This window comes from Kitasatospora sp. NPDC059827 (assembly GCF_042731675.1).
Lineage (GTDB): Bacteria > Actinomycetota > Actinomycetes > Streptomycetales > Streptomycetaceae > Kitasatospora.
Genome location: NZ_JBHWIV010000026.1, coordinates 1 through 57671, shown reverse-complemented (window position 1 = coordinate 57671; position 57671 = coordinate 1). Strand labels below are relative to the sequence as shown.

Annotated in this window: 49 protein-coding genes and 4 tRNA genes (1 of these 53 running past the window's edge); 25 read left to right on the top strand and 28 right to left on the bottom strand. The window is 72.6% G+C overall.

What is annotated here, in order from left to right; translation table 11 throughout:
- The 4 genes from ACFV8H_RS18515 to ACFV8H_RS18500 all read left to right on the top strand — a co-directional run.
- Positions 1-871, top strand: the 3' portion of a protein-coding gene (locus tag ACFV8H_RS18515) for an XRE family transcriptional regulator (RefSeq protein ID WP_380400960.1). The gene continues 161 nt to the left of window position 1, outside the view; only the last 871 of its 1032 coding nucleotides appear in the window; its start codon lies off the left edge, out of view; it ends in the stop codon at positions 869-871.
- A gap of 202 nt (positions 872-1073) precedes the next feature.
- Positions 1074-1544 carry a VOC family protein gene (locus tag ACFV8H_RS18510; RefSeq protein ID WP_380400958.1) on the top strand — a complete coding sequence of 157 codons (471 nt, stop codon included), beginning with the start codon at positions 1074-1076 and terminating at the stop codon, positions 1542-1544.
- 8 nt (positions 1545-1552) lie between these two features.
- On the top strand, positions 1553-2464 hold the full coding sequence (locus ACFV8H_RS18505; RefSeq protein ID WP_380400956.1) for a pyridoxamine 5'-phosphate oxidase family protein: 912 nt from the start codon (positions 1553-1555) through the stop codon (positions 2462-2464).
- A gap of 185 nt (positions 2465-2649) precedes the next feature.
- Positions 2650-3735, top strand: coding sequence for a peptidoglycan-binding protein (locus ACFV8H_RS18500; RefSeq protein WP_380400954.1), 1086 nt, complete (start codon positions 2650-2652; stop codon positions 3733-3735).
- 37 nt (positions 3736-3772) lie between these two features.
- On the opposite strand, the gene ACFV8H_RS18495 is transcribed toward ACFV8H_RS18500, so the two are convergent.
- Positions 3773-4516 (bottom strand): TrmH family RNA methyltransferase, encoded by a 744-nt coding sequence (locus tag ACFV8H_RS18495; protein ID WP_380400952.1) that lies wholly within the window; start codon positions 4514-4516, stop codon positions 3773-3775.
- A 5-nt stretch (positions 4517-4521) separates the two neighbouring features.
- Positions 4522-5157 carry a TetR/AcrR family transcriptional regulator gene (locus tag ACFV8H_RS18490; protein WP_380400950.1) on the bottom strand — a complete coding sequence of 212 codons (636 nt, stop codon included), beginning with the start codon at positions 5155-5157 and terminating at the stop codon, positions 4522-4524.
- 113 nt (positions 5158-5270) lie between these two features.
- Here ACFV8H_RS18490 and ACFV8H_RS18485 point away from each other — a divergent pair, with 113 nt between their 5' ends.
- On the top strand, positions 5271-5930 hold the full coding sequence (locus tag ACFV8H_RS18485) for a hypothetical protein (RefSeq protein ID WP_380400948.1): 660 nt from the start codon (positions 5271-5273) through the stop codon (positions 5928-5930).
- Between the two features lie 76 nt (positions 5931-6006).
- Here ACFV8H_RS18485 and ACFV8H_RS18480 read toward each other — a convergent pair whose 3' ends face one another.
- The 4 genes from ACFV8H_RS18480 to ACFV8H_RS18465 all read right to left on the bottom strand — a co-directional run bounded on the left by ACFV8H_RS18480 (position 6007) and on the right by ACFV8H_RS18465 (position 11661).
- Positions 6007-8148, bottom strand: coding sequence for an FUSC family protein (locus ACFV8H_RS18480; protein ID WP_380400946.1), 2142 nt, complete (start codon positions 8146-8148; stop codon positions 6007-6009).
- Positions 8149-8157: 9 nt separating this feature from the next.
- Positions 8158-9450 carry an HTTM domain-containing protein gene (locus tag ACFV8H_RS18475; RefSeq protein ID WP_380400944.1) on the bottom strand — a complete coding sequence of 431 codons (1293 nt, stop codon included), beginning with the start codon at positions 9448-9450 and terminating at the stop codon, positions 8158-8160.
- Positions 9451-9470: 20 nt separating this feature from the next.
- A complete protein-coding gene (locus tag ACFV8H_RS18470; protein ID WP_380400942.1) occupies positions 9471-10130 on the bottom strand; it encodes a DUF5819 family protein in 660 nt (219 codons plus the stop codon).
- A 310-nt stretch (positions 10131-10440) separates the two neighbouring features.
- Positions 10441-11661, bottom strand: a complete 1221-nt coding sequence (locus ACFV8H_RS18465; RefSeq protein WP_380400940.1) for a rhodanese-like domain-containing protein — start codon at positions 11659-11661, stop codon at positions 10441-10443.
- A gap of 216 nt (positions 11662-11877) precedes the next feature.
- On the opposite strand from ACFV8H_RS18465, the gene ACFV8H_RS18460 reads away from it, so the two are divergent.
- Entirely contained in the window at positions 11878-14733 is a 2856-nt protein-coding gene (locus ACFV8H_RS18460) for a SpoIIE family protein phosphatase (protein ID WP_380400938.1), read from the top strand.
- A 55-nt stretch (positions 14734-14788) separates the two neighbouring features.
- On the opposite strand, the gene ACFV8H_RS18455 is transcribed toward ACFV8H_RS18460, so the two are convergent.
- Both ACFV8H_RS18455 and ACFV8H_RS18450 read right to left on the bottom strand, forming a co-directional pair.
- Positions 14789-15505, bottom strand: coding sequence for a hypothetical protein (locus tag ACFV8H_RS18455; protein ID WP_380400936.1), 717 nt, complete (start codon positions 15503-15505; stop codon positions 14789-14791).
- A 277-nt stretch (positions 15506-15782) separates the two neighbouring features.
- Positions 15783-17612: a phosphatidylglycerol lysyltransferase domain-containing protein gene (locus ACFV8H_RS18450; protein WP_380400934.1), complete on the bottom strand. Its 1830-nt coding sequence runs from the start codon at positions 17610-17612 to the stop codon at positions 15783-15785.
- A 342-nt stretch (positions 17613-17954) separates the two neighbouring features.
- Between ACFV8H_RS18450 and ACFV8H_RS18445 the strand changes: the two genes are divergently transcribed.
- Complete coding sequence (locus tag ACFV8H_RS18445) at positions 17955-18605, top strand: response regulator transcription factor (RefSeq protein ID WP_229928260.1); 651 nt, start codon at positions 17955-17957, stop codon at positions 18603-18605.
- Entirely contained in the window at positions 18602-19750 is a 1149-nt protein-coding gene (locus tag ACFV8H_RS18440) for a sensor histidine kinase (protein ID WP_380400932.1), read from the top strand. Before ACFV8H_RS18445 ends, ACFV8H_RS18440 begins: the two co-directional genes overlap by 4 nt.
- Positions 19751-19851: 101 nt before the next feature.
- Here the strand turns inward: ACFV8H_RS18440 and ACFV8H_RS18435 are convergent.
- Positions 19852-19935: transfer RNA gene (locus ACFV8H_RS18435), tRNA-Leu, on the bottom strand.
- 433 nt (positions 19936-20368) lie between these two features.
- On the opposite strand from ACFV8H_RS18435, the gene ACFV8H_RS18430 reads away from it, so the two are divergent.
- From ACFV8H_RS18430 to pknB, 6 genes are all read left to right on the top strand, one after another.
- Positions 20369-21220: an FhaA domain-containing protein gene (locus ACFV8H_RS18430; RefSeq protein WP_380400930.1), complete on the top strand. Its 852-nt coding sequence runs from the start codon at positions 20369-20371 to the stop codon at positions 21218-21220.
- 46 nt (positions 21221-21266) lie between these two features.
- A complete protein-coding gene (locus ACFV8H_RS18425; protein WP_380400928.1) occupies positions 21267-21824 on the top strand; it encodes an FHA domain-containing protein in 558 nt (185 codons plus the stop codon).
- Between the two features lie 53 nt (positions 21825-21877).
- Positions 21878-23509, top strand: a complete 1632-nt coding sequence (locus ACFV8H_RS18420) for a PP2C family protein-serine/threonine phosphatase (protein ID WP_380400927.1) — start codon at positions 21878-21880, stop codon at positions 23507-23509.
- 136 nt (positions 23510-23645) lie between these two features.
- Positions 23646-25049 carry an FtsW/RodA/SpoVE family cell cycle protein gene (locus ACFV8H_RS18415; RefSeq protein WP_375891974.1) on the top strand — a complete coding sequence of 468 codons (1404 nt, stop codon included), beginning with the start codon at positions 23646-23648 and terminating at the stop codon, positions 25047-25049.
- On the top strand, positions 25046-26503 hold the full coding sequence (locus ACFV8H_RS18410; RefSeq protein ID WP_380400925.1) for a peptidoglycan D,D-transpeptidase FtsI family protein: 1458 nt from the start codon (positions 25046-25048) through the stop codon (positions 26501-26503). Before ACFV8H_RS18415 ends, ACFV8H_RS18410 begins: the two co-directional genes overlap by 4 nt.
- A gap of 252 nt (positions 26504-26755) precedes the next feature.
- Positions 26756-28852: a Stk1 family PASTA domain-containing Ser/Thr kinase gene (pknB, locus tag ACFV8H_RS18405; protein WP_380400923.1), complete on the top strand. Its 2097-nt coding sequence runs from the start codon at positions 26756-26758 to the stop codon at positions 28850-28852.
- A 154-nt stretch (positions 28853-29006) separates the two neighbouring features.
- Here the strand turns inward: pknB and ACFV8H_RS18400 are convergent, their stop codons facing one another.
- The 5 genes from ACFV8H_RS18400 to ACFV8H_RS18380 form a co-directional block, all read right to left on the bottom strand.
- The gene (locus ACFV8H_RS18400) at positions 29007-29798 is read right to left on the bottom strand and encodes a class E sortase (RefSeq protein ID WP_380400921.1); all 792 of its coding nucleotides are present in this window, start codon (positions 29796-29798) and stop codon (positions 29007-29009) included.
- A 36-nt stretch (positions 29799-29834) separates the two neighbouring features.
- Positions 29835-30962, bottom strand: coding sequence for a class E sortase (locus ACFV8H_RS18395; RefSeq protein ID WP_380400919.1), 1128 nt, complete (start codon positions 30960-30962; stop codon positions 29835-29837).
- A gap of 5 nt (positions 30963-30967) precedes the next feature.
- Positions 30968-31630, bottom strand: a complete 663-nt coding sequence (locus ACFV8H_RS18390; RefSeq protein WP_380400917.1) for an aminodeoxychorismate/anthranilate synthase component II — start codon at positions 31628-31630, stop codon at positions 30968-30970.
- 55 nt (positions 31631-31685) lie between these two features.
- Positions 31686-31865: a hypothetical protein gene (locus tag ACFV8H_RS18385; protein ID WP_375891861.1), complete on the bottom strand. Its 180-nt coding sequence runs from the start codon at positions 31863-31865 to the stop codon at positions 31686-31688.
- Between the two features lie 86 nt (positions 31866-31951).
- Positions 31952-32641: a DUF881 domain-containing protein gene (locus ACFV8H_RS18380; RefSeq protein WP_380400915.1), complete on the bottom strand. Its 690-nt coding sequence runs from the start codon at positions 32639-32641 to the stop codon at positions 31952-31954.
- A 242-nt stretch (positions 32642-32883) separates the two neighbouring features.
- Here ACFV8H_RS18380 and crgA point away from each other — a divergent pair, with 242 nt between their 5' ends.
- Complete coding sequence (crgA, locus tag ACFV8H_RS18375; RefSeq protein WP_380400914.1) at positions 32884-33132, top strand: cell division protein CrgA; 249 nt, start codon at positions 32884-32886, stop codon at positions 33130-33132.
- Positions 33133-33481: 349 nt separating this feature from the next.
- Here crgA and ACFV8H_RS18370 read toward each other — a convergent pair whose 3' ends face one another.
- Entirely contained in the window at positions 33482-34375 is an 894-nt protein-coding gene (locus ACFV8H_RS18370) for a rhomboid family intramembrane serine protease (protein WP_380400912.1), read from the bottom strand.
- A 192-nt stretch (positions 34376-34567) separates the two neighbouring features.
- Between ACFV8H_RS18370 and ACFV8H_RS18365 the strand changes: the two genes are divergently transcribed.
- Positions 34568-35275 (top strand): DUF5324 family protein, encoded by a 708-nt coding sequence (locus ACFV8H_RS18365; protein ID WP_380400910.1) that lies wholly within the window; start codon positions 34568-34570, stop codon positions 35273-35275.
- 59 nt (positions 35276-35334) lie between these two features.
- Here the strand turns inward: ACFV8H_RS18365 and ACFV8H_RS18360 are convergent.
- From ACFV8H_RS18360 to dnaA, 13 genes are all read right to left on the bottom strand, one after another.
- Positions 35335-35407 (bottom strand) — tRNA-Ala (locus tag ACFV8H_RS18360).
- Positions 35408-35576: 169 nt separating this feature from the next.
- Positions 35577-35705: a DLW-39 family protein gene (locus tag ACFV8H_RS18355; RefSeq protein ID WP_014137031.1), complete on the bottom strand. Its 129-nt coding sequence runs from the start codon at positions 35703-35705 to the stop codon at positions 35577-35579.
- Positions 35706-36030: 325 nt separating this feature from the next.
- A tRNA-Ile gene (locus ACFV8H_RS18350) sits at positions 36031-36104 on the bottom strand.
- Between the two features lie 85 nt (positions 36105-36189).
- A tRNA-Ile gene (locus ACFV8H_RS18345) sits at positions 36190-36266 on the bottom strand.
- 16 nt (positions 36267-36282) lie between these two features.
- Positions 36283-37656, bottom strand: coding sequence for a class I SAM-dependent methyltransferase (locus ACFV8H_RS18340; RefSeq protein ID WP_375891854.1), 1374 nt, complete (start codon positions 37654-37656; stop codon positions 36283-36285).
- Positions 37657-37913: 257 nt separating this feature from the next.
- Positions 37914-38609, bottom strand: coding sequence for a DUF3566 domain-containing protein (locus ACFV8H_RS18335; protein ID WP_375891852.1), 696 nt, complete (start codon positions 38607-38609; stop codon positions 37914-37916).
- Positions 38610-38754: 145 nt separating this feature from the next.
- Positions 38755-41292, bottom strand: a complete 2538-nt coding sequence (gyrA, locus tag ACFV8H_RS18330) for a DNA gyrase subunit A (RefSeq protein WP_380401041.1) — start codon at positions 41290-41292, stop codon at positions 38755-38757.
- A 137-nt stretch (positions 41293-41429) separates the two neighbouring features.
- A complete protein-coding gene (gene gyrB / locus ACFV8H_RS18325; RefSeq protein ID WP_380400908.1) occupies positions 41430-43454 on the bottom strand; it encodes a DNA topoisomerase (ATP-hydrolyzing) subunit B in 2025 nt (674 codons plus the stop codon).
- A 259-nt stretch (positions 43455-43713) separates the two neighbouring features.
- Positions 43714-44253 (bottom strand): DUF721 domain-containing protein, encoded by a 540-nt coding sequence (locus tag ACFV8H_RS18320; protein WP_375891849.1) that lies wholly within the window; start codon positions 44251-44253, stop codon positions 43714-43716.
- Between the two features lie 166 nt (positions 44254-44419).
- Positions 44420-45553: a DNA replication/repair protein RecF gene (gene recF / locus ACFV8H_RS18315; protein WP_375891847.1), complete on the bottom strand. Its 1134-nt coding sequence runs from the start codon at positions 45551-45553 to the stop codon at positions 44420-44422.
- 75 nt (positions 45554-45628) lie between these two features.
- Positions 45629-46504 carry a phosphogluconate dehydrogenase (NAD(+)-dependent, decarboxylating) gene (gene gnd / locus ACFV8H_RS18310; protein WP_375891846.1) on the bottom strand — a complete coding sequence of 292 codons (876 nt, stop codon included), beginning with the start codon at positions 46502-46504 and terminating at the stop codon, positions 45629-45631.
- A 212-nt stretch (positions 46505-46716) separates the two neighbouring features.
- On the bottom strand, positions 46717-47847 hold the full coding sequence (dnaN, locus tag ACFV8H_RS18305; protein WP_360242831.1) for a DNA polymerase III subunit beta: 1131 nt from the start codon (positions 47845-47847) through the stop codon (positions 46717-46719).
- A gap of 953 nt (positions 47848-48800) precedes the next feature.
- Positions 48801-50600, bottom strand: a complete 1800-nt coding sequence (gene dnaA, locus ACFV8H_RS18300) for a chromosomal replication initiator protein DnaA (protein ID WP_380400904.1) — start codon at positions 50598-50600, stop codon at positions 48801-48803.
- 354 nt (positions 50601-50954) lie between these two features.
- On the opposite strand from dnaA, the gene rpmH reads away from it, so the two are divergent.
- The 9 genes from rpmH (at position 50955) to ACFV8H_RS18255 (ending at position 57630) form a co-directional block, all read left to right on the top strand.
- A complete protein-coding gene (gene rpmH / locus ACFV8H_RS18295) occupies positions 50955-51092 on the top strand; it encodes a 50S ribosomal protein L34 (protein WP_030059672.1) in 138 nt (45 codons plus the stop codon).
- A gap of 19 nt (positions 51093-51111) precedes the next feature.
- Positions 51112-51540 carry a ribonuclease P protein component gene (gene rnpA / locus ACFV8H_RS18290; RefSeq protein ID WP_380400902.1) on the top strand — a complete coding sequence of 143 codons (429 nt, stop codon included), beginning with the start codon at positions 51112-51114 and terminating at the stop codon, positions 51538-51540.
- The gene (gene yidD, locus ACFV8H_RS18285; RefSeq protein WP_375891840.1) at positions 51537-51851 is read left to right on the top strand and encodes a membrane protein insertion efficiency factor YidD; all 315 of its coding nucleotides are present in this window, start codon (positions 51537-51539) and stop codon (positions 51849-51851) included. Before rnpA ends, yidD begins: the two co-directional genes overlap by 4 nt.
- A 3-nt stretch (positions 51852-51854) precedes the next feature.
- Positions 51855-53006 (top strand): membrane protein insertase YidC, encoded by a 1152-nt coding sequence (gene yidC / locus ACFV8H_RS18280; RefSeq protein ID WP_375891839.1) that lies wholly within the window; start codon positions 51855-51857, stop codon positions 53004-53006.
- Positions 53007-53071: 65 nt separating this feature from the next.
- Positions 53072-53602, top strand: coding sequence for a protein jag (locus ACFV8H_RS18275; RefSeq protein WP_375891838.1), 531 nt, complete (start codon positions 53072-53074; stop codon positions 53600-53602).
- A 160-nt stretch (positions 53603-53762) separates the two neighbouring features.
- Entirely contained in the window at positions 53763-54590 is an 828-nt protein-coding gene (rsmG, locus tag ACFV8H_RS18270) for a 16S rRNA (guanine(527)-N(7))-methyltransferase RsmG (RefSeq protein ID WP_375891836.1), read from the top strand.
- Between the two features lie 238 nt (positions 54591-54828).
- Positions 54829-55806, top strand: coding sequence for a ParA family protein (locus ACFV8H_RS18265; RefSeq protein WP_360242813.1), 978 nt, complete (start codon positions 54829-54831; stop codon positions 55804-55806).
- Entirely contained in the window at positions 55803-56879 is a 1077-nt protein-coding gene (locus ACFV8H_RS18260) for a ParB/RepB/Spo0J family partition protein (RefSeq protein ID WP_380400899.1), read from the top strand. Before ACFV8H_RS18265 ends, ACFV8H_RS18260 begins: the two co-directional genes overlap by 4 nt.
- A 133-nt stretch (positions 56880-57012) precedes the next feature.
- Positions 57013-57630 (top strand): GNAT family N-acetyltransferase, encoded by a 618-nt coding sequence (locus ACFV8H_RS18255; protein ID WP_380400898.1) that lies wholly within the window; start codon positions 57013-57015, stop codon positions 57628-57630.
- Positions 57631-57671 lie beyond the last annotated feature (41 nt).

Sequence of the window (57671 nt, the reverse complement as noted above, 5' to 3'; positions counted from 1 at the left end):
CCTGCACCTGGCGATCGAGGCCAGCGGCCTCAGCCTGGACCGGATCCGCGCCGCACTCGCCCAACGCGGCGTCAGGGTCAGTGTCACGACGCTCAGTTACTGGCGCCGCGGCCGCAGCCAGCCCGAACGGGCCAGCTCGCTGCGCGCCGTCCACCTGCTGGAGGAACTGCTCGGCCTGCCGCACAGCGCGCTCTCCTCACTGCTCGGCCCGCCCCGCCCGCGCGGCCGCTGGGCCGCCGCCGCCAACACCCTCCACCTCGGGCTGGAGGACGTCTGGCCGGGCGAACAGGAGATCGCCGAGATCTTCGCCGAACTGGACGCCCCGCCGGCCGGCGAGTTGGAGCGGCTCAGCATCCACGACTCGTACTACGTGGACGCCGAACGGCGCGCCAACCTGCTGCGGATGCGCCAGGTGGTGCGCGCCACGGTCGGCGGCGTCGGCCGCTGCCTGGTCGTGCACAAGGCCGACGAGGAGGCCACCGGCTGCCCGGAGATCACCTCGGTGCGGCACGGCCGGCTCGGCCGGGTCCGCCGCCGCCCGGAGGTCGGCCTGACCGTCGCCGAGCTGATGCTGGACCGCCCGCTCGGGCTCGGCGACAGCACGGTCTTCGAGTACGAGGTGGAGATCCCGCCCGGCGGCCCGACCATGGAGTACAGCCGCCGCTTCGCCACCACGGTGCGCGAGTACGTGCTCCAGGTGCACTTCGACCCGGCGGCCGTCCCGGTGCACTGCGAGCGCTACGACCGCGAGCCGGGCGCGGACGTCGACCACCGCCGCGAGCAACTGTGGATCGGCGCCTCGGCGAGCGCCCACGTCCTGGCCCCGGACCAGCAGCCCGGCCACATCGGCATCCGCTGGGAATGGCCCTAGGCACCACCGCCCCACCACCGCCCCAACGAAGCCCCACCGGAGCCCCGTCGGACCACCAGGTCCGGCGGGGCTTCCGCGCACCCTCCCGGAAACCTAACCCCTTCAAGCTTCTCCATCGGTTGACGCTCCATCATCTAACCCATAGCCTCATCAGTACCGGTTAGGCAGCCGCCCCGCCGGAACCCACCGGGAGGGACCAGGCATGTCCGGCACCACCGCACCCCGCACCCTGCAGACCGGCCACGTGGGCCTCAACGTCACCGACCTCGACCGCTCGGTCGACTTCTACCGGACCGTCCTCGGCCTCGAACTCACCCACCGGGGCACCGACCCCGAGCGCCGCTACGCCCTGCTCGGCCGCGACGGCCGCCTGGTGGTCACCCTCTGGCAGCAGAGCACCGGCACCTTCCCCACCACCACCCCCGGCCTGCACCACCTCTCCTTCGAGGTGGCGGACCTCGACGAGGTCCGCGCCACCGAGGAACTGCTGCGCACCCTGGGCGCCGAGTTCGCCTACGACGGCGTCGTCCCGCACAACGAGGGCTCCGCCTCCGGCGGCGTCTTCTTCACCGACCCGGACGGCATCCGGCTGGAGGTCTACACCCGCACCGGGCTGGCCGACACCGCCGCCGAGGCCCCCCACACCGACGCCCCGACCTGCGGCTTCTTCTAGGCAACGGGATGACCGCCACCAGCACCCCGTACCACCCCGGCGAGCGCAGGGCCCAGGCCCGCGCCGGAGTGACCGAGCGGGCCGACCACGCGGGCCGGTCGATCCGCAGCACCGTCCCGGCCGTGGCCGCCCGCTTCCTCACCGAGCGCCGGACGCTGGTGGTCGGCGCCGCCGACCAGGACGGCCGGGTCTGGGCCACCCAGCTCTCCGGCCCGGCCGGCTTCCTGCGGGCCCCGGACGAGCACACCGTGACGATCGCCGCCCACCCGTCCGGGGCCGACCCGCTGGCCGCGGCCCTGGCCCGCCCCGCCCAGCTCGGCACCATCGCCCTGGACCCGGCCGGCCGCCGCCGGATGCGGCTCAACGGCCGTTCGGTGCCGGACGGCCGGGGCGGGCTGGTGATCCGTGCCGAGGAGGTGGTGTCCAACTGCCCGAAGTACATCCAGCGCCGCAGCCCGCTGGACCGCCCGGGCGCGGGCACGCCCCGCACGGTCGCCGAGGGGCCGGTCCTGACCACGGCCCAGCGGCTGACCGCGGCCACCGCCGACACCTTCTTCATCGCCACCTGTGGACCCGACGGCCGGGTGGACGCCTCCCACCGCGGCGGCTTCCCCGGCTTCCTGGAGGCGGTGGCGCCGGACACCGTCCGCTGGCCCGAGTACCGCGGCAACAGCATGTTCCTGACCCTCGGGAACCTGGAGCTGGACCCGCGGGCCGGACTGCTGCTGCCCGACTGGGAGACCGGCGGGGCCCTGCTGATCACCGGCGAGGCCCGCACCGACTGGTCCGAGGAGGCCCGGCGGGCCGCCCCCGGCGCCGAGCGGATGGTCGAACTGACCGTCACCGGGGTCCGGGAGATCGCCGACGCCACCCCGCTGACCTGGACCGATCCCGAGTACTCGCCCGCCAACCCGCACTGACCACGGGTCATGTCCGTACGGGCCCTCCGCCCGAAGGCCGGGGGAGGGTCCTCACCCGTCCGGCGCAATCCGCCGCGCCGCACCCCGCCCGCTTTGGGACCTTTGGTTCCCGATGACACGCGGTCGGACCGGGAAGAGCACTCCTGTCCCGCCGTCAGGCGCGCCGACCAGGAAAGAGGCGGGGCATGACCCTCACCGACGGCCCCTCACCGCTGATGGAGTTCACCGAGGTCGACCCCGAGGAGGACTGCATATGCGGGGGCTGCAACGCCCGCCGCCGCGCCCGGCTGCACGCCGCCCCGGTCCACGAGGGCGGGCACGCCGCGGCCCGCAGCACCCGCCGCCGGGCCGCCGTCCTGGTGGCCGCCGTCGGCACCGCGATAGGCGGCGGCACCGCCGCCGCGGCCCCCGCCCCCGGCCCCACCCCGGGCGGCAGCAGCACCGCCCAGCCCCCGCGGACCCCGCAGGGCGAGGTCAGCGGCCTCTACGGCCAGGACCCCGGCGCCCGCTCCGCCACCCCGCAGCCCGCCGCCCAGCCCGTCACCCGGGCCCGGATCATCCAGCGCGCCCAGGCCTGGGTCGACCAGGCCGTGCCGTACGGCATGGGCCGCTACTGGTCGGACGGCTACCGCCAGGACTGCTCCGGCTTCGTCTCGATGGCCTGGGGCCTCGGCAGCAGCCAGACCACCTGGACCCTGCCGAACTTCGCCGAACGGATCGACCGGAACGACCTCCAGCCCGGCGACGTGCTGATCTACAACAACCCGGCCAACCCCCAGGCCGGCTCGCACGTGACGATCTTCGGCGGCTGGACGGACTCCTCCCGCACCCGCTACGTCGCCTACGAGCAGACCTCCCCGGGCACCAGGAAGCGCTCCACCCCGTACGCCTACTGGAACAACTCCGGCTCCTACCTCCCTTACCGCTACACCGGCCTGTCCGGCGGCAGCAACGACGGCACCGGCAGCACCGGCAGCACCGGCAGCACCGACGCCTTCCCCGGCGCGGCGGAGTTCGGCCCCGGCGCGAACAACGGCTACGTCACCAGGCTCGGGCAGCTGCTGGCGCAGCGCGGCGGCGCCCGCTTCTACACCGAGGGCCCCGGCCCCCGCTGGGGCGAGGCCGACCGCAGGGCCACCCAGGCCTTCCAACTCGCCCAGGGCTGGCGCGGCGGCGAGGCCGACGGCATCCCGGGCAAGGACACCTGGGACTTCCTGGTCCACCACAAGGGCCACGACATCGACGCCGGCACCCCGCCGCCGTCCCCCTGAGGCCCCCGCGGTCGCGGCACCGCCCGGGCGCCGCGCCTCAGCGCCGGCCCGACATCCAGTGGAACAGCCCCATCGCCACGCTCGTCGCCAGGTTGAAGCTGGACACCCCCGCCTGCATCGGCACCGCGACCAGCCGGTCGGCCCGCTCCTTGAGCTCCGCCGACACCCCGTGCCGCTCGGTGCCGAAGGCCAGCAGCGCGTCGTCCGGGAACGGCAGGTCCCGGATGTCCGTGCCCTCCGGGTCCAGCACGTACAACGGCCCGGCCGGCAGCTCCGGCAGGTCCACCCGCTCCACCGCGGTGGCGAAGTGCAGCCCCGCGCTCCCGCGCAGCACCGTCGGGTGCCAGGGGTCCAACTCGCCCGTGGTCACCACCCCGGTCGCCCCGAACCCGGCCGCCAGCCGGATCACCGCCCCGACGTTCCCCAGGTTCCGCGGATTCTCCAGCACCACCACCGGCGCCCGCCGTGGCAGCCGCCCCAACGCCTCCCGGTTCGCGGCCACCGACGGCCGCGCCGCCAACCCGACCACCCCGGTCGGATGCAGCCGCGGCGCCAGTGCCCGCAGCCGCTCCTCGGCCACCTCCACGGCCAGCGCGTCCAGCGCCGGGACGACGTCCGGCGCCAACTCCCCGGCCAGCGCCAGCAGGGCCCCCCGGTCCGCCGTCAGCACCCGCCGGACCTCGCCCCCGAACCGCAGCGCGTGCTTCAACGGGTGGAACCCGTCCAGCAGCACCGCGCCCCGCTCGACCGCCCGCCAGTCCCGCACCAGCTCGTCGTCCATGCCGCTCACTCTCCCACCCCCGGCTCCCCGGGCCGCCCGGCGGCCGCGATCACCTCGTCGAACCCGAGCGGCACCCCCACCGGGCCGCCCTCGGCGGCCAACCCGGCCAACGCGAGGTCCAGATGCCGGTGCACCAACGCCCCGTCCGCGTCCAGCGCGGCCAGCGCCCCCGGCAGCGGCCGGGAGACCCGGACGCAGAGCAGCACCAGATCCCCCATCCCCACGTCCGCCCGCACCTTCCCGGCGTCCCGGGCAGCCCGCAGCAGCCCCTCCACCGCCGTCACCGCACCCCGCCGGGCGGCCACCAACTCCCCGTCCACCACCAGCCGTTCGAGCAGCACCACGATCGCCGCCCCCATCCGCAGATCGGCGGCCGCGTGCACGAACCGGCGCAGCGCCCGGTATGGATCGTCCTCCGCCCGCCGCGCCTCCTCCGCCGCGTCGGTGAGCCGGCCCAGCAGATCGGTGACCAGCGCCCGCACCAAGGCCTCCCGGTCGGGGAAACGCCGGTAGAGCGTGCCCGGCCCGACGCCCGCCCGCCGGACCACCGCGTCCAACGGGGCGTCCGGCCCCCGCTCCAGGAACACCTCGCAGGCGGCGTCCAGGATCCTGCGCCGGCTGCGTTCCGCGTCGGCCCTCATCCACCACTCCCTAACCGGAGAACTTCTCTCCCCCTATGCTAGCGTCCAGCCAACCGGAGAAAAACTCTCCGCCTATCCCCCTCCCTCTACCGCCCTCCCCGAGGAGCGCCACCATGCCCACCACCACCCCCCTCACCATCCACACCGCACTCGACGGCGTCCCCCAGCCCCGCGAAGCCGTCCTCGCCTGGGAGCTCGACCGCGCCCGCGCCGCCCTGCACCTGCTCAAGCAGCGCCTCGGCGACGACCGGATGCGCGAACTCCTCACCCCCGACACCACCGCCGCCGACGCCGCCCTCACCACCTGGGCCCACGCCTCCCGGGGCCGCTGGCGCACCGCCGTCACCGAACTCACCGCCACCGGCATCGACGCCACCCGGTTCCTCACCTGGTGGCAGGGCCGCCTCCGGGCCGGCGACCGCACCGCCCTGCTCGCCGCCAACCCCGAGCACTACCTCGCCGACTCCACCGCCGACCGCGTCGAGATCATCGAAACCCTCGGCGCCACCCCGACCCGCTTCTTCCTCCGCTTCCACGACGACGTCCCCGTCCCCGCCACCTTCCCCACCCACATCGCCGGCACCGGCACCCTCGCCGACGGCACCGAGATCCTCCGCGTCCTCCACGAGTTCGCCGACACCCCCGCCGGCCTCCGCATCCGCCTCACCGTCCAGTTCCCCGAGGCCGCCCCCGACCACCTCCCCACCGGCCACCAGTGGCACTTCGCCTGCGAGTTCACCAACTGGCTGCGAGCCGCCCACACCGCCGCCTGACCCCGGACCCCGTGCGGGCGCGCAGGGCCGGAGCCCGCGCGCCCGCACGAGGAAACCCACCCCGCCCCCCGGCCCCCTACCGCTTCTCCTTCTCCGAACTCCCCCGCGGATTCTCCGAACTCCCCCGCAGCGCCCGCTCCAGATCCCGCAGGGCCACCCCCACCAACCGGGTCCCCGCCCGCACCACGTCCCCCTGCACCCCCGCCCCCGCCCCTTCCCCCAGGCCCTCCTCCAACCGCGCCTGCGCCTGCCTCACCGCCCCGAACTCCACCGCCCGCCCCGTCAGCAACGCCCCCGCCGCCAAGGCCGTCGCCAACCGCAGCTCCTCCGCGTACTCCGCCGCCCCCGGCACGGGCTCCGCGTCGACCGCCGGCAGATGGGCCTCCAGCAGCACCGCCGCCCGCCCCAGGTGCCCCACCGCGGCCCGCGCCCGGTCGATCTGGCGCCGGGTCACCCCGCTGAGCCCCGACTCGTGCCGCCCCGGCTCCGCATCGGCCCGCTGCATCGCCTGCAACAGCTCCGACCGCGCCTCCCGCGAGTCCAGCAGCGCCGCCCGCACCGCCCGCCCCCGCGGCGCCGCCGGATCCTCGTAGCAGTCGACCACCGCCGCCGCGTACCGCCCGGCCGCCGCCAGCCATTCGGCGAGCCGCTCCCCGAGCCGCGCGGTCTGCCAGGTCGGGAACAGCGCGTACGTCAGCAGCGCCAGCGACCCCCCGAGCAGCGTCAGCCCGACCCGCTCGACGGCCGTGACCAGCGGATCCCCGGCCTGCAGCCCGAGCAGGAACACCACGTACGAGGAGATCCCGACCGTCGTCAGCGCGTACCCCGTCCGGAACGCCAGGTACGCCCCGCCGATGCACAGCACCGCCAGCGAGGCCAGCACCCACTCCCCGGGGTGGGCCAACTGCACCACCAGCGTCGAAACGGCGACCCCGACCACCGTCCCCGCCAGCCGGGCGACCCCCCGGCTGTAGGTCTGGGCGAAGTCGGGCCGCATCACCATGGCCGCGGTCATCGGCGCCCAGTACCCGTGGTGGAACCCGGCCAGCCGGGCCAGCAGGTAGGCGGCGGTGACCACCCCGGCGAGCCGGACGGCGTGCTGGAAGATCGCCGACCTCGGCCGCAGCTGCCGCCGTACGGCCCGCAGCGCGACCGGCAGCATCCGCGAGATCGACGGCTTGTGCAGCGCCCCGCCGGCGCCGACCACGGGCGTGGTGATGGTGTCCTCGTCGTTGCGGTCCAGGGTGTCCGCGGCCTTGCGCAGCAGCCCGCCGAGCCGCCGGGCGGAGCGCCGGGCCGCCCCCTGCAACTGCGCCCCCTGGTCCGGCCGGACCAGGGTCAGCGCGGGCGCCGACCGGGGGAGCCGGACGGGGTCGCCGGTGCGGACGGCCCGGGCGAGGGCGTCCATCACCTCGGCTGCGGCCGCCAGCACCTCCCGGGCCCGGTCGCGTTCCGGCCCCTCCTCGGGGGCGCCGACCTTGGGGTCGGCGAGCGCGGCGAGGGTGGGGCGGATGCGCTCGGCGATGCCGCGCAGGCCGCGCAGTTCGGGCGGCCGGTGGCGGTCCTGCCAGGGGGTGACGGCGGAGGCGTGCCGGGCGGTCATGAACGGTTCCGGGTCCACGTGCGCGGTCGGGTCCTGGCGCAACCGGCGCGCGTAGTCGGCGAGTTCGGCGAAGGTGTCGGCGAGCGCGGCCCGTTGGGCGCTCCAACTGCCGATCGGCCACAGGGTGATGACGACGGCCTGGGCGACGCCGCCGAGGGCGGCGACCAGTCCGTGGCCGAGCGCGGCGGCCGCGCTGACCGGGAGTTGGACCACGATCAGCATCACCGAGAGGGTGTTCGCGGTGACCACTCCGGCGGTGGGGCCGATCGCCCAGGCGAGTCCCGCGCCGAAGGCCCAGACGGCGAGCAGCACCGGGAACAGTCCGTACACCCCGGCGGCGAGGTAGCCGAGGAAGGTGCTGATCCCGAGCCCGACGCCGGCCGCGACGGCCAGACTGGCGCGGGGCCGGAAGCTGCGCTGGAAAGTGGCCGAACCGGCGATGAACGCGCCCATCGCGGCCGAGGTGGCGAGCCCCACCCCGCCGAGGGCGAGCGTGGGGAAGAGCACCAGTGCCACGGCGACCGCCCCGCGCAGCGCGCGCTTGGGATCGGTGAGCGCCCGGTCGAGGGTGAGTCCGGTCCGCGCGGTGTCACGAAGGGCGGCGAACCAGGACATACCGACATCCTAGGCTGCCGTCGGCCTCGACCTCCGCCACCGCTGACCGAGCCGCCCCAGCCGCGCCGCCGCCCACAGCAGGGCCCCCGTCGGCAGGAACACCGCGTCCGCCGCGACCATCGCGAGCGAGAACACCGGCAGCCCGAGCACCACCGCGATCCCCAGGTGTTCCAGCATCAGCACCGCCAACAGCGCGTTCTTGACCCGCCGGTTGAGCAGCGTGAACGGGAACGCGACCTGGAGGATCACCGTGCCGTACGAGATCAGGAAGACCGGCAGCAGCGCCGAGCCGACCAGCGCCGACAGCCCCGGCCAGGGCGCGAAGTAGTCCAGGTGCAGCGGGTAGTACAGCGCCGTGCCGTCCTGCCAGCGCGAGCCCTGCACCTTGTACCAGCCGGCCGTGGCGTAGACCAGCACCACCTCGGTGGCGATGACCAGCATCGCGCAGTTGTGCACCATGTTCGCCAGCGCGTCGAGCACGGCCCGCGGCTCGCCCGCCGGCCGCAGTCGGCCGAGCGTCCACCAGATCCCGGCGACCGCCCAGAGCCCCCAGAACAGCGGCGCCCAGCCGAGGTACGGGAAGGCCGGCCCGGTCCAGGTGAGGCTGTCCCCGGAGAAGTCGCCGGCCTGACAGAGGGCCAGCACCGCGCCGAGCAGGGCCCAGAGCACCACCCCGCCCCGCCCGGGCCGGGCCCGGCGCGCGTCCAGCGACCAGACCTCGGCGCAGCGGGTGAAGACCAGGTAGACGGCCATCAGGTGGACGACGTTGTCGCCGCCGTCGCCGAGCAGGACGTCGCGGTTCTGCAGCGACAGCACGGTGACCAGGAACAGCACGGTGCTCACCCTGGTCCGCCAGCCCAGCAGCACCGCCAGGGCGGCCAGCAGGGCCAGGTGGTAGACCAGCTCGAACCAGAGCCGCCCGCCGAACCAGGGCAGCACGGTGAACGCCCCGTCGTCGGCCAGCAGCCGCTGGGCGAGCTCCATCGACCAGGGCGAGCGGTCGCCGTACAGCACCCGCCGGTTGGGCCACTCGCGCAGCAGGTAGGCGAGCCAGACCAGCCCGAAGCCGATCCGCACCGCCGCGGCCTGGTGCCGTCCGAGCGCCCGCCCGGTGAAGGCCTCCATCGCCCGCCCGAGGGCGGCGACCGGCCGGCGCGGCGCCGCGACCAGACCGGGGCCCGCCGGGCCGACGGACGGTCCGCCCTGCCGCGGCACGCCGTCCAGCGGCCGCGGCTCCACCGGCTGCGGCTCCACCGGCCCGGCCGCCACGGTCGGCGCCGCAGGGTCCACGCCCGACGCCACGGGCTCCACCGCCCCCTCGTTCACCCCAGCCCCCGGTAGTCCTCGTCCCCGACCGGCCACCACGGCAGCTCCCGCACCCTGGGCGCGGGCGGCGAGGCCTCACCGCTCCAGGACGGCGGCGGCACGGTCGCCGTGGTCGCCCGGAACTGGATCTCCAGCACCCGCTCGCCGTCCACCTCCCGGCCGATCCGCTGCAACGCGATCCGCTTGAGGTACTGCTCGGCGAGCCTGCCGCGCGAGTTGGTCGGCTTCCCGTCCTGGGCGTCGTGCGAACCGTCGTAGAAGTCCCAGGCCCGGCGCAGCAGGTTCTGGTCGACGTGGCTGGGCGCCGGGTTGCCCCGGATCGCCGCGATGTCCTGCGCGGTCAGCCCGGTCCAGTCCCGGGTGCGGGTGGCGCCGCCGTCCGCGACGGTGCGCACCCGGGCATCCACGCCGACGTTCTGCTGCAAGGGGTTGGGGGCGAACAGCTTCCAGTTCTGCTCGAACTCCGGGTAGACGATCCCGTCGACCTCGTCCCGGTACTGCCGGGACAGCGTGTTGGCGGGGGCGACGTGCAGGAACACCGCGGCGAGGAACAGCCCGGTGCCGCTGACCAGCACCGCGGCGGCCAGGCCGAGGACGAGCTGCGCGGGCGCCGACCAGACCCTCCCCGGGGCGGCCCGGTCCGTGCTGCCCGTCATGGCCTCCCCGCCCGGTCGGCGCGCCGCCGGCCGGTACCGGCGCGTCGCGCGCCCATCCTGCCCTACCCGTCCCCGGGCGGGCACCGCGAGGTTCCGGAGGTCCTAGGGTCCGTCTTCGAACTCGCGTCGTTCGCCCGGAGGGCGGGCGGGGCGGCGTTGGGGTGCGTGCATCGCAAGGCGGAGGAGGGAGCCCAATGCAGCGCATTGGCGACCGACGACAACGCGGCGAGGTGCGCTTGTGCCCTGGGGGTACCTCCCGGCCGAAGGCTGGGGGAGCGTCGCCCCGCAGACGGGAGTTCGAAGACGGGCCCTACAGGACGAAGGCGGCCTGGCCGGTGCTGCTGACCATCGGACGGCCGGCCCCCTCCCAGGCGTACATCCCGCCGTCCACGTTCACCGCTTCCCGGCCCTGCTGCACCAGGTACTGGACGACCTGCGCGGAGCGGCCGCCGACCCGGCAGAGCACGTACAGCTTCTCCTCCGGCAGCTCGCCGATCCGGGCGATCACCTCGCCGATCGGGATGTGCAGCGCGCCGTCCACGTGGCCGGCGTCCCACTCGTCCTGCTCGCGCACGTCCAGCAGGGCGGCATCGGCCGGCACGGAGGCGGCGTCGGTGGAGGGGATCTGCGCGAACATCGTGGGGCTCTCCTGGGCTCGGTGCGGGTCGGTGGAGTCGGTGGGGCCGGTGCCATTGTCGCCCACCGCCGTCGGCCGGTGGGCCGGATCCGGGGTGCCGAGCAGCCGCTCCAGCTCGGCCTGCTGTGCGCCGGCCTTGGCGAGCAGCTCCTCGGCGAGCTGTTCCAGCAGCCGGTCCGGGTCCTGCGGGGCGAGGGCGAGCAGCTGGCCCATCGGGGTCTGCTCCAGCCGGACCTGCTCGGTGGCGGTCTCGGTGATCTTGGCGGTCAGCCAGTCCAGCCGACGGCGCAGCCAGCCCAGCCGGTCGGGGGAGTCGACGGCGGGCGCGGCCTCCGGCGCGGTGGACCACTCGGCGGCGAGGCCCTCCAGCACGGCGGCGTCCCCGTAGGCGTAGGCCTCGTTCACCCGGACCAGGAAGTCCGCCCGGCGCTGCTGCTCGCCGGGGTCGGTGGTGAGGTCCGGGTGGGCGCGGCGGACCAGCTCGCGGTAGATCCGCTGGGCCTCCTTCCCGGGCCGCACCCGGGCGGGCGCGGCGGGCGGCGGCGGGACGGCCTCCTCCGCGCCTTCCGCGGACTTCTCCCGTACGGAGTCGAACAGCGCGTCCAGGTCCGGCAGCTCCTCGACCCGCTGCCGGGCCTCGGTGGCCCGCCGCCGGTCCTCCGGGTCCCCGGTGCGGGCCGCGACGGCCTCGGCGACCAGCGCGTCGAGCTCGTCCAGCCGGGCGTAGAGCGGGCCGAGCAGCTGGTGGTGGATCAGGGCGAAGTTGTCGATCTCGACCCGCAGCGTCTGGACGTCCACGTCCATGCTGAGCCAGGCCAGCTCGGCGGCGGCGACCCGCTCCTCCAGCTCCTGCTGCTCCGGGTCCGTCCAGCGGGCGGGGCTCTGCGCGGTCACGATCTCGCCTCTGTCTCGTCCGTCCGGCCGGCTTCCTGCGGAGCCGCCGCGCGGGCGGCCCGGCCTGCCACCCTACCGCCGCGTTCCGGGCCGCCGTCCGGGTGAAGCGGGCGTGCGGACCGGCGCGCGGCACGTGACACGCAACCGATCCTGATGAATCTCCCCGTTTCGGTGTCGGGCCCGGCCCGGTCCGTGCTTCGCTGGTATCCGCACAGCGTGCCTTCCTCCGGAGAAACGGCCGCCCCGGGCGCGGCGGCCAGGCGGGAGCAGACCGAATCCATGGTGGCCGAGTCCAACTCCACACCGCTTCCGGCGGGCGCCGAGACCGCGCCGGGCGACCACCCGACCGGAGTGGCCGCCCTGGCCCGGCTCGCCCTCGTCGTGGTCGACCGGGCCGGCCGGATCGCCCAGTGGAGCCGGGCCGCCGAGGAGCTGTTCGGGCACCGCGCCGAGGCCGCCACCGACCGCCCGGCCTCGGGCCTGCTGCCCGCCCTGGAGTCACGGGTGCTCGGCCGCTGCGCGGTGCGCCGCCGCTGCGACGCCCTCGACACCCTGGCCGGGCTGACCGCCGCCGGCCGCCCCTGGGCCGGGCGGCTCACCGTCACCGACCGGGAGGAGCACCAGCGCGACGTGCTCTGGTGGGCCTACCCGCTGCCCGGCCCGGCCGGCGGACTGCTCGCGCTCGCCGCCGACGCCCGCCCGCTGCGCACCTCCGGGCCGCGGCTCGCCCTCGGCGAGCGCCTGCTGCCCTTCGCCGCGACGCCCGGCGCCCGGGGCGGCTTCCACGGGCTGACCGCCGCCCTCACCCCGCCGGCCGCCGAGCTGCCCGAGCCGCTGGCCCGACTGCTGCCCGCCGCCCTCCGGGCCCCGCTGCGCGCGGCCGCCGCCCTGGGCGGGCTGCCCGCGCTGCGGCTGGACGCGACCACCGTGCTGCCGGTGCTGCCCTCCGATCCGCAGGCCGGCACCGCCCACGTGGCCGCCGGCCTGGGCCGCCGCTACCCGACGCCCCAGCAGCGCGCGGCCCGGCTCGGTCCGCCGCCGCAGGCCGACCAGTCCGCGCCGGGCCGCCGTCCCCAGGGCCCGCTGCCCGCCCAACGCGACCCGGCCCCGCACGAACCGGCGCCGCACGGCCCGGCCCGGCGCGACCCCGCCCCGCACGGCCCCGGCGAGCGGCCCACCGCGGTCGTCGGTGCCCCGCCCGCCCAGCCCGCCCCGCTCCCGGCCCCCGGCCGCGAGACACCCCCAAGCACCGGAGGAGGAGCCACCATCGAGCCGCAGGCCGCCGTCGAGTCGTCCGCCCACGGCCTCCCGCCGCGCCGCCCCGACCAGGCCCCGCCCGGCGCCGTCCCCGCCCCCACCGGCGCCGGGGGACCACCGAGCGGCCGACTGGGCCCGTTCCTCACCAACGGCCAGGCCGGCGAACAGCTGGCCCTGCTGAACGAGGTCGGCGGCAAGGTCGGCACCACCCTGGACCTCGGCTTCACCGCCCACGAGCTGTGCCAGGTGCTGGTCCCCCGGGTCGCCGACTTCGCCTGCGTGGACCTCGTGGACGGCCTGATCTCGGACTCCGAGCTACCGGTCTCCCGCCCCGACGACGACACCATGCTGCGCCGGGTCGCCCTGGTCTTCAACCAGACCGGCGGCGCCTGGGACCACGTGCTCTCCGAGGGCTCGCTGGTCAGCATGCCGCGCCGGACCCCGCCCGGGCTGGCCCTGCAACTGAACCAGCCGGTGCTGGTCCCGGTGGTCAGCGCGGACGTCGCGGTGGACTACGCGATCGCGCTCGGCGGCGCCCGGCTGGCCCCGGTGGTCTCCGGCCGCTCGATGCTGGTGGTCCCGCTGTCCGCCCGGGGCACCGTGCTGGGCATCCTCAAGCTGCTCCGGCTGCCGGACCGCGCCCCCTTCGACGAGAGCGACGCCGCCACCCTCAAGGAACTGGCGGTGCGGGCCGCGCTGTCGCTGGACAACGCCCGGCTGCACCGCGCCGAGGCCAGGGTCGCCACCACCCTCCAGCGCTCGATGATCCCGACCCGCCCGCCGCAGATCCCCGGGGTGCAGATCGCCCACCGCTACCTGCCCGGCGATCCGAAGGCCGAGGTCGGCGGCGACTGGTTCGACGCGATCCAGCTGCCCGGCAGCCGGGTCGCCCTGGTGGTCGGCGACGTGATGGGCCACGGCATCCACTCGGCCGCCGCGATGGGCCGCTTCCGCACCGCGATGCAGACCCTCGCCGCCCTGGACCTGCCGCCCGGCCAGCTGCTGCGGCATCTGGACAACCTGGCCCAGAAGCTCGGCGACGACCACCTCGCCACCTGCCTGTACGCGGTCTACGACCCGATCAACCGGACCTGCGAGCTGGCCAGCGCCGGCCACGTCCCACCCGTCCTGGTGCACCCGGACGGCAGCGGGGAACTGCTGGAGATCCCGGCCGGCGCGCCGATCGGCGTCGGCGGGGTGCCGTTCGTCGCCAAGACCATCGACGTCTCGGACGGCTCGATGCTGGTGCTGTGCACCGACGGACTGGTCGAGGTCCGGGGCGGGGACATAGGGGCGGGCCTGGCCGCGCTGTGCGGCAACCTGATCGACCCGCAGCAGAGCCCCGAGCAGGCCTGCGACGAGGTGCTGCGCCGGCTGCACTCGGACGACCGCAAGGACGACGTCGCCCTGCTGGTGGCCCGTTTCGACGGGGTCGCCCCGTCCGAGGTGGCCACCTGGAATCTCACCGTGGACCAGCGCGAGGTCCGCCGGGCCCGTTCCCTGGTCCGCGAGCAGCTGGCCGCCTGGCACCTGGAGGCGCTCAGCGACACCACCGAGCTGCTGGTCAGCGAACTGGTCACGAACGCCGTACGGGTCGCCCGGGACCGGGTGCAGCTCCAGCTGATCCGGGTGGACAAGCTGCTGGTCGAGGTCAGCGACGACAACCACAACCTGCCCTCGCTGGAACCGGCCGAGCAGCTCGGCGAGACCGGCCGCGGCCTCACCCTGGTCACCAAGCTCGCCGAACACTGGGGCACCGCCCGCAAGGCGGTGGGCAAGGTCGTCTGGTTCGAGCTGCCCCTCCCGCACGCATGACGGCCGCGTACGGGCAACGCCCCGTACGCGGCCGACAAGGAAGGTGAAGGGTCACTCAGGGGATGACGGCCCCCGCCGAACGGCGCCGGGCCTCCGCCGCGACCTCCCGGGAGGCCGAGGTGGCCACCGAGGTGGCGGCGCCGACCCCGGCCAGCACCCGCGGCCAGAAGTCCCCGAAGACCTCGACCGAGACGGCGATCAGCAGCGCGGTGACCACCGCGACCACGTGCTCCAGGCCTGCCAGGTTCGGCAGCACGACCGCCTCGCCGACCATCAGCACCACCACCGTGGCGGCGGTGAACCAGGCCCGGGTGCGGAACGCGATGCAGATCGCCAGCGCCACCACCGCCGCCGAGGGCCCGGTGTCCCGCACGAAGGCGACCCACTTCGGGAAGCCGAACAGGTGGTGCGGCCCCATCGCCACGCCGACCCGGGCGAACAGCGTGCCCGCCAGGGTGCACGCGTAGGCGACCACCAGCGTCATCCGCCGGCCGAGCACGACCTCGGCGATCGCGAAGACCACGAAGACCTGGGCCAGCGCTCCCCACACCGGCAGGTCCAGGGCCGGCACGTACAACGACAGCGGGGTCCGCAGCAGCGAGACCTCCAGCGGCAGCGAGGCCCGCACCACCCCGATGTGGTTGACGAACCGCTCACCGCCCGGCAGGTGCTGGACGATGCTGAACAGCAGGATCAGAAACGTCGCCGCCGTGGCCAGCGGGAAGGCGGCGAACTTCTTGCGCACCACCGCGCCGCGGACCGTCAGGTACAACGTCCCCCACTCTGCGACAGCGGCCTGTCTGGCTCGCGCCAGCAGCCCCTTTCGCACGCCCCCCGCGTGGGTCCTGTGAATCACAACCGTTTCTCCCGAATCCCCGAACTTGTCAGCTACTCCCACATTAGAAGCCTGTTAACAAATCCACATCGGCATGGATGGGGATCGAGGTCATCCTCAGGAGGGAGACGAATCCCCCCTCCGGACCCCCCGTACGACCGATGGCCTTCTCCGCCCCCGGCCGCCCGGCCCCCCTCCGCCCCCCGACGGAGGGCTACCCCTTCCCGTCCCGGGCCGCCACCGGCACCCGGGGCGCCACCACGGCGGGCCCGGCGTGCCGGCGCCGGAACAGGGCGGGCAGGCTCGGCGCGACGATGAAGCCCTCGGCACGCGCGCTCGCGATGCCGATCCGCGGGATCTCGCTGCTCTTCTCGAACAGCAGGTAGCGCGGTTCCCAGATCGGCCGGTACTTGGCGTTCGCGCGGTACAGCGACTCGATCTGCCACCAGCGCGAGAAGAAGCCGAGGACGGAGCGCCACAGCCGCAGCACCGGACCGGCGCCGAGCTTGGAACCGCGCTCGAAGACCGAGCGGAACATCGCGAAGTTCAGCGACACCCGCTTGAGCCCGACCTCCTCGGCGCGCTGCAGCAGCTCGATGACCATGAACTCCATCAGGCCGTTCTCGGTGTCCCGGGCCCGGCGCATCAGGTCCAGCGAGAGCCCGTCCGGGCCCCACGGGACGAAGCTCAGCAGCGCCTTGAGCTCACCGTCCCCGTCACTGCACTCCAGCATCACGCAGCGGCCGTCGCCCGGGTCGCCGAGCCGGCCCAGCGCCATCGAGAAGCCGCGCTCGGTCGCCCCGTCGCGCCACTCGTCGGCCTTGGACACCAGCTGCGCCATCTCCTCCTCGGAGATGTCCTCGTGGCGGCGGATCCGCACGGTGTACCCGGCCCGCTTGACCCGGTTGTACGCCTGCCGGACCACCCGCATCGCCCGGCCGTCCAACGAGAACTCGTCCAGCTCGACGATCGCCTCGTCGCCCAGCTCCAGCGCGTCCAGCCCGTGCCGGGCGTAGATCACCCCGGCCTCCTCGGAGGCGCCCATCACGGCCGGCGCCCAGGCGTGCTCGCGGGCCTCGGACAGCCAGGCCTCGATCGCGCCCGGCCAGGCCTCCGGGTCGCCGATCGGGTCGCCCGAGGCCAGCGAGACCCCGCCGATCACCCGGTAGGTCACCGCCGCCTTGCCGCTGGGGGAGAAGACCACCGCCTTGTCCCGGCGCAGCGCGAAGTAGCCGAGCGAGTCCCGCTCGCCCTGCTTGTCCAGCAGGCCGCGCAGCTTCGCCTCGTCCTCGGGGTTGAGCAGCTCCTTGCCGCGCGGGCTGCGGAAGGCCACGTACAGCACCAGCAGGAACAGCACCGCGCCCATCGCGTTGATCGCCGCGTTCACCCAGGTCGGGGCCGCGATCACGGAGCGCAGGTGCTCGGACGGGGTGACGGTGATCATCCGGCCGACCGAGTAGCGGAAGAGGTCCCACCAGCCGGCCCCGTTCAGCTCGTTGGTGATCCAGACCAGCAGCGCGCCGACGGCACCGCCGAAGAACAGCCCGCCGACGAAGGTGGCCGCCGCGGTCTTCGGGTTGGAGCGGTCGCCCTTGGAGGTGAACTCCTTGCGCCCGATCAGCAGCGCCAGCACGAACAGGCAGGTCAGCACCGTGGAGATGTAGTTGAGCGGGTGCTTGTTGAAGCGCTCGCCGGGCAGCACCATGACCGCCAGGTACAGCAGGGCGAAGACGCTGCTGAGCGCCGCGTTGAAGATCCACGCGGCCCGCTTGCGCCGCCGCATCGCGACCGCCAGGAAGACCGACAGCACCGCGGCCGCCAGGCCGGAGGTCATCAGGTACGGGGTGAAGTACTCGCCCTCGTTGTGCTCGTTGACCTGGTTCCCCCAGGGCACCAGCAGCACGGTCGCCACGTTCAGCAGCGCCAGCAGTCGGAGGTACCAGACCGAGGCGGCCGCGGCCCGCGGGCGCCAGCGGTCGAGCGGTCCGGCGGGCCGGGGCTCGGCGGAGGTGGCGGACGGCTCCGACTTCACAGTGGACGACACAGCTCAATTCCAAACGATCAGATGGTGGGGCGCATCCGCACGCGGCCCGGCGCCGGGCGCCGGCACGGGCCCGACGGGCTGACCGGCCACCCCCGCCCACCGACCGCCCGCGTCGAGCGACCGGCCGGAAAAGGCAGCCAACTCCATGGTTCCGCACCATTCCTGAAAATTGCGTGAACCGGGTAGCGGATTCCCACCCCCGCCGAACGGCGGGGGTTCTTACCCCCCATGGGTTCGGCACCCCGCCCCGGCTACCCCTACTCTCAAAAGCGACCCCCGCGGACCGACCGAACCCGGCCGCCCGAACCGAGGAGGCCCCCCATCACCACCACCCGCGTGCTGATCGTCGACGACGAGATCCTGGTCCGCTCCGGCCTCGGCCTGATCGTCGGTTCCGCCCCCGACCTGGAGGTGGTCGGCGACTGCTCCGGCGGACAGGCCGAGGAGCACGTCCAGCGCCTGCGCCCGCACGTGGTGCTGCTCGACATCCGGATGCCCGACCTCGACGGCATCTCGGTGCTGCGCCGCCTGCGCGCCCTGCCCGACCCGCCGGCCGTCGCGATGCTCACCACCTTCGACACCGACGAGTACATCGGCACCGCGCTGCGGGCCGGCGCGACCGGGTTCCTGCTCAAGGACACCGCCCCCGAGCAGCTGGTGCACGCCGTCCGGGTGCTCGCCGCGGGCGGCAACATCCTCTCCCCGACCGTCACCCGCACCGTGATCGGCGGCTACGTGGACGGCGGCGGCCCGGACGCCGAGGCCACCGCGCTGGCCCGCACCCTGACCGGCCGCGAGCTGGACGTGCTCGCCCTGCTCGGCGAGGGCCTGTCCAACGCCGAGATCGCCGACCGGCTCTTCCTCGGCACCGGCACGGTCAAGGACCACATCAGCGCGATCCTCGGCAAGCTCGGCGCCGCCAACCGGGTGCAGGCCGCCGTGCTCGCCCACCGGGCCGGCCTGGTGCGGCCCAAGCCCGGCGACGGGGCATGACGGCCGCCGACCAGCTGCCGTCCCGACGGCTGCCGGCCTGGTGCACCGCCCCCTGGCCGATGGTGCTGCTGCCCGTCCTGTACTCCCTGATGGACGCCGCCCTGGTGTCCCGGGACTCCACCTGGTGGCAGGTGACGCTCTCCGTGCTGGCCGCCGTGGCGCTGTTCTGGCGGCGTCGCTTCCCGGTGACGGTGCTGCTGCTCACCATGCCCGGCACCTGGGTGGAGGCGATCTGGCTGGCCCCGATCACCGCCGTCTACACGGTCGCCACCGAGCGCCCCAGGGCCGCGGTGCTGTTCCCCTGCGCGGCCCTGTTCACCCTGGTCGACTTCTTCCACTGGCCGCTGCCGAACCCGCTCGTCGAGCTCAGCCGGAACACCGCCCTGGACGCCATCCAGGCCGTGATGCTCTCCGCCGGCCCGGCCGCCACCGGACTGCTCTCCCGCACCCGGCGGGAGCTGGCCGCCCGGCTGGACGAACTGACCCGCGGCCAGGAGCGGGAGAGCCGGCTGCTCGCCGAACGGGTGCTGATCAGCGAGCGCGGCCGGCTGGCCCGGGAGATGCACGACGTGGTCTCGCACCAGGTCAGCCTGATCAGCATCCAGGCCGGCGCGCTCCAGGTGAGCACCACCGACCCGGCCGCCGCGACCACCGCCCGCACCATCCGCGAACTGTCCGTCCGGACCCTGGAGGAGCTGCGCCAGATGGTCGGGGTGCTGCGCAGCACCGGCGGCCCCCGCCCGGACGCCCCGCTCGCCCCGCAGCCCCGGCTGGCCGACCTGCCCCGGCTGATCGCGGAGAGCGGGCTGGCCGCCGACTCCGAGCTGAACCCCGGTGACCGCCCGTGGCCGGAGGCGGTCGAACGGGCCGCCTACCGCACCGTCCAGGAGGCGCTCACCAACATCACCAAGTACGCCCCGGAGGCGGTGGTGCACGTGCGGGTCCGGGCGAAGGGCCGCCGGCTGCGGGTCGAGGTCCGCAACGAGGCGCCGCCGGTCCGCCCGGCCGAGACCCTGCCGGGCGGCGGCCACGGCCTGGTCGGGCTGCGCGAGCGCGCCCAGCTGCTGGGCGGCACCCTCACCGCCGGTCCGACCCAGGACGGCGGCTTCGAGGTCCGCGCCGACCTCCCGGCCGGCCAGGCCTGACCCACCGGCCCCGGCCCTCCGGGGCCGGTCCGACGGGGCGGGCCGACGGCGCGGGACAACGAGAAAGCCCCGCAGATCCGAAGATCTGCGGGGCTTCGCTGTGCGCGAGGGGGGAGTTGAACCCCCACGCCCTTTCGGGCACTGGAACCTGAATCCAGCGCGTCTGCCTATTCCGCCACCCGCGCATGGGTGTCGTCTTCACTGCCGTCCGTTCCGCGGAGCCGCTCGGTACCATGTGGTCTTCGCGTTTCCCCGGTCCGGCTCCCTTTCGGGCGGCCCTTCCGACGTGGAAAACAGTAGCACGACCTGGGGGGCTGCTCCGAATCCGTTTCCCGGGGAGACCGACCACGTCCGAACGGCCGCGCGACGAACGGACGGGCGAAGCGCGGTGCACCGCTCCGACGGGCAGACCTGGCGTGCCGTACCCGGAATGCGTCACCCTGTGTGTCCGAGCCCACCCCCCGGCACCACGCGGTCCGGGAACCGTACGGAAGGGCCCGGCGTGGATACGATCAGTACGGAAGTACCGCAAGTAGGCACGACCGACTCCCCCGAGGACACCTCCGCGGCGGACCCCGGTCGGCAGGCAGGCGAACGAACCCTGGAAGGGGGTGCCCCATGGGGATGATGAAGAAGTTCGAGCAGCGGCTGGAGGGTCTCGTCAACGGCACCTTCGCCAAGGTGTTCAAGTCCGAGGTCCAGCCCGTGGAGATCGCCGGCGCTCTGCAGCGCGAGTGCGACAACAACGCGAGCATCTGGAACCGCGACCGCACTGTCGTGCCGAACGACTTCATCGTCGAGCTCAGCCCGCACGACCACGAGCGGCTCAGCCCCTACTCGGGGCAGCTCGGCGCCGAGCTGGCCGGCATGGTCCGCGAGTACGCCGAGGCCCAGCGGTACTCCTTCATGGGCCCGCTCCAGGTGAACCTGGAGAAGGCCGACGACCTCGACACCGGCCTCTACCGGGTGCGCAGCCGCACCCTGGCCTCCGAGGAACCCCAGCAGTTCGCCCCGCAGCAGCCCGGCTACGACCGCCAGCCGGCCGCACCGGCCCCCGGCGCACCGTGGCAGCAGGGCGGCGCCGGGCAGTACAGCGCGCCCCCGCCGCCGGCCGCACCCCCCGCGATGCCCCCGGGCCCTCCGGCCGGCGGCAACGTCCGCGCCTTCCCCGGAGCCGGCCACGGCACCTCGGTCCGCCGCTGGATCGAGGTGAACGGCGCCCGCCACCAGATCACCGGCGCGGCCTGCGTCCTCGGCCGCTCGACCGAGGCGGACGTCCGGATCGACGACCCCGGGGTCTCCCGCAAGCACGCCGAGATCCGCCCGGGCACCCCTTCGATGGTCCTCGACCTGGGCTCCACCAACGGCATCGTGGTGGACGGGCAGCACACCCAGCGCGCTACGCTCCGCGACGGCTCCCGAATCGTCGTGGGCTCCACCACCATCGTCTACCGGCAGGTCGAAGGGTAGTGTCCGAGTTGTTCGCGCGCCTCGCTCACCGACTGGCGGGACGGCCATGTCAGAACTGACCCTCACGGTCATGCGGCTGGGCTTCCTGGCCGTGCTGTGGCTGTTCGTCATCGTCGCGATCCAGGTGATCCGCAGCGACCTGTTCGGCACCAAGGTGAACCCCCGCAGCTCCCGTCGCGGTGGCGGGCCCGCCACCGCGTCCGGCGCCGCCGCGGCGACCACCACGGCACCCGGACGTCCCGCGGCCCCCGCCCCCGGCACCAGCGCCCCGGCGGCCCAGACCCAGGGCGGCGGCGGCCGCCGCCGCGGCGCCCCGACCCAGCTGGTGGTCGTCCAGGGCTCGCTCGCCGGGACGACCGTCGCCCTCCAGGGCCAGACCATCACGCTGGGCCGGGCGCACGACTCGACCATCGTGCTGGACGACGACTACGCGTCCTCCCGGCATGCCAGGATCTATCCGGATCAGACTGGGCAGTGGACGGTCGAGGATCTAGGCTCCACCAACGGCACCTATCTGGACCGGCAGCGCCTGACCGCGCCCACTCCGCTCCAGCCGGGCACGCCGATCCGTATCGGCAGGACCGTCATCGAACTGCGGAAGTAGTAGCGCATGAGGGACAGCATCCCGTCCAAGACCCAGAGGGGGGCACAGGTCGCATGACCCTGGTGCTGCGCTTCGCCGCCGGCTCCCACAAGGGACTGATCCGGGAGGGGAACGAGGACTCCGGCTACGCCGGGCCGCGGCTGCTGGCCGTGGCCGACGGCATGGGCGGCGCCGCGGCCGGCGAGGTCGCTTCCTCCGAGGTGCTCGGCTCGATCGTCCGGCTGGACGAGGACGTGCCGGGCGCGGACCTGCTGACCCTGCTGGGCGACGCCGTCCAGGGCGCCAACGACCGGCTCCGGCAGATGGTCGAGGAGGACCCGCAGCTGGAGGGCATGGGCTGCACCCTGACGGCCATGCTCTGGACCGGCCAGCGGATGGGCCTGGTGCACGTCGGCGACTCCCGCGCCTACCTGCTGCGCGACGGCTCGCTGGTGCAGATCACCCAGGACCACACCTGGGTGCAGCGCCTGGTCGACGAGGGCCGGATCACGCCCGAGGAGGCCGAGACCCACCCGCAGCGCTCGCTGCTGATGCGGGCCCTGGACGGCCGCGGCCAGGTCGAGCCGGACCTCTCGATCCGCGAGGTCCGGGCCGGCGACCGCTACCTGATCTGCTCGGACGGCCTCTCCGGCCCGGTCAGCCACCAGACCCTCCAGGACACCCTGGGCAGCTACTACTCGCCCGAGCAGACCGTGCAGGAGCTGATCCAGCTCGCGCTGCGCGGCGGCGGTCCGGACAACATCACCTGCATCGTGGCGGACGTCATCGACGTCGGCGCCACGGACACCATGAGCGGCCAGTTCAACGACGTCCCGGTGGTCGTCGGCGCGGTCGCCGAGACCCCGCCGTCCTCGACCGCCGCCGACCGCTCGATCGCGGACACCCCGGCCGGCCGCGCCGCCGGCCTGGGCCGCGGCCCGCAGGGCGCCTTCGGTCCGGCCGAGGGCTACGACGCGGCCGGGAACGGCTTCGGCCCCGCCGAGGGCTACGAGGGCGACGGCGGCTACGGCTACCCGGCCGAGCCCTCGGTGTACGGCACCGAGGAGTTCGACGGGGAGCAGCCCTCCAGGCGCAAGCGCCGGGGCCTGACCGTCCCGCTGGCCGTCCTGGTCACGCTCGGCCTGCTCGGCGGCGCCGGGTACTTCGGCTACCAGTGGACCCAGGACCAGTACTACATCGGCGAGGACGGCGACCACGTCGCCATCTACCAGGGCGTCAACCAGAACCTGGCCGGGCTGAGCCTGTCCTCGGTGCACGAGTCGCACAGCGACGCGCCGTTGAAGTGGCTGCCGCAGGACCAGCGCGCCCAGGTGAACCGGACCATCTCGGTCGGCAGCCTGTCGGACGCCCAGAAGACCATGGGCACCCTGGTGGACTGGGCCAAGCTGTGCCAGAAGGCCGCCACCGCGAACACCGCCGCCCCGCAGGGCACCCAGGGCACCACGGCCACCAGGACCGCGTTCGTGGCCGCCACCCCGACCACCCCCGGCGAGCGGGAGAAGCCCCGCTCCCCGGGCGCGGCCGCGCCGTCCGCGACGACGACCCCGTCCGCCCCCGGCACCGCCGCCCCGACGCCGAACGCCACCCCCCCGGCGGCCGCCCCGAGCGAGCAGGCCCAGCCGCCCCAGCAACCCGCACTGTCCGACGACGAGCGCAGCCGGGCCGAAGCCTGCCCGAAGCCGTGACGTCCTTGATCCGACATAGGTCCGCCCGGAACGGGCCCGCCGGCCGTCAGGGAGCGGTCACCACGTGAGCAGCTACGACCTGAGCGGCGACACCGCCCGCACCGGCTCCCGACGCCGGGCGGCGGGCGGGCGTGTCGTGCCGCGACGCCGCGGCAACACCACCATCTCGCTCCAGGGCGCACCGAACCGCCGCAACACCGAACTGGCCCTGCTGGTCTTCGCCGTGCTGCTGCCGATCCTGGCGTACGCCAACGTGGGCCTGGCGATGGACTCCCGGCTCCCGACCGGGATGCTCGGCTACGGCCTCGGGATGGGCTCGCTGGCCCTGGTCGCGCACCTGCTGGTGCGCCGCTTCGCGCCGTACGCGGACCCGCTGATGCTGCCGATCGCCACCCTGCTGAACGGGCTGGGCGTGGTGATGATCTGGCGCCTGGACAAGGCGGGCCACCTGCTCAGCGGCAACTTCCCGGCGGCCCGCAACCAGTTGATGTGGTCGGCCCTCGGGGTCACCCTGTTCATCGGTGTGATGGTCTTCCTGAAGGACCACCGGGTGCTGCAGCGCTACACCTACATCTCGATGGTGGTGGCGCTGGTGCTGCTGGCCGCGCCGGCCTTCTTCCCGGCCCGGGCGGAGGACTTCGGCGCGAAGATCTGGATCCGGATGGGCAGCTTCTCCATCCAGCCCGGCGAGTTCGCCAAGATCGTCCTGACCGTGTTCTTCGCCGGCTACCTGATGGTCAAGCGGGACGCCCTGGCGCTGGCCAGCCGCCGCTTCATGGGCCTGTACCTGCCGCGCGGCCGCGACCTCGGCCCGATCGTCGTGATCTGGCTGCTCAGCCTGCTGATCCTGGTCTTCGAGAACGACCTCGGCACGTCCTTCCTGTTCTTCGGCCTGTTCGTGGTGATGCTCTACGTCGCCACCGAGCGGACCAGCTGGATCCTGTTCGGCCTGCTGATGTCGGTCGGCGGCGCGGTCGCGGTGGCCATGACCACCAGCCACGTCAAGGTCCGCATCGACGCCTGGCTCGACCCGATGGCCGCCTTCGCGCCGACCCCGCCCAAGGGCGCCACCGAGCAGATCGGCCAGTCGCTGATGGCGCTCGGCTCCGGCGGGGTGACCGGCTCCGGCCTCGGCCAGGGCCGCTCCTGGCTGATCAACTTCGCCGCCAAGAGCGACTTCATCCTGGGCTCCTTCGGCGAGGAGCTCGGACTGACCGGCCTGATGGCGATCTTCCTGCTGTACGCCCTGCTGGTGCAGCGCGGCCTGCGCACCGCCCTCGCCGCCCGCGACCCCTTCGGCAAGCTGTTCGCCGTCGGGCTCGCCTCGGCGATGGCGCTGCAGGTCTTCGTGGTGGCCGGCGGGGTCACCGGGCTGATCCCACTGACCGGTATGACCATGCCGTTCCTCGCACAGGGCGGTTCGTCCGTGGTCGCCAACTGGGCGCTGGTCGCGATCCTGCTCAAGATCAGCGACAGCGCCCGACGTCCCGGGGTCGAACCGGCCCCGGTCCCCGAGGGCCAGGGAGGACCCGCCCGATGAACAAGCCGATCCGACGGGTCTCGATCTTCTGCCTGGTGCTGATCCTGGCGCTGATGGTGCGCACCAACTGGGTGCAGGGCGTCCAGGCCGACGCGCTGGCCTCCAACAAGAACAACAAGCGCCAGCTGTACGACCGCTACGCCCACCCGCGCGGCAACATCATCGTCAGCGGCCAGCCGGTCACCAACTCCGACTTCGTGAACGGCCTGCGCTACAAGTACAAGCGCTCCTGGAAGGACGGCGCGATGTACGCGCCGGTCACCGGCTACTCCTCGCAGGCCTACGGCTCCAGCGGGCTGGAGAACCTGGAGGACGGCATCCTCTCGGGCACCGACGACCGGCTGTTCTTCCGCAACACCCTGGACATGCTGACCGGCGAGCAGAAGCGCGGCGGCGACGTCGTCACGACGATCAACGCCAAGGTGCAGAAGGCCGCCTTCGACGGCCTGGGCGACAAGAAGGGCGCGGTGGTCGCGCTCGACCCGAAGACCGGTGCGATCCTGGCCCTGGTCTCCACCCCGTCCTACGACCCGGGCACCTTCGCCGGCGGCGAGAGCGGCGACACCAAGTCCTGGCAGGACCTCAACGCGGACCCGAACAAGCCGATGCTCAACCGGGCGCTGCGCGAGACCTACCCGCCCGGCTCGACCTTCAAGCTGGTCACCGCCACCGCCGCGTTCGAGAACGGCCTCTACCAGGGCGTCAACGACACCACGAAGACGCCGGACCCGTACACCCTGCCCAACACCCAGACGGTGCTCAAGAACGAGAGCCCCAACGAGCGCTGCGAGAACGCCACCATCGAGTCCGGGATGGACCAGTCCTGCAACACGGTCTTCGCCAAGATGGGCGCCGACCTCGGCAAGGACAAGATGCGGGCGCAGGCCGAGAAGTTCGGCTTCAACAGCACGGTGGACACCCCGGTCCGCTCGGAGAAGAGCATCTTCCCGGACAGCCCCAGCCTGGACGGCACCGCCCAGGACTCGATCGGCCAGCACGACACCCGCGCCACCCCGCTGCAGATGGCCATGGTCTCCGCGGCGATCGCCAACAACGGCAGCCTGATGCAGCCGTACCTGGTCGACCAGGAGCGCTCGGCCTCGCTGACCACCATCTCCAAGCACACCGAGAAGCAGTTCTCCCAGGCGATGAGCCCGGCCACCGCGCAGAAGATGCAGGACCTGATGGTCTCGGTGGTCGAGAACGGCACCGGCACCAACGCCAAGATCCCCGGCCTCCAGGTCGGCGGCAAGACCGGCACCGCCCAGCACGGCGAGGACAACGCCGGCCTGCCGTTCGCCTGGTTCACCTCCTGGGCCAAGACCTCGGACGGCCAGTCGGTCGCGGTCGCGGTGGTGGTCGAGGACGGCTCCCAGAACCGCGACGGCATCAGCGGCGGCCGCCTCGCGGCCCCGATCGCCAAGGCGGTGATGCAGGCCGCGCTCGGCAAGTAGAGCGACGGTGAGGCGAAAGTCACGATCGGCACCCCCGTCCGGATACCGGTCTGATATCGGCCGACGGCTGACTCCGGTCCGGTGCGGTGCGACCGGTAGCGTATCCGCCAGCAGCGGGTGTGCCCGTTGCCGCCCGCGAGGCGGTGCACGGCCCGGCCGGAGAACCGGTCTCGGCCCGCGCGGCGTCACCCAGAGCGTGCGGGGACATCTACGTCACAACCTCACCGGCGGGTGAAGGAGAGGGTCGGAACTATGGAAGAGCCTCGTCGCCTCGGCGGCAGGTACGAGCTCGGCGGCGTCCTCGGACGCGGCGGCATGGCCGAGGTGTACCTCGGCCATGACACCCGGCTCGGCCGTTCCGTCGCAGTGAAGACGCTCCGGGCCGACATGGCGCGGGATCCGTCGTTCCAGGCCCGTTTCCGCCGCGAGGCACAGTCGGCGGCGTCCCTGAACCACCCCGCGATCGTCGCCGTGTACGACACCGGCGAGGACTACATCGACGGGATCTCCATCCCGTACATCGTGATGGAGTACGTCGAGGGGTCCACGCTGCGCGAGCTGCTGCACTCCGGCCGCCGGCTGCTGCCCGAGCGGGCGCTGGAGATGACCATCGGCATCCTCCAGGCCCTCGAGTACTCGCACCGGGCCGGGATCGTGCACCGCGACATCAAGCCGGCCAACGTGATGCTGACCCGGCAGGGCAACGTCAAGGTCATGGACTTCGGCATCGCCCGCGCGATGGGCGACGCCGGGATGACCATGACCCAGACCTCGGCCGTGATCGGCACCGCCCAGTACCTCTCCCCCGAGCAGGCCAAGGGCGAGCAGGTCGACGCCCGCTCCGACCTCTACTCCACCGGCTGCCTGCTCTACGAGCTGCTGACCGTCCGGCCGCCGTTCGTCGGCGACTCCCCGGTCGCGGTGGCCTACCAGCACGTCCGGGAGGAGCCGCAGCCGCCGTCGGTCTTCGACCCCGAGGTGCGGCCGGAGATCGACGCGATCGTGCTCAAGGCGCTCGCCAAGGAGCGCGACTACCGGTACCAGAGCGCCGACGAGATGCGCGACGACATCGAGCGCTTCCTCGACGGCCTCCCGGTCGCTGCCGCCCAGCAGGCCGCCTACGGCATGGGCGCCGCCGGGTACGGCTACGACCAGAACGGCTACCCGCAGCAGCACGACCCGTACGGCCAGACCAACGTGCTGCCGCAGCAGCCCGGCGGCCCGACCACCATGCTGCCGCAGGCCTCCGGCTACCAGGACGACGGCTACGGCCAGACCTCCGCCGGTGGCGCGGGCGGCCACGACGGCTACGACGACGGCTACGGCCGGGGCGGCCGGCGCGGCGACGACCGGCAGAAGAAGAGCAACACCTCCTGGATCGTCCTGGCGGTGGCCGCCGTGCTGGTCCTGGTCGGCACCTTCTTCGTGGCCCAGGCGATGTTCAGCGACAAGGGCACCAAGGACGCCCCGAAGGTCACGGCGCCGAACCTGGTCGGCAAGAGCCTGGCGGACGCCAGGACCGCCGCGGCCGCGGCCGGCTCCAAGCTGGTGGTCACCGAGGGCGACAAGATCGCCTGCCCGGACACCAACGTCAAGAAGGACCAGGTCTGCACCCAGACCCCGACGGCGGGCACCTCGGTCGCCGAGGACGCCCACCTCACCGTCCAGGTCTCCTCCGGTCCGGCCAAGGCCCAGATGCCGACCGTGACCGGCAAGACCAAGGACCAGGCGATGCAGGCCCTGACGGCGGCCGGCTTCACCAACATCGCCACGCCGGACTACAAGGACGACGACACCGCGCCGCAGGACACCGTGCTCTCCCAGGACCCCCCGGCCGGCGCCTCCGCGGACCCGAGCGCCCCGGTCAAGCTCACGGTCTCCCAGGGCAAGACCAAGCAGACCGTCCCGAACGTGGTCGGCGCGCAGAAGGACGACGCGACGAACACGCTGCAGGCGGCCGGCTTCCAGGTGGACGCCTCGAAGACCACGACCACCAACGACCCGACCAAGGCCAACACCGTGGCCCAGCAGTCGGTCCCGGCCAACACCAAGGTCCCGGCCAACACCAAGATCATCCTGACGATCTTCAAGGCGCCGGACAAGCCGCAGATCCCGCCGCTGCAGAACGTCAAGCTCTCGGACGCCGGCGACAAGCTGGCGAAGCTCGGCCTGACCTACACCGTGATCGCCGGTCCGCAGGACCCGAACGCGGTCGTGGTGCAGAGCAACCCGGGCGCCGGCAGCCAGGTGGACCCGAACACCCAGGTGCAGCTGATCACCCGCCCGGCCGATCCGGCCAAAGGGGGGGACCCCAACACCACACCCCCCGGCAAAGGGGGCAACAACTAAGCCGCCCCTCTTCCCCTGGTTCTGACGCCGGGGAGCGGGAGCGGTGAGAACGCCCGAGGGCCCGTCGCGGAGATCGCGACGGGCCCTCGGGCGTTCCGTTCCGGCGTTCCGTTCCGGCCTTGCGTTCGGCGTTGCGTTCGGCCGAGCCCTCGGATCAGCGCAGCTCCGGCGGCGGGGTGCGCTTGGCGTCCATGGGGTCCACCCGGACCAGGCTGCCCCAGACGGCCATCCGGTAGCGCGAGGTGTACACCGGCGTGCAGGTGGTCAGGGTGATGTACCGGCCGGGGCCGGCGTACCCGGAACTCACCGGGACGGGCGCGACGATGCCGGTGTCGTACTTGGAGGTCTCCGGCAGGGTGTTGTCGACCTTGTAGACGTACCACTTGTCCTTGGTCTCCACCACGATCGCGGCGCCCCGCTGGACGGCGTCCAGGTCGTGGAACTTGGCACCGTGGCCGTCCCGGTGGGCGGCCAGCGCGAAGTTGCCCGTCTCGTCCCAGGGCATCGCGGACTTGTAGGGCTGCTCGTAGACGCCCGCCACGCCCTCGTCCAGGACGGCGGTGGAGGTGCCCATCCGGATCAGCACCTGGAAGTCCCGGCCCATCGCCGGGACGTGCAGGAAGCCCACGTCGTCCCCGATCGCGGGCACCGCGGCGGGCGCGGGCGCCGTGCCGCTCCCGCCCGGCGGGCCGGCGGTCGGACCGGCCGCCCAGGAGCCGCGCAGCCGGTCCGCGGCGTGCGCGGCGGAGGCGTCCGCCTGCACGTTGGTCCACCAGAGCGAGTAGGCCACGAACAGGCCGAGCACCAGGCCCAGGGTGATCAGCAGCTCGCCGAACACCCCGAGCGCGGCCAGTGCCCGGCCACGGCCCTTGCGGCCCTCCCGTCCGGGCGGGGGGAAGGCCTCCTCCGCCGTACCGGCCGGCCGCGTGGTCCCGTCGTCCTGCATCTGCGGTGCTCCCCCTCCGAAACCGGTACCGGGCGGCTATCCGCCCGTGATCGCGGCCGGTTTGCCCTGACTGCGCGGCCGCTCCTCGATCATCTTGCCAAAGACAATGAGGCGGAACTTGGAGGTGAACTCCGGGGTGCAGGTGGTCAGCGTGATGTAGCGGCCCGGCCCGGCGTACCCGGAGCCGTTCGGCACCGGCTTGATCACGCTCACGTTGCTGGGGGAGGTCTGCGGGATCCCCCCGGTGATCTCGTACGTGTAGTACCCGGTCGCGGTCTCCACCACGACCTTGTCGCCCTTGCCCAGCTCGTTGATGTACCGGAACGGCTCGCCGTGGGTGTTGCGGTGCGCGGCCAGCGCGAAGTTGCCCGCCTGGTCGCCCGGCATCCCGGTACCGGGGTAGTGGCCGACCAGGCCCTTGTCGAGCACCGCCGCCTTGTCGGTGCCCTCGGCGATCGGGAACTTCAACCCCAGCTTGGGCAGGTAGACGATGGCGAAGCCCTTGCCGGGCGCGAACGCCTCGGGCTTGTTCGGGTCGGCGGCGGGCTGCCCCGCACCGGGCGGCTGGGCGTCGAACTGCTGCTCCAGCTGGTCCCGGGCGCTGTTGGCGGCCGCGTCGGCCTGCACGTTGGTCCACCAGAGCTGGTAGGCGACGAACAGCAGCATCACCGCGCCGAGGGTGATGCACAGCTCGCCGACGAGGCGGGCGGCCACCACGACCGCGGACTCCTTGGGGCGGGGCCCCGCGGCTCCCCGGCCCTTGGCGCGGCGCCGGCCGCCGCCGGTGCGGACGGCGGTCCGGCCCTGGGCGGCCCGACGGCGCTCGGCCCGGCCGCCGGTGGGCGCGACGGGCTCGACCGTCGGCTCGCCGCCCTCGACGGGCAGCCGCAGTTGGAGGGTCTGGTCGGGCAGCCAGGGGTACTCGGGCCCGCCCTCGACGGGCCGCTCGGCCTGCTCGTAGACGCCCCAGCCGTCCTCGGGTGTGCCCGGAGCGGCCGGCTCCCCCGGGTACGGCCGGGCCTGCACGGCCCCGCCGTACTGCGGGGCGCCGTACTGCGGGGCACCGGGCTCCGCGCCCTGGTACGGGCCGCCGGCGTACTGCGGCGGGCCGCCGTACGGGCCCGGCTCCGACTGGTAACGCCCCTCCGGACGTACCGCGGTCACGCGGCTCAGCCCCGGCCGATCACCGGGGCGAGCCCGGCCGACCGGTCCACGGCCTGCGGGAAGCCGCACTCCGCCAGCCAGTTGGCGAGCATCCGGTGCCCGCCCTCGGTCAGCACCGACTCGGGGTGGAACTGCACGCCCTCGACCGGCAGTTCACGGTGGCGCAGACCCATGATCACGCCGCTGCCGGTCCGGGCGGTGACCACCAGCTCGTCCGGCACGGTGGCCGGGTCGACGGCCAGCGAGTGGTAGCGGGTCGCGGTCAGCGGCGAGGGCAGGCCCTCGAACACCCCGCCGTCCTCGTGCTCGACCGGCGAGGTCTTGCCGTGCAGCAGTTCGGGCGCCCGGCCGACCACCGCGCCGTACGCCACCGCGATCGACTGGAGGCCCAGGCAGACGCCGAACACCGGCAGCCCGATCGCCGCGCAGTGGTGCACCATCGCGATGCAGACCCCGGCCTCCTCGGGCGACCCGGGCCCGGGGGAGAGCAGCACCCCGTCGAAGCCCTCCTCCCCCGCCCGGCGGACGGCGTGCTCGACGGTCACCTCGTCGTTGCGCACCACCTCGCAGGTGGCGCCGAGCTGGTACAGGTACTGGACCAGGTTGAACACGAAGCTGTCGTAGTTGTCCACGACCAGGATGCGGGGCGGGGTCGACTGGGTGGTCATGCGCGCGTGCTCTCCGTGGGATGCGGTACTGGGGGGAAGTTCCGGGCCGGCCGGGTCAGCCGGCCGGGGCGCCGTCGCCGCCGTCCACTGTGACGTCGCCGAAGGGGAGCAGCGGTTCCGCCCACGGGAAGACGTAGGTGAAGAGGAGGTAGACGATCCCCAGGATCAGGAGCACCGAGATGACGGCCTTGACCAGGGCGTTCCCCGGGAGGTGACGCCAGATGAAGCCGTACATGGTGCTCCCTCTAGGTAGCGGACTGGGCTCAAGAGTAGACCCGGTATCCACGGCCGTGAGGCCGGTCCACCCCTACTGCCGCCGCGCTACGGCTGGCCGCCCGCGGACCGGAGCTCGGTCGTGCCGGAGTACCCGGGCAGCGTGAGGTCCCCGCTCTCCTGGACCTTCCAGCCCAGGCCGTACGCCTGGACGTACTGCAGGTAGTTGCGGATCGTCGGGTCCCCCTCGACGGCCGACCGCAGGGCGTCGGTCCGGCCCACCGCCTTGACCACGTACGGCGGGGAGTAGACCCGGCCCTGGAGCAGCAGGGTGTTGCCGACGCAGCGGACGGCGCTGGTGGAGATCAGCCGCTGGTCCATCACCTGGACGCCGGCCGCGCCGCCCCGCCACAGCGCGTTGACCACGGCCTGGATGTCCTGCTGGTGGATGACCAGGTCGTTGACGCCGGGCTCCGGGACCCCGGGGATGCGCGCGGTGGCGTTCGGCGGGGCGTCGTTGAGGGTGACGGTCAACCCGCCGCCCTGGAGCGGCTCCAGGGCCGCGCCGAGCCGCAGGCCGTCCAGCCGGGCCGAGTCGGCGGGGTCGTGGCCCTGCTGCTCGGTGAGCTCCTGCGCCCGGGACTGGAGGTCGGCCAGCTGGGACTGCGCCTGCTGGTTCTGCCCGCTGCGCTGGCGGATGACGTCGCCGAGGCTCAGCAGCGAGTTGTCGGTCCGCAGATCGGTGCCGCGGGCGGTCTGCGCGCTGATGTAGAAGAGCAGACCGGCGAGCGCGAACACGGTGCAGGTCAGGGCACGTCCGACAATTCGGGTGCCGGAACGGGGGGTGACGGCCTTCCCGGGGGGAATCGACAAATTAGTCACCGTACCCTTATCTCCTTGAGACCCGCCGAGCCACTACGCTAACGGACGCCGGTGGCAGGCGTGGGAGTGGTCCCAGAGCCCTCTCCTCGACCGTCCGTCGGCGTCTCGCCCGCTGCACCCCTGCGCGGTCTCACAGCGCATCGACAGGAGAGCTCCTCGTGCCGAAGTCTCGACTCCGCAAGAAGTCCGACTACACCCCGCCGGCTGCGACCGCGGTGAAGATCAGCTCGGGCCGTAGTTGGGTCGCACCGCTGATGCTGGCACTGTTCCTGATCGGCCTGGTGTGGATCGTCACCTACTACGTGACCAGCGGCAGCTACCCGGTGGAGAGCTGGCGGAACTGGAACATCCTGGTCGGCTTCGGCTTCATCGCGGCCGGGTTCGGCGTCTCCACCCAGTGGAAGTGACGCTCCGCGCGTCCTGAGGCTCGATCCCGAGTCCTGACCGCCGCTTCGGACCCCGGTCCCGGAGTGGCGGTCAGCCGTGCCCGCGACCGGTCGCGGTGCCATCGGCACGCCCATCATCGGACGGTCCCACCATCGGACGGTCGGGCTTATCCACATGGTTATCCACACTGGGGAAAAGTCCCCACAGCCTGTGGATAACTCTGTGCCGCGACACCGTCCACAGCTGTGCACAACTCCCGGGACGCGGACGAACCGCACAGCAGGACACGCGTAGAACAACAGTCCACAGCCCGGCCACCGCACGGCCTGTGCACAACTCCGCACCCGCTGTGGACAAATGTCCGGGGCGTCACGCGCCGTACAGGGCCATCCCGATCAGCAGCAGCGTCGCCTCCACGGCCACCGCGCCGGCCAGCGTCAGCCACTGGACCAGGGCGCGCCGCTCGCGCGGGGCGTACATCAGGCCGAAGGCGACCAGGCCGCCGACCACCAGGCCGCCGATGTGCGCCCGCCAGTCGATGTTCGGGCGGGCGAAGGTCACCACCAGGTTGAAGACCAGGAAGGCCACCGCCGGGGCGACCGGGCCCCGGTCCCGCAGCTGCATCAGGATCGTGGCGGAGATCAGGCCGAAGACCGCCCCGGAGGCCCCCACCGAGTTCATCCAGTCCCCCGCCACCAGGAAGGCGAAGGTGCTGCCGCCCAGCCCGGCGAGCAGGTAGAGGGCCAGGAAGCGCAGCCGCCCGAGCGCCTCCTCCAGCGGGGGGCCGAGCCACAGCAGCACCAGCATGTTCAGCCCGATGTGCCACCACTCCAGGTGCAGGAAGGTGGCGGTCAGCAGCCGGTACCACTGGCCCGGGCCGTCGGCGACGCCGTACGGCCCCCCGTCGTGCGCCCGGCCGGCGCTGGCCAGCGACCAGACCTCGCCCAGGCGCGGGTTGAGCACGTACGCGGCCAGCACCCAGACCACCAGGTTGATCCCGACCAGGGTCCGGGTCACCAGCCCGCCGTCCAGCGTCGGCGCCCCGCCGAAGCGGGTGGTGGCCCGCCGCGCCCCGGCGTGCCCCTCGCCGACGCACTCGGGGCACTGGAAGCCCACCGCGGCGGCCACCATGCACTGCGGGCAGATCGGCCGCTCGCAGCGGGTGCAGGAGATCCCGGTGGGCGTCCCCGGGTGCCGGTAGCAGTCGGGCTGCCCGGCCCCGGGGGACCGGTCCGTGGACCCTCGCGGCTCGTCCGGGAGCATCAGCGGCTACCCCTTCCCCTGGCCGACCACCGAAGCCGCCAGCCTACTGCGGCCGGTGCCCCGCAGGGCCCCCGAACGGCCCCGCCGGGGCCCGCGTACGGCCCACCCCGGCGTGCCGGTGGACAAATCCGGATGCATGATCAGCATTCAGGTGGATATGTGCATAAAGGACGCCACCAGGAGGAGAGACTCGTGAGCTTTTCGGACTCGGCCCGTGACACCGCCACCAGGACCCGGGACTCCGCCGCACAGTTCGCGGACGGCGCCAAGCAGCGCCTCGGGCCCGCCCTGGACGCCCTCGGCCCCAAGGCCGCCCAGGCCGCCCACACCCTCCGTGTCCAGTACGACCGGCACCTCGCCCCGCAGTTCGGCCAGGCCTTCGCCAACCTGCCGCCCGAGGCCCAGCAGAACACCCTGCGGGCCCTCCACCGGGCCCAGGAGGCCGCTCTGGCGGCCCGCCTGTCCGCCGCCCGCGCCGCCGACCAGGCGCGCAGCACGGTCGGCCCCAGGGTCGCCCAGGCCGTCGAGGAGGCCCGGGCCGCGGTCTCCCCGGTCGCCCACGAGGCCCAGTCCCGCGGCGCCGCCGCGCTGACCGCCCTCCAGGGCCACGTCAGCTCGGCCGAGATCAACGAGCTGGCCGCCCGGAACGCGAAGCGGCAGCAGCGGTGCGGCGGCCGGACGACGGCCGGGCTGCTGCTGGCCGGGGTACTGGCGGTCGGCGGCGGGCTGGTCGCCTGGCAGTGGTGGCGCCGGCACAGCAACCCGGAGTGGCTGGTCGAGCCCCCGGCGCCGCCGTCCCACCGGCCGGCCGGCGCGACCGCCGCCACCTCCCCGGTGAACGGCCTCACCCCCGAGGAGGCGGCCGGAGCCGCCGAGCCCACCGAGGACGACACACCCTAGGACCCCGGGAACGCCGAACGGCGGCCGACCCGGAAGGGTCGACCGCCGTTCAGGCGCTGTGGAGCATAGGAGACTCGAACTCCTGACATCTGCCTTGCAAAGGCAGCGCTCTACCAACTGAGCTAATGCCCCTCGACGGCACGGCGCGTGCCAACGGGCACTAGCGTACCGGGTTCCGGCGTGTTTCCGAGAGCCGTCCCCCTGGGGGAACCGGCCGGTCCGATCGAATGAACGGGCCGACCGGTTCGGGAGGCGCCGGTCAGCGCCTCCGAAGACCGTCGATCGTCAGATCGTCCGGGGCTCAGCGACCGGCCGGAACCGGGTCGGTGGCCTCGGTCCACAGGTCCTGCTCGGCGCGGTCCGCCTGGACCTGACGGTAGACAAAGAAGCCGCCGAGGGCGACCAGGGCGACCAGGAGGAGCTTCTTCACCGCGGGACCTCGTCCTTCTAGCGTTGGCGGACTCAGGAGCCGGTGCTCCGGCCGGACCGACCGGGCCGACGAGTCCAGATGTGTTTCGAGCGCGAACGGGCTGTCGGGTGCCGGACTGCCCTTGCGGCCGATGATACACACCGGTGTCCCAATCGTGACCAGCCACCGGCACCGTCAACCCGGCGGTCCGGTCCGAGGATTGACGCCGCACCTCATGTCGTACGGATCGTCCGCACCCGGTCCGCCCGGGAAGCCCTCGTCAGGGGCGGTCCGCCGGGGAACGTCGAAGGGCCCGGAGTGGATCACTCCGGGCCCTTCGGGGCGGTGGGCCTAACAGGACTTGAACCTGTGGCCTCTTCCTTATCAGGGAAGCGCTCTAACCGTCTGAGCTATAGGCCCTCGCTGCACACAGAGCGTACCGGAAGCCGCCCGATCTGCGAAAACGTCGAAGGGCCCGGAGTGGATCACTCCGGGCCCTTCGCGGTGGTGGGCCTAACAGGACTTGAACCTGTGGCCTCTTCCTTATCAGGGAAGCGCTCTAACCGTCTGAGCTATAGGCCCTTGCCGCACTGAAAGATTAGCGGACCGACCGCCGATCCCCCAAATCCGTTCCGACCGGGGTCGCGGCAGTGACCTCGGCGGCCGGGCGCACCAGCCACTCCTCACGGGTCGGCGGCAGGCCCGAGCCGCCCTCCTCGGTGCTGCGGACGGCGAGGATCTGGTTCACCCCGATCCGGTTCTGCTCGAAGGCCAGCGCGGAGGCCGCCATGTACAGCCGCCAGACCCGGGCGCGGCCGAGGCCGACCAGCCGGACCGCCTCCGTCCAGTGCGCCTCCAGGTTGGCCACCCACTCGCGCAGGGTCAGCGCGTAGTGCTCGCGCAGCGCCTCGACGTCCCGGACCTCGAAGCCGGCCTCCTCCAGCCGGGCCACGGTGGAACCGACCGGGGAGAGCTCGCCGTCCGGAAAGACGTAGCGGTCGATGAAGGGGCTGGTGCGGTGCGGTTCGCCGGGGTGGTCGGGGCGCCGGGCGATCTGGTGGTTGAGCAGCCGGCCGCCGGGCGCCAGCAGCCGGAACAGGCCGTCGGCGTACACCCGGTACTGCTCCGCGCCGACGTGCTCGGCCATCCCGACGCTGGAGATCGCGTCGAAGGGGCCGTCGGTGATCTCCCGGTAGTCCTGGAGCCGGACCTCCACCCGGTCGGCCAGGCCGGCCTCCTCGATCCGGGCGCGGGCCAGCGCGACCTGCTCGGTGGAGATCGAGACGCCGACCGCGGTGACCCCGTAGTGCTCGGCCGCGTGCAGCAGCAGCGAGCCCCAGCCGCAGCCGACGTCCAGCAGCCGCATCCCGGGCCGCAGGCCGAGCTTGCGGCAGATCAGGTCGAGCTTGGCCTCCTGGGCGGCCTCCAGGCTCTTCGCCTCGGGTGTCCAGTAGGCGCACGAGTAGACCATCGAGGAGCCCAGCACGAGGCCGTAGAAGTCGTTCCCGACGTCGTAGTGGTGGCTGATGGCGGCGCGGTCCCGGCCGCGGCTGTGCAGCCGCCCCTGGGCCCGGCGGACCTCCTCCGGGGGTGGGGTGGGCTCCGGGCCGACCGCCCCGGCCCGGAGGGCCGCGGCGACCGCCCGGCGGCCCGCGGCGCCGAGGACGTCGCGCGGACCGAGGGCCATGGTGCGGATCTCGGGGAGTTCGGCGAAGCGGGCGACCTCGGAGAGCGTCTCGTAGAGGTCGGTGCCGGGGGCGAGGTCGAGGTCCCCCGAGACGTAGGCCCGGGCCAGGCCCAGCTCGCCCGGCTGCCACATCAGCCGGCGTAGCGCCCTGCGGTTGCGCAGGACCAGGGTGGGTGCTCCGGGCGGCCCGGCGACGCTGCCGTCCCAGGCCTGCACCCGCAAGGGGATCGGGATGCCCAACAGCCCGTCCAGGGCCTCGACCAGTTGATCTGCGAGCTTCGCCACCGCGCGCCTCCGTCCAGCCTTCCTGCGGAAACCCTCCTGACCCGGTCGACCGACCGGGGCGGCCTGCGGCACTCCCACGGGTGGGAACGGGCGGCGTCCAGCTAATCCCACCGCGGCCGGCCCGTTTCCGGGCGGCACGCCGCGGGAGCCGGCTGTCACCCGAAATGCCGACGGGCCCCGCAGGCTGCAACAGCCTGCGGGGCCCGTACATTCCGTCCGCGGACGGTGAATTGACCAGGGGTCAGGATCCGGCCGGATCAGTCCTCTTCGGCCAGGGTGAGCTCGACGCCGCCGGTGAATCCGGCCGCCGCGTTGTAGATGAAGGCCGACAGCGTGGAGAGCGCGGTCAGCAGCACCACGTCGACCACCGCGATCAGCGTGGTGAACATCATGACCTTGCCGAAGCCGATGTAGTCCATCAGGTTCAGCTGGCTGCTGGCGTTGTCCGCGCCGCCGCCGGTGACGTCCTTGAGGGTCTTGGTCAGCGAGTCGAAGACGCCGAGCGAGTCCAGGGTCATCCACAGCACGGCCGAGGCCACGATGATGATGATGCCGACGGCCAGCGACAGCAGGAAGCTGACCTTCATCACCGACCACGGGTCGACCTTGGTCACCCGCAGCCGGGCCTTGCGGGTCCGGCCGAGGCCGCCCCCGACGGTCGCCGGGGCGGCGGCGGGGCGACGCGCCGCGCCGGGCACCGGGGTGCCGCCGGGCGGGGTGTTGCCGCCGGTCCGGGTGCCCCGGGCCGGGGTCGGCTGCCCCTTGGTGTACGTCGTCGGCTGCGAGAAACCGCTCTGTCCGGCCTGGCCCGCTCCGCCGACCGGCGGCATCAGCGAGGTGGACGCGGCCGAGTGCTCGGTCGGCGGCTGCCCCGGAACGCCGTACGACCCCCCGCCCTGCGCGCCCGGACGGCCGCCGGCGGGTCCTCCCGCAGCACCCGTGGCTCCACTCACCTGGTCCTCCCGCACTTCCCACCAGGGCGGCGCCCTGATCCGTCACTCGTCATCCAGCGCCCGGCGGGATTGCCCGGAACTGGTCGGCGTCCGGTGACGCCGCGTCCACTCTTCTGGACGCGGCGGCACCGGTCTGCGGTTCGGTTCAGACCTCGGCGTCGCCGCCGACCGCCGTCCCCGCACCTTCGGTCGTCTCGGTGGACTCGGTGCCGGCGACCTCGTCCTCCGCCGTCTCCTCGTCCTCGGCCTCCGCGTTGCGGGCCATGCCCACCACCGCGTCGCGCTTTCCGAGGTTGATCAGTTGGACGCCCATGGTGTCACGTCCGGTTTCACGAACCTCGGAAACCCTCGTGCGGATCACTCCGCCCGAGAGGGTGATCGCCATGATCTCGTCGGTGTCGTCGACCACCAGTGCGCCGACCAGCGAGCCCCGGCCCTCGACGATCTTCGCCGCCTTGGTGCCGTAGCCGCCGCGTCCCTGGACACGGTACTCGTCCACACCGGTCCGCTTGGCGTAGCCGCCGTCCGTGGCGGTGAAGACGTACGTCCCCGGGCGGACGACGTTCATCGAGAGCAGCTCGTCGTCCTCGCGGAAGGCCATGCCCTTGACGCCGGAGGTGGCGCGGCCGGTGGGCCGCAGGGCGTCGTCGGTCGCGGTGAAGCGGATCGACTGGGCCTTCTTGGAGACCAGCAGCAGGTCGTCCTCGGAGGAGACCAGCTCGGCGCCGATCAGCTCGTCGTCCCGGCCCTCGTCGTCCTGGCGCAGGTTGATCGCGATCAGGCCGCCGGAGCGCGGGGAGTCGTAGTCCTTGAGCGGGGACTTCTTCACCAGGCCGGCCCGGGTGGCCAGGACCAGGTACGGCTTGTCCTCGTAGGTGCGGACGGCCATCACCTGGGCGATGTGCTCCCCCGGCTGGAAGGCCAGCAGGTTGGCCACGTGCTGGCCGCGGGCGTCGCGGCCGGCGTCCGGCAGCTCGTAGCCCTTGGCGCGGTAGACCCGGCCCTTGTTGGTGAAGAACAGGATCCAGTTGTGGGTCGTCGTCACGAAGAAGTGGTCGACGATGTCGTCCTGCTTGAGCTGGGCACCGCGCACGCCCTTGCCGCCGCGCTTCTGCGAGCGGTAGAGGTCGGAGCGGGTCCGCTTGACGTAGCCGCCACGGGTGATCGTGACGACGATGTCCTCCTCGGCGATGAGGTCCTCGATGGAGAGGTCGCCGTCCGAGGGGATCAGGGTCGAGCGGCGCTCGTCGCCGTACTTCTCGACGATCGCGCCGAGCTCCTCGGAGATGATCTCGCGCTGGCGGGTCGGCGAGGCCAGGATGGCGTTGTACTCGTCGATCTTGCGCTGCAGCTCGTCGTGCTCGTCCATGATCCGCTGGCGCTCCAGGGCGGCCAGCCGGCGCAGCTGCATCTCCAGGATCGCGTTGGCCTGGAGCTCGTCGATGTCCAGCAGGCCCATCAGGCCGGTGCGGGCGGCATCGGCGCTGGCCGAGGCCCGGATCAGCGCGATGACCTCGTCGATCAGGTCCAGGGCCTTGAGCAGCGCGCGCAGGATGTGGGCGCGCTCCTCGGCCTTGCGCAGGCGGAACCTGGTGCGCCGGACGATGACCTCGACCTGGTGGTTGACCCAGTGCCGGATGAAGGCGTCGAGCGACAGCGTGCGCGGCACGCCGTCGACCAGGGCCAGCATGTTGGCGCCGAAGTTGGTCTGCAGCTCGGTGTGCTTGTACAGGTTGTTGAGCACGACCTTGGCGACCGCGTCGCGCTTGAGCACGACCACCAGGCGCTGGCCGGTGCGGGACGAGGACTCGTCGCGGACGTCGGCGATGCCGGCGATCTTGCCGTCCTTGACCAGGTCGGCGATCTTGAGGGCGAGGTTGTCCGGGTTGACCTGGAACGGCAGCTCGGTGATCACCAGGCACTGGCGGCCCTGGATCTCCTCGACCTCGACCACGGCGCGCATGGTGACCGAGCCGCGGCCGGTGCGGTAGTAGTCGTCGATCCCGCGGCGGCCGACGATCAGTGCGCCGGTCGGGAAGTCGGGGCCCTTGATCCGCTCGATCAGGGCCTCCAGCAGCTCCTCGGCGGAGGCCTCGGGGTTCTCCAGGTACCAGAGCGCGCCGGAGGCGACCTCGCGGAGGTTGTGCGGCGGGATGTTGGTGGCCATGCCGACCGCGATGCCGGTGGACCCGTTGACCAGCAGGTTGGGGATGCGCGCGGGCAGGACGGTCGGCTCCTGGGAGCGGCCGTCGTAGTTGGCCGCGAAGTCGACGGTCTCCTCGTCGATGTCGCGCATCATCTCCATGGCCAGCGGCATCATCTTGCACTCGGTGTAGCGCATGGCCGCGGCCGGGTCGTTGCCCGGGGAGCCGAAGTTGCCGTTGCCGTCCACCAGCGGCATCCGCATCGACCACGGCTGGGCCAGGCGGACCACGGTGTCGTAGATCGAGGTGTCACCGTGGGGGTGGTAGTTGCCCATCACGTCGCCGACGACGCGGGCGCACTTGTAGTAGCCCTTCTCGGGCCGGTACCCGCCGTCGTACATCGCGTAGAGCACGCGGCGGTGCACCGGCTTGAGGCCGTCGCGGACCTCGGGGAGCGCCCGGCTGACGATCACGCTCATCGCGTAGTCGAGGTACGAGCGCTGCATCTCGGTCTCGAGCTCGACCGGCTCGATCCGCATGGTCACCTGGGTGGTGGCCTCGGCTGCGGGGGTCTCGGGAGTCTCGGGCTGGTCGCCTTCGGGACGGTTGTCGTCGACCACTGGTGGTCAGTTTCCTTTCACGCGGACTGGTACGTGCGGGGCCTGGTTCGCAGGCGTCACACGTCCAGGAAGCGGACGTCCTTGGCGTTGCGCTGGATGAAGGAGCGGCGCGCCTCGACGTCCTCGCCCATCAGCACGGAGAACAGCTCGTCGGCACGGGCGGCGTCCTCCAGGGTGACCTGGAGCAGCAGGCGGTGCTCGGCGTCCATGGTGGTGATCCGGAGCTCCTCGGCGTTCATCTCGCCGAGACCCTTGAAGCGCTGGATCGCGTCGTCCTTGGGCAGTCGGCGGCCGGCCTCGACGCCCGCCGCGATCACGGCGTCGCGCTCGCGGTCGGAGTAGGCGTACTCGAAGTCGTCCTTGCCCCACTTGATCTTGTACAGCGGGGGCATGGCGAGGTAGACGTACCCGGACTCGACCAGCGGCCGCATGAAGCGGAACAGCAGGGTGAGCAGCAGGGTGCGGATGTGCTGTCCGTCGACGTCGGCGTCGGCCATCAGGACGATCTTGTGGTACCGCAGCTTGGACTCGTCGTAGTCCTCCTGGATGCCGCAGCCGAAGGCCGAGATCAGCGCCTGGACCTCGGTGTTCTGCAGCACCTTGTCGATCCGGGCCTTCTCGACGTTCAGGATCTTGCCGCGGATCGGCAGGATGGCCTGGGTGCGCGGGTCGCGGCCCTGCTTGGCCGAGCCGCCGGCGGAGTCACCCTCGACGATGAAGATCTCGCACTCGGAGGGGTCCTTGGACTGGCAGTCCGAGAGCTTGCCCGGCAGCGAGGCGGACTCCAGCAGGCCCTTGCGGCGGGTCAGGTCGCGGGCCTTGCGGGCGGCGACGCGCGCGGTGGCGGCCTGGATGGACTTGCGGATGATGTCCGAGGCCTCGGTGGGGTTGCGGTCCAGCCAGTCGTTGAGCTGCTCGTGGACGACCTTCTGGACGAAGGTCTTCGCCTCGGTGTTGCCGAGCTTGTCCTTGGTCTGGCCCTCGAACTGCGGCTCGCCGAGCTTGACCGAGATGATCGCGGTCAGGCCCTCGCGGATGTCCTCGCCGGAGAGGTTGTCGTCCTTCTCGCGGAGCAGCTTCTTGTCCCGCGCGTAGCGGTTGACCAGGCCGGTCAGCGCGGCGCGGAAGCCCTCCTCGTGGGTGCCGCCGCCGTGGGTGTGGATGGTGTTGGCGAAGCTGTAGACCCCCTCGGTGTAGGAGGAGTTCCACTGCATCGCGATCTCCACCGAGATCGCCTTGTCCTTGTCCTCCGCCTCGAAGTCGATCACCGAGGGGTGGATGACCTCGCCCTTGCGGGAGTTGAGGTGGGCGACGAAGTCGGCGATGCCGCCGTCGTACTTGTACGTGACGGAGAGCGGCTTGCCCTCCTCGTCCACGTGCTCGGGGCGCTCGTCGGTCAGCGAGATCGACAGGCCCTTGTTGAGGAAGGCCATCTCCTGGAAGCGCCGGGAGAGCGTCTCGAAGGAGTAGACGGTGGTCTCGAAGATGTCCGGGTCGGCCCAGAAGGTCACCGTGGTGCCGGTGCGGTCGGTCTCGGCACCCTTGACCAGGGGGGCGGTCGGCGCGCCCATCTTGTAGTCCTGGGTCCAGATGTGGCCGTCCTTGTGGATCTCCACCGAGAGCCGGGTGGACAGCGCGTTCACCACCGAGACGCCGACGCCGTGCAGACCGCCGGAGACGGCGTAGCCGCCGCCGCCGAACTTGCCGCCCGCGTGCAGGACGGTGAGTACGACCTCGACGGCCGGCTTGTCCTGGCCGGGGACGATGTCCACCGGGATGCCTCGGCCGTTGTCGACGCAGCGGATGGCGCCGTCGGGCATGATCGTGACGTCGATGGTGTCGGCGTACCCCGCCATCGCCTCGTCGACGGAGTTGTCCACGACCTCCTGCACCAGGTGGTGCAGGCCACGCTCACCGGTGGAACCGATGTACATGCCGGGGCGCTTGCGGACGGCGTCGAGGCCTTCCAGCACCTGGATGTTGCTACCGGTGTAGGAAGCCTGGTCGTTCTGGTCTGGGGTCTGGCTGGGGTTGCCGGAATCGGCCACGAAGCGCCCTCTCTGGCACAGCGCGGGCCGCATTCCAGCCCCGTACGGGCGGGCGTGCGACCACGGCGTTTCGACTCGGTTGCCACTAGCAACAGTGTTTGGCTCTCAGTCTACCGGTACGACTGACATAGATGGGCGTTTGGCAGCCCTTGAAGGCAGATATGCCGCCCTAAATCCCCTCTGGACGTGTCCCGATACTCGACCGGGGGGCCGGGGGCGCCTGGAAGGGCCGTCAGGGGTTCCGGAAGATCGTGGTCCGATCCCGGCCGGGGGCGATCCCCGCCGGCCGGGCTCAGCCCCAGGTGTCGCCCGGGCCCTTGCTCCCCGGCGCGCGCAGCCGGCCGTAGCCGCGGGCCGGCGCGGCCGGGCCGAGCACCTTGATGGTGCGGACCGTGCCGTGGCCCAGTTCGTGGTTCAGACGGGCCACCAACTGACGTGCCAGCCAGCGCAGTTGGGTCGCCCACGCGGTGGAGTCGCACTGCACGGTGAGCACCGCGGCCGCCTCGTCGTAGGAGGAGGGGTGGCAGTGCGCGGCGATGTCCGGGCCGACGATCTGCGGCCAACGGCCCATCACCCCGCCGACCGCGGCGGAGGACTCCCAGCCGCGCTCGGTCAGCAGCCGGTTCAGTGCCGCCCCAAGCGGCACCGGGTCGCGGCCGTCCGAGCGGGCGCCGCTGCGCAGGCCGTGCCGCTTCGCCTCGCGCTTCTGCTGGACCTGCTCACCGCGCTGACGGGCCTGGGCCCGGGCCGCCCGTAGCGCGGAGCGGGCGAGGTCGGCACCGGTGGGCCCGGCGGCGCCGGGGCCGGGGGAGGTCTCCGCCGAATCGCTCACGGCGATCTCCTTTCCCCAGCCTGTGGACAACCCGATGAGCCGTCCAGCCTACGGGAGCGCACGCACGCCGGACGTCGGCACCCACCGCGGTGCGGGTGCCGACGGCAGAGCTTCGGTACGGGTCGGGTCGGGTCCGGTCAGGTCGGACCGTTGTACGGGTCGGGGCTCAGGCGTCGACCCGGCGCACGGCGCCGTCGGAGACCGCGAAACGGGCGCCGGCCAGCGCCTTCGGCACGTCCTCGGCCACCGCCGCGGTCACCAGCACCTGCTCGCCGTCGGCCACCAGCTCGGCCAGCCGGTCCCGGCGGGCGGCGTCCAGCTCGGCGAACACGTCGTCCAGGACCAGCACCGGCTCGCCGCCGTCGGCGCGCAGCAGCTCGTACGAGGCCAGCCGGAGCGCCAGCGCGAACGACCAGGACTCGCCGTGGCTGGCGTAGCCCTTGGCCGGCAGCGGGCCCAGCTTGAGCACCAGCTCGTCGCGGTGCGGGCCGACCAGGGTGATCCCCCGCTCGACCTCCTGCTTGCGGACCGCCTGCAACGCCGCCAGCAGCTGCTCCTCGGCCTGCTCCCGGCTGCTCGGCAGCTCGCCCTCGAAGGAGCTGCGGTACTCCAGGACGGTCTCCCCGCCGCCCGGGGCCACCCGGCCGTACGCCCCCGTCACCAGTGGTTGCAGGGCGGCCACCAGCTGGATCCGGAAGGCCGTCAGCTCGGCCCCGGCGCGGGCCAGGTGGCCGTCCCAGACCTCCAGGGTGGACAGGTCGGCCCCCTTGCCGCCGCCGGCCCGGCGGGCCATCGCGGCGGTCTTCAACAGGGCGTTGCGCTGCTTGAGCACCCGCTCGTAGTCCTGCCGGACCCCGGCCAGCCGGGGTGCCCGGGCGGTCAGCAGCTCGTCCAGGAAGCGCCGGCGCTCACCCGGATCGCCCTTGACCAGGCTGAGGTCCTCGGGGGCGAACAGCACGGTGCGCAGCAGGCCCAGCACGTCGCGCGGGCGGACGTTGTCGGAGCGGTTGATCCGGGCCCGGTTGGCCTTGCCCGCCGTGAGCTCCAGCTCGATCAGGGTGGAGCGGCCGCGGTCCACCACCGAGGTGCGGACGACCGCCCGCTCGGCGCCCAGCCGGATCAGCGGGGCGTCCGTGGCCACCCGGTGGCTGCCCAGAGTGGCGACGTAGCCGATCGCCTCGACCAGGTTGGTCTTGCCCTGGCCGTTGGGCCCGACGAAGGCCGTCACGCCCGGGTCGAGGGGAACCTCGACCCGGGCGTACGACCGGAAGTCGGCGAGCGACAGGTGCGCGACGTGCATGGCTGTGGACTGCGCCCGCCTTCTGTGTGTGGGGCTACCCGGGGAACGGCCCCCGGGGCCCCGACCGGTTCTCGGTTACTTGGACTCGACCGCGTGGCCGCCGAACTGGTTGCGCAGCGCGGCGATCATCTTCATCTGCGGCGAGTCGTCCTGGCGGGAGGCGAAGCGGGCGAACAGCGAGGCGGTGATCGCCGGCAGCGGCACGGCGTGGTCGATCGCGGCCTCGACGGTCCAGCGACCCTCGCCGGAGTCGGCGGCCCAGCCGCGCAGCTTGTCCAGGTGCTCGTCGCTGTCCAGGGCGCGGACGGCCAGGTCCAGCAGCCAGGAGCGGATGACGGTGCCCTCCTGCCAGCTGCGGAAGACCTCGCGCACGTCGGTGACCTCGGGGGCGGCCTCCAGCAGCTCCCAGCCCTCGGCGAAGGCCTGCATCATCGCGTACTCGATGCCGTTGTGGACCATCTTGGCGAAGTGGCCGGCGCCGACCGCGCCCGCGTGCACCGAGCCAAAGTCGCCCTCGGGCTTGAGCGCGTCGAAGACCGGCTGGACCAGGGCGACGTGCTCGGCGTCGCCGCCGTACATCAGCGCGTAGCCGTTCTCCAGGCCCCAGACGCCACCGGAGACGCCGCAGTCGACGAAGCCGATGCCCTTGGCCGCCAGCGCCTCGGCGTGCTTGATGTCGTCGGTCCAGCGGGAGTTGCCGCCGTCCACCACCACGTCGCCGGGGGAGAGCAGCTCGGCGAGCTCGTCGACGGTCGCCTGGGTCGCGGCACCGGCCGGGACCATCACCCAGACCACGCGCGGGCCCTGGAGCTTGGAGACGAGCTCCTGCAGGGTCTCGACGTCGGAGATCTCCGGGTTGCGGTCGTATCCGATGACGGTGTGGCCGGCGCGGCGGATCCGCTCGCGCATGTTGCCGCCCATCTTGCCGAGACCGATGAGGCCGAGCTCCATGACCAAATCCTTACTGTGGGGACGTGCCTGGCGGCGGCGCCGTTGCCGCATCCCCGAGCCTACGCTTCCGGGGCATCCGGACTCCGCGCGGTCGGGCCGACCGGGTCGACGGGGTCGGGACGTCCACAGGCTGTGCACAACGGGTGTGCACAGCCTGTGGGTGACCGGAGCGGCCGGGGTCGGCCGGAGCCGTCGTCAGCCGGAAGCGGTCGTCAGCCGGAGAGGCGGACCGGCATGATCAGGTACTGGTAGGCCTTGTCCTCCTCGGCGTCCACCGAGACCTTGCCGCTGAGCAGGGCCGGCTTGGTCGGGGTGGTGAAGCTCAGCTGGGCGAACGGGGAGTCGATGGCCTTGAGGCCCTCCTCCAGGTAGCCCGGGTTGAAGGCGATCGAGATGTCGTCGCCCTCCAGGTCGGCCTCGATCCGCTCGGTGGCCTGGGCGTCGTCGCCCGAGCCGGCCTCCAGGGTCAGCACGCCCTGCTCGAAGTTGAGCCGGACCGGGGTGTTGCGCTCGGCGACCAGCGAGACGCGCTTGAGCGCCTCCAGGAAGGGCTGGGTCTGGATCGCGGCGACCGCGCTGAACTCGGTCGGGAAGAGGCTGCGGAACTTGGGGAACTCGCCCTCCAGCAGCCGGGTGGTGGTGCGGCGGCCGGCGCCCTCGAAGCCGATCAGGCCCTCGCCCGCGCCGCCCGAGGAGAGCGCGATGGAGACGGTGTCGCCGCTGCCCAGGGACTTGGCGATGTCCTGGAGGGTCTTGGCGGGGACCAGGGCGACCGCGGAGATGTCCGACTGCTCGGGCTTCCACAGCAGGTCGCGGACGGCGAAGCGGTAGCGGTCGGTGGCGGCCAGGGTGATCCGGTCGCCCTCGATCTCGACCCGGACGCCGGTGAGCACCGGCAGGGTGTCGTCCCGGCCGGCCGCGACGGCGGCCTGGCTGACCGCGGAGGCGAAGACGTCCCCGGAGACGGTGCCGGTGGCGGTAGGCATCTGGGGCAGCGCCGGGTACTCGTCCACCGGGAGGGTGGGGAGGGTGAAGCGGGAGCTGCCGCAGACCACGCTGACCCGCTGGCCGTCGGTGGAGATCTCCACAGGCCTGTTGGGAAGGTTGCGCGAGATGTCGTTGAGCAGGCGGCCGGAGACCAGGACGGTGCCGGCCTCCTCGACGTCCGCCTCGAGCTCGACCCGGGCCGAGACCTCGTAGTCGAAGCCGGACAGCGCCAGGCTGCCCTCCTGCGCGGTCAGCAGCAGGCCGGCCAGCACCGGCACCGGCGGCCGTGCCGGGAGGCTGCGGGCAGCCCAGGCCACCGCCTCCGCGAGGACGTCACGCTCCACCCGGAACTTCACCGGTAACCGCCTCCTGGATCGAGCGCTCCCGCTCGCACTCTGGTTCGTCTGATCTTGATCGTCGGTCCGCCTGTCCACCGAGCTCTACCACTCCGCTTCCAGTCGCAGAGGACAGTCTGACGTACTCCGCCGACAGACGGGGCAGACGGGCGGAAGCGAGGCCGAACAGATGTCGGGGCGCGGTTGTCCACAGATTTCGGGACCACCCACTTTGAAAGCAGGTTCACGGTCTAACTGTGTAGCGGTAGTAGTAGGGCCTGTGGAAACCGTGGATAACCCTGTTTCCGCAGGTCAGCGCCCGGATTTTGTCCACAGCGGGTGTGGACGGCGGCTGTGGACGGGCAGGCCGCGCTGTGGACAGCCGAGCGTTACCCACAGGGCACGCAGGGTATCCACAGGTTATCCCCAGGACTGTCCCCAGATCCGGGCCCGGTTATCCACGGGCCCCGGTCAACTTTACGTGACGCCTTTCACACCAGGGTATGAACGGCTGCCCAAGGTTGTCGAACTGTGGACCCCGCTGTGGACAACCTGGGGATAACCGCCCGCTCCCTGGGGACAACCGGTGGATAACCCGGACGGCCCACTGGTGGCCCGTCAATTGTCCACACCCTGTGGACAACGGTTGTGCACAAGTCCACAGGCACCTGACCTGCGCGGAAGAGCGTAGCGGCGCCGGGCCTGTGGACGAATTCTGGATAACTCCGGACTCCCCGGCCTGTGGACCGCGAGGAAGGGACCCGGCCTGTGGACAACTGCCCTGCGCGGCCCCGGTTTTCGATTCACCGGTCAGTTGTTCGGCGCGGGCTGTGGACCGGTGGGACGTCCGTCGCGCGGATACCTGCCCGGCGGCGGCCCGGTACACACCTGTGGAAACGGCGGAAGGGCGCCAGGATCGCTCCTGACGCCCTTCCGGGGTACTCCGGTGTCCGCCCCCAACTCGCGGGGGACGGCTAGCTCTTGATGCGGTTGGTCAGCTCGGTGACCTGGTTGTAGATGGAGCGCCGCTCGGCCATCAGCGAGCGGATCTTCCGGTCCGCGTGCATCACCGTGGTGTGGTCGCGGCCGCCGAACTGGGCGCCGATCTTCGGCAGCGAGAGATCGGTGAGCTCCCGGCAGAGGTACATGGCGATCTGCCGGGCCGTCACCAGCACCCGGCTGCGCGAGGAGCCGCAGAGGTCGTCCACACCGAGGCCGAAGTAGGCGGCGGTCTGCTGCATGATGACCTGCGCGGTGATCTCCGGGCCGGCGTCCTCGTCCCCGCCGGGGATCAGGTCCTTGAGGACGATCCCCGCCAACTCCAGGTCCACCGGCGCCCGGTTGAGGTTGGCGAAGGCGGTCACCCGGATCAGCGCGCCCTCCAACTCCCGGATGTTGCGGGTGATCCGGGACGCGATGAACTCCAACACGTCGGCAGGGGCGTTGAGTTGTTCCTGGATCGCCTTCTTGCGCAGGATCGCGATCCTGGTCTCCAGCTCCGGCGGGGTGACGTCGGTGATCAGGCCCCACTCGAAGCGGTTGCGCAGCCGGTCCTCCAGCGTGGTCAGCAGCTTGGGCGGCCGGTCCGAGGACAGCACGATCTGCTTGTTCGCGTTGTGGAGGGTGTTGAAGGTGTGGAAGAACTCCTCCTGGGTGGACTCCTTGCTCGCCAGGAACTGGATGTCGTCCACCAGCAGGATGTCCATGTCCCGGTAGCGGCGGCGGAAGGTGTCCGCCTTGCCGTCCCGGATCGAGTTGATGAACTCGTTGGTGAACTCCTCCGAGGACACGTAGCGCACCCGGGTGCCCGGGAAGAGGCTGCGCGAGTAGTGCCCGATGGCGTGCAGCAGGTGGGTCTTGCCCAGCCCGGACTCGCCGTAGATGAAGAGCGGGTTGTACGCCTTGGCCGGGGCCTCGGCGACGGCCACCGCCGCCGCGTGCGCGAAGCGGTTGCTGGCGCCGATGACGAAGGTGTCGAACAGGTACTTGGGGTTCAGCCGGGCGGCCGGCTCGTCCTTGCGGGAGCCGCCGGCCGGGGGAGCGCCGGGCGGGGCGGGCACCCCGGGGACGGCGGGGCGCTCGGTCGGCGGCTCCGCGCCCGACTTCTCGGCCGGGCGTCCGCCGGAGGGCCGGGAGCCGTGTCCGCGGCGCCCGGCGCCGGCGCGGGGCTGCTCGCCGGGGCCGGGGCCGTACGCGCCGCCGAAGAGGTCGCCCTGGGTCGTGGAGGGCGGACCGGGGAGGTGCCGCGGCGCGGGGCGGGCCGAGGGCTCCTCGGGCTCGTGGTACGGCGCCTGCGGCTCCTGGTAGCCGGGCCACGGCTGGGCGGGCTGGCCGCCGCCGTAGGGCGCGGGGCGCTGCTCGTAGCCGCCGGTGTCGTAGCGGGGGCGCTCGTAGTCCTGCTCGTACGGCTGCTGGTAGTTCTGGTCGCCGTAGCCGGAGTCCTCCTCGGCCGGGCCCGGGTAGGGCTCGACGGGGGCCTGGGCGGCCGGTGCGGGGGTGGTGGGCACCGCGTTGGCGTCGACCATCACGGCGATCCGGACGGGCCGGCTGAGCTCGCGGCTGAGCGCGTCGGTCAGCTGGGGCAGCAGCCGGCCCTCCAGCACCTGCTTGGCCCGCTCGTTCGGGGTCGCCAGCAGGGCGGTGTCGTGCATCATCCACATGGGCTGGGTGCGCTGCACCCACTGTTTGTCCATCTCCCCGACATCGGGGTCGCTGACCAGCCGCTCGACGACCCTCGCCCAGACCGGGACGAGGTCGCTGTTGACATCAGCCACTGGTGCACGCTTTCCAAGAACAAAACCAGACAAGTCCTGCAACGGTAGTCAGCGAACAGGGACGGATCAAGTCGTTGTCCACAGCCTGTGGGTAAACGGCCTCCGGACGGCTGGTTTGACCCTCGTGCCCCGTCCCGCGTACCGTAACCAGGTCGAGTTGTCGATGGCCGCTGCCGCATGTCCGCGGGTCCACCCGCTCCATAAGGCGCGCAGCACGGGCGCCGTGGATTGCCTCAGACCCCAGCCGAACTGGGGCGATGGGCCGGATTTCCGAATTCCAGGGAGATCACGCGGACGCACGGTGACGGCCAAGCGACTCCCCGTCATCCTACGATTCACCTCAGGAGCCCCCGAGTGAGCAAGCGCACCTTCCAGCCGAACAACCGTCGTCGCGCGAAGACCCACGGCTTCCGGCTGCGTATGCGTACCCGCGCCGGCCGCGCCATCCTGGCTGCCCGCCGTGGCAAGGGCCGCGCCAGCCTGTCCGCCTGATCCGCACCCAGAGTCTGTTGTGCTGCCCTCCGAGAATCGGCTGCGGCGGCGCCAGGACTTCGCGACCGCGGTGAAACGCGGTCGCCGGGCCGGTCGGCCCCTTCTGGTCGTCCATCTCAGCAGAGACGGCGACCCGCAGGGGCAGACCGACCGGACCAGCGACATCCGCCCGCACGTCGCCGAGGGGACTCCTTCGGCGCGTGCGGGTTTCGTCGTGAGCAAGGCCGTTGGCCCGGCGGTCGTCCGCAACCTGGTGAAGCGCCGGTTGCGCCATCTCGTTCGTGATCGTCTGTCCAGGCTGCCCGCCGGTAGCCTGATAGTGGTGCGTGCGCTGCCCCAGGCCGCGACCGCCTCGTACCAGGAGCTGGAACGCGACCTGGACGCGGCGCTCAAGCGGTTGCTGAGGGTCGAGCCCGCCGCCACGGCGCCGACGGGAGCAGGGCGATGAAGTACCTGCTGATGGGACTGATCAGGGTCTACCAGTGGACGATCAGCCCACTGCTCGGTCCGGTCTGCCGCTACTACCCCTCGTGCTCGCACTACGGCTTCGAAGCCGTGAAGGTGCACGGGGCGGTCAAGGGCGGCGGACTGACCGTGTGGCGCATCCTCCGTTGCAATCCCTGGTCACCTGGCGGGGTGGACCACGTACCGCCCCGCAAGCACCCGGTGTGGCACCGCCGGCTGCGTGATCTGCTGAGCCCCAAGAGCGGGACCGCCGAGCCGGAGCCGGTGGCGAAGCCCGATGCCCAAGGAGTCTGACCGGTGACCTTCGGTTTTCTGAGTCCCCTCTACACAGCGGTGTCCTGGATCATCGTCCAGTTCCACTCGCTGTACAGCAACGTCTTCGACCCGGACGGTGGCTGGGCCTGGGGTCTGGCCATCGCCTCGATGGTGGTCGTCATCCGGATCTGCCTGATCCCGCTCTTCGTGAAGCAGATCAAGGCGACCCGGGCCATGCAGGCGATCCAGCCGAAGATGAAGGCCATCCAGGAGCGCTACAAGAACGACCGGCAGCGCCAGTCCGAAGAGATGATGAAGCTGTACAAGGATGCGGGTACCAACCCGTTCTCCAGCTGCCTTCCCATCATCGTTCAGGCCCCGTTCTTCACCGCCCTCTACGGCGTGCTGTCCAACGTCGCCAAGGGCCACGACATCGGCGTCATCCACGGCTCCCTGCTGGTGAGCGCCGGCAAGGCGCACATCTTCGGTGCCCCGCTGTCCGCGACCTTCCTCGGCAGCCCGGAGACCAGCGTCAAGATCGTCACCGCGGTGATGATCGTGATGATGTCGCTGTCGCAGTTCGTCACCCAGCGCCAGCTGATGACCAAGAACGTCGACCTCACGGTCAAGACGCCGTTCATGCAGCAGCAGAAGATGCTGATGTACGTCTTCCCGGTCATGTTCGCCGTGATGGGCATCAACTTCCCGGTCGGTGTCCTGGTCTACTGGCTGACCACCAACGTCTGGTCGATGGGCCAGCAGCTGGTCGTCATCCACAACAACCCGACCCCGGGTAGCCAGGCCTTCTCGGAGCGCCAGGCGCGGCTGAAGAAGGCCGGCCGACTGCGCTCGGACGGTACGGAGATCAAGGGCGCGCTCTGGGGCATGCTGCCCCCCTCCAAGGCGGCCATCGCCGAGGCGGCCTCCGCCGCCGCCGTGGTCGAGGAGTCGGTCCGGGCGAGCCGCCAGCAGCCCCGGCGCCAGAGCAAGGCCCAGCGCCAGCAGGGCGCCGGCCAGGCGGTCGAGTCGAGCGAGGACACCCAGGTCGAGCAGCCCGCCGAGGACGCCGTCCCGGCGGACTCCGCCGCCAAGACGACGGCTGCCAAGCAGACCGCGGCCAAGCCCGGCGGCACCAAGCAGGGCACCCGGCAGCAGCCCAAGCGCGGCGGCCAGCGGCCGAAGAAGAAGTCCTGACCGACTTCTGCGAAGAGCTTCGTTCCCCGCCCGCCAGCCGGGCCCATCTCCGAAGGAGTCCATCAGTGACGGAAGGCACCACCTCCGCCGTCGAGGCCGAGGACGTCGCCAGCACCGACGAGAGCGTCATCACCCGCCTGGAGCAGGAGGGCGACATCGCGGCGGACTACCTGGAGGGTCTGCTCGACATCGCGGACCTCGACGGTGACATCGACATGGACGTCGAGGGTGACCGTGCCCTGGTGTCCATCGTCAGCGACGGCAACGACCGCGCGCTGCAGCGCCTGGTCGGCCAGGACGGCGAGGTGCTGGAGGCCCTGCAGGAGCTGACCCGGTTGGCCGTCCACCGGGAGACCGGCGAGCGCAGCCGTCTCATGCTGGACATCGCCGGCTTCCGCGCCCGCAAGCGCGAGGAGCTGGCCGCCCTCGGTGCCGAGGCCGCGGAGCAGGCGAAGAGCAGCGGCGAGCAGGTCAAGCTGCGGCCGATGACGCCGTTCGAGCGCAAGGTCGTCCACGACGCGGTCGCGGCCGCCGGTCTGCGCAGCGAGTCGGAGGGCGAAGAGCCCCAGCGGTGCGTGGTCGTGCTGCCGGCCTGAGGCCGTCGGAACGATGACCGGTCGCCGCGGTGACCGGTGAGTCTTGCCGAACGCGACCCCGTCCGCCTCGTGCGGGCGGGGTCGTTGTTTCCTTCTGGGATGTTTCACGTGAAACAGTGCGTTGAGCGGGTCGGTGGATCCGGAGATCGGAGAGGTCGAGATGGACACGGAGAACGCGGCCACCGGCCGTCCGGGGGCGGACGTGAACCCTGACGCGGAGGAGCGGGCCGAGCTGCCCGAGCTGGACGTGTTGGCCGAGGCGCCGGCCGCCGCCCGGGAGGTCTTCGGCGACCGCTTCGACGCCGCCGTCCGCTACACCGAGCTGCTGGCCACGGCCGGCGTCCGGCGCGGGCTGATCGGGCCCCGCGAGGTGCCCCGGCTGTGGGACCGGCACGTCCTCAACTGCGCGGTGTTGGCCGAGCTGCTGCCCGCCGGCTCCACCCTGTGCGACGTCGGCTCCGGCGCCGGCCTGCCGGGCATCCCGGTGGCGCTGGCCCGGCCGGACGTCTCGGTGACCCTGCTGGAGCCGCTGCTGCGCCGGACCACCTTCCTGGAGGAGGTCGTCCGGGAGCTGGGGCTGGAGAACGTCACGGTGCTGCGCGGCCGCGCCGAGGAGATGATCGGCAAGCTCGCGGTGGACGTGGTGACCGCCCGGGCCGTGGCGCCGCTGGACCGGCTGGCCGGCTGGGGCATGCCGCTGCTGCGTCCGCACGGGCAGATGCTGGCGCTCAAGGGGGACAGCGCCGAGCAGGAGCTGGCCGACTCGCGCGCCGGGCTGGCCAAGCTGGGCGCCGTCGAGTGGACCGTCATCTCGGTCGGCGAGGGCACCCTGGAGACCTCCACCCGGGTGGTCCAGGTCAAGGCGGGGGAGAGCCCCGGTGGCGTGAAGGCCGCGACCAAGCGGGCCAAGGCGGCCCGGGCCGGTCGTAACGCCGGCGCCAAGACCGGTGACCGCGCCCGGGGCGGGCGCCGTCGCGGCACCCGCTGAGGTCCTCGGTTCGCGACGACGGGCGGACGGCTCCCCTCGCAAGGGGGGAACCGTCCGCCCGTCGTCGTTCAGGTGACGGGTGGGCCTCCGGTGGGACACCGGAGTGTCGCAACGTCAGATTTCCGGCATAGCGGGCATGGTGTTTCACGTGAAACGTCGCTCTCTGCTCTCCGGAATCCTCAGCCGCGGCCGGGCTGCGACTGTTGCCGCTCCGGTTTCACGTGAAACACTGAGCCCCATGCAGGACTCGGAGACCATCGACCAGATCGATGACACGCCCATCGCACGGGCTGCCCAGGCTGCGGTTCAGGCGATCGGCCGGGCGGGGGAGGGGCTACCGCGGCCCGCCGCCACCCGGGTGATCGTGGTCGCCAACCAGAAGGGCGGGGTGGGCAAGACCACCACCACCGTGAACATGGCCGCCTCGCTGGCCATGCACGGACTGCGCGTCCTGGTGGTCGACCTGGACCCCCAGGGCAACGCCTCCACCGCCCTCGGCATCGACCACCACGCCGAGGTGCCGTCCATCTACGACGTCCTGGTCGAGGGCAAGCCGCTGGCCGACGTGGTCCAGCCGGTGGTGGACGTCGAGGGGCTCTTCTGCGTCCCCGCCACCATCGACCTGGCCGGCGCCGAGATCGAGCTGGTCTCGCTGGTGGCCCGGGAGAGCCGGCTGCAGCGCGCCATCGCCGCCTACGAGCAGCCGTTGGACTACATCCTGATCGACTGTCCGCCCTCGCTGGGCCTGCTGACGGTCAACGCCCTGGTGGCCGGTCAGGAGGTGCTGATCCCGATCCAGTGCGAGTACTACGCGCTGGAGGGCCTCGGCCAGCTGCTGCGCAACGTCGAGCTGGTGCGCGCGCACCTCAACCCCACGCTGCACGTCTCGACCATCCTGCTCACCATGTACGACGCCCGGACCAGGCTGGCCGCCCAGGTGGCCGAGGAGGTCCGGACCCACTTCCAGGCCGAGGTGCTGAGCACGGCGATCCCGCGCTCGGTCCGCATCTCGGAGGCGCCCAGCTACGGGCAGACGGTGCTGACCTACGACCCGGGTTCCACCGGGGCGCTCTCGTACCTGGAGGCCGCCCGCGAGCTCGCGCTGCGCGCGGTGGGCCAGGGCGGCGGTTCGTCGGTCGGTCAGCAGCGGGACGGCAGCGGTACGGGGCACGGCGCCCCGATGGCACAGCACGGTACGACGGAGGGTCATCAGTGAGTGGTCGCAGGGGTCTGGGACGAGGGCTCGGGGCGCTGATCGGCCCCGCAGCACCGACCGACGGCGGGGCGGCGCAGCCCGCTGCCGCCACGTCCGCGCCGACCTCGGTGGTGGCGACCGGCACGACGTCACCGGCCTCGGTGCCGGTGCTGCCGGGCGGCCGCGCCACGGTGGCGGCCCGCGCGGCCGTCGGGCGCCAGGCGGAGCAGTCGACGCCGGCGCCGGTACCCGGTGCCTCCTTCGCCGAGCTGCCGCTGGACGCGATCACCCCCAACCCGCGCCAGCCGCGCGAGGTGTTCGACGAGGACAAGCTGGTCGAGCTGGTGACCTCCATCAAGGAGGTCGGTCTGCTCCAGCCGATCGTGGTGCGCCAGGTCGCGGCCGAGCGCTACGAGCTGATCATGGGCGAGCGCCGCTGGCGGGCCTCCCGGGAGGCGGGGCTGGAGCGGATCCCGGCGATCGTCCGGGCCACCGAGGACGACAAGCTGCTGCTGGACGCCCTCCTGGAGAACCTGCACCGGGCCGAGCTGAACCCGCTGGAGGAGGCGGCCGCCTACGACCAGTTGATGCGGGACTTCTCCTGCACCCACGAGGAGCTGGCCGACCGGATCGGCCGCTCGCGTCCGCACGTCTCCAACACCCTGCGGCTGTTGCGGCTCCCGGCGGCGGTCCAGCGTCGGCTGGCGGCGGGCACGCTGACGGCCGGGCACGCCCGGGCGCTGCTGCCGCTGACGGATCCCGAGGCGCAGGAGAAGCTGGCCGCGCGGATCATCGCCGAGGGCCTCACGGTGCGCAACGTCGAGGAGCTCGTCCTCCTGATGCGCTCGGAGGAGCCGAAGGGGGAGAAGCGCCAGGCGCCGAAGGCGGGCAGGATCATCTCCCCGGCGTTCAACGACCTGGCGAGCCGGCTGTCGGACCGCTTCGACACCCGGGTCAAGGTCGAGGTGTCGCAGCGCGGCGGGAAGCTGGGCAAGGGCAAGGTGGTGCTGGAGTTCGGTTCGGTCGAGGACCTGAACCGGATCCTGGACAGCATGGCCCCGGGCGAGGACGGTCTGCGGTTGTCGCAGGGCTGAGCCGGTCGGCCGGACCGGGGGCGACGACCCGATGGGTGCATGTGCCACGTGAGCGCTGTTTCACGTGAAACATGCACCCATCGGCGTTCGTGGGGGCATGCTCGACCGTGAGAGGGAGGAGGAGGTGCGGGCCATGGGACGCCGGATCGTTCCGCTGACGCTGGACAACCTCGCGGACCTGCCGACGGGCTGCCGTTCCTGCGTGTTCTGGGAGCTGGACCCGGTCAGCGCGAAGGAGGCGGTGGAGTCGGGGAAGCCGGAGCTGGAGAAGGAGGGGTGGATCTCCGCGGTGCTGCTGGAGTGGGGGTCCTGCGGGCGGATCGTCTACGTGGACGACCAGCCGGCCGGCTTCGTGCTCTACGCGCCGCCCGCGTACGTCCCCCGCTCGCAGTCCTTCCCGACCAGCCCGGTCGCGCCGGACGCCGTTCAGCTGATGGTCAGCCGGGTGCTGCCGGGCTACCAGCGCCAGGGGTTGGGCCGGGTGCTGGTGCAGACCGTCGCCAAGGACCTGCTGGGGCGCGGGGTGCGGGCGATCGAGGCCTTCGGCGCGGCGGGCCGGGTGCCCACCAGCTGCGTGCTGCCGGCCGACCACCTGCTCGCGGTCGGCTTCAAGACCGTACGGCCGCACCCGCGCTACCCGAGGCTGCGGCTGGAGGCGCGCACCACGCTCTCCTGGCGCGGTGACGTGGAGGGGGCGCTGGAGCGGCTGCTCGGCGGCGCGCGGAAGGAGCCGGTCCTGCGGCCGTTCTGAGCGGGTACGACGACGGCGGCGGGGCTCCCCTCCGAGGGGAG

Excerpts from the sequence above, each read along its gene's own strand:
- ACFV8H_RS18510 (WP_380400958.1), top strand. The coding sequence starts at position 1,074 with ATGTCCGGCACCACCGCACCCCGCACCCTGCAGACCGGCCACGTGGGC.
- ACFV8H_RS18505 (WP_380400956.1), top strand. The coding sequence starts at position 1,553 with ATGACCGCCACCAGCACCCCGTACCACCCCGGCGAGCGCAGGGCCCAG.
- ACFV8H_RS18500 (WP_380400954.1), top strand. The coding sequence starts at position 2,650 with ATGACCCTCACCGACGGCCCCTCACCGCTGATGGAGTTCACCGAGGTC.
- ACFV8H_RS18495 (WP_380400952.1), bottom strand. The coding sequence starts at position 4,516 with ATGGACGACGAGCTGGTGCGGGACTGGCGGGCGGTCGAGCGGGGCGCG.
- ACFV8H_RS18490 (WP_380400950.1), bottom strand. The coding sequence starts at position 5,157 with ATGAGGGCCGACGCGGAACGCAGCCGGCGCAGGATCCTGGACGCCGCC.
- ACFV8H_RS18485 (WP_380400948.1), top strand. The coding sequence starts at position 5,271 with ATGCCCACCACCACCCCCCTCACCATCCACACCGCACTCGACGGCGTC.
- ACFV8H_RS18480 (WP_380400946.1), bottom strand. The coding sequence starts at position 8,148 with ATGTCCTGGTTCGCCGCCCTTCGTGACACCGCGCGGACCGGACTCACC.
- ACFV8H_RS18470 (WP_380400942.1), bottom strand. The coding sequence starts at position 10,130 with ATGACGGGCAGCACGGACCGGGCCGCCCCGGGGAGGGTCTGGTCGGCG.
- ACFV8H_RS18440 (WP_380400932.1), top strand. The coding sequence starts at position 18,602 with ATGACGGCCGCCGACCAGCTGCCGTCCCGACGGCTGCCGGCCTGGTGC.
- ACFV8H_RS18430 (WP_380400930.1), top strand. The coding sequence starts at position 20,369 with ATGGGGATGATGAAGAAGTTCGAGCAGCGGCTGGAGGGTCTCGTCAAC.
- ACFV8H_RS18425 (WP_380400928.1), top strand. The coding sequence starts at position 21,267 with ATGTCAGAACTGACCCTCACGGTCATGCGGCTGGGCTTCCTGGCCGTG.
- ACFV8H_RS18420 (WP_380400927.1), top strand. The coding sequence starts at position 21,878 with ATGACCCTGGTGCTGCGCTTCGCCGCCGGCTCCCACAAGGGACTGATC.
- ACFV8H_RS18410 (WP_380400925.1), top strand. The coding sequence starts at position 25,046 with ATGAACAAGCCGATCCGACGGGTCTCGATCTTCTGCCTGGTGCTGATC.
- pknB (WP_380400923.1), top strand. The coding sequence starts at position 26,756 with ATGGAAGAGCCTCGTCGCCTCGGCGGCAGGTACGAGCTCGGCGGCGTC.
- ACFV8H_RS18400 (WP_380400921.1), bottom strand. The coding sequence starts at position 29,798 with ATGCAGGACGACGGGACCACGCGGCCGGCCGGTACGGCGGAGGAGGCC.
- ACFV8H_RS18390 (WP_380400917.1), bottom strand. The coding sequence starts at position 31,630 with ATGACCACCCAGTCGACCCCGCCCCGCATCCTGGTCGTGGACAACTAC.
- ACFV8H_RS18385 (WP_375891861.1), bottom strand. The coding sequence starts at position 31,865 with ATGTACGGCTTCATCTGGCGTCACCTCCCGGGGAACGCCCTGGTCAAG.
- ACFV8H_RS18370 (WP_380400912.1), bottom strand. The coding sequence starts at position 34,375 with ATGCTCCCGGACGAGCCGCGAGGGTCCACGGACCGGTCCCCCGGGGCC.
- gyrA (WP_380401041.1), bottom strand. The coding sequence starts at position 41,292 with ATGCGGATCGAGCCGGTCGAGCTCGAGACCGAGATGCAGCGCTCGTAC.
- gyrB (WP_380400908.1), bottom strand. The coding sequence starts at position 43,454 with ATGCGGCCCGCGCTGTGCCAGAGAGGGCGCTTCGTGGCCGATTCCGGC.
- recF (WP_375891847.1), bottom strand. The coding sequence starts at position 45,553 with ATGCACGTCGCGCACCTGTCGCTCGCCGACTTCCGGTCGTACGCCCGG.
- gnd (WP_375891846.1), bottom strand. The coding sequence starts at position 46,504 with ATGGAGCTCGGCCTCATCGGTCTCGGCAAGATGGGCGGCAACATGCGC.
- yidD (WP_375891840.1), top strand. The coding sequence starts at position 51,537 with ATGAAGTACCTGCTGATGGGACTGATCAGGGTCTACCAGTGGACGATC.
- rsmG (WP_375891836.1), top strand. The coding sequence starts at position 53,763 with ATGGACACGGAGAACGCGGCCACCGGCCGTCCGGGGGCGGACGTGAAC.
- ACFV8H_RS18265 (WP_360242813.1), top strand. The coding sequence starts at position 54,829 with ATGCAGGACTCGGAGACCATCGACCAGATCGATGACACGCCCATCGCA.
- ACFV8H_RS18255 (WP_380400898.1), top strand. The coding sequence starts at position 57,013 with ATGGGACGCCGGATCGTTCCGCTGACGCTGGACAACCTCGCGGACCTG.